General features: G+C 42.3%; 51 protein-coding genes and 17 tRNA genes (1 of these 68 running past the window's edge). 49 read left to right on the plus strand and 19 right to left on the minus strand.

The window, feature by feature from the left end:
* A protein-coding gene (gltX, locus tag CHJ_RS10770) for a glutamate--tRNA ligase (RefSeq protein ID WP_317917662.1) crosses the window boundary here: on the minus strand, nt 1–305 show its 5' end (the start). Its footprint begins 1,123 nt before the window's first position; the window shows 305 of its 1,428 coding nt (coding positions 1–305); the start codon lies at nt 303–305; its stop codon lies beyond the left edge, outside the window.
* A 188-nt stretch (nt 306–493) separates the two neighbouring features.
* Between gltX and CHJ_RS10775 the strand changes: the two genes are divergently transcribed.
* The gene (locus CHJ_RS10775) at nt 494–3,298 is read left to right on the plus strand and encodes a heavy metal translocating P-type ATPase (protein WP_317917663.1); all 2,805 of its coding nucleotides are present in this window, start codon (nt 494–496) and stop codon (nt 3,296–3,298) included.
* 46 nt (nt 3,299–3,344) lie between these two features.
* Nucleotides 3,345–4,211: a TraB/GumN family protein gene (locus CHJ_RS10780; RefSeq protein WP_317917664.1), complete on the plus strand. Its 867-nt coding sequence runs from the start codon at nt 3,345–3,347 to the stop codon at nt 4,209–4,211.
* Nucleotides 4,212–4,359: 148 nt separating this feature from the next.
* Here the strand turns inward: CHJ_RS10780 and CHJ_RS10785 are convergent, their stop codons facing one another.
* Both CHJ_RS10785 and CHJ_RS10790 read right to left on the minus strand, forming a co-directional pair.
* Complete coding sequence (locus tag CHJ_RS10785; RefSeq protein ID WP_317917665.1) at nt 4,360–5,292, minus strand: Gfo/Idh/MocA family protein; 933 nt, start codon at nt 5,290–5,292, stop codon at nt 4,360–4,362.
* A gap of 597 nt (nt 5,293–5,889) precedes the next feature.
* Nucleotides 5,890–5,966: transfer RNA gene (locus tag CHJ_RS10790), tRNA-Pro, on the minus strand.
* Nucleotides 5,967–6,293: 327 nt separating this feature from the next.
* On the opposite strand from CHJ_RS10790, the gene CHJ_RS10795 reads away from it, so the two are divergent.
* The 3 genes from CHJ_RS10795 to rluF all read left to right on the plus strand — a co-directional run bounded on the left by CHJ_RS10795 (nt 6,294) and on the right by rluF (nt 8,243).
* The gene (locus tag CHJ_RS10795) at nt 6,294–6,434 is read left to right on the plus strand and encodes a DUF3149 domain-containing protein (RefSeq protein ID WP_171754666.1); all 141 of its coding nucleotides are present in this window, start codon (nt 6,294–6,296) and stop codon (nt 6,432–6,434) included.
* A 164-nt stretch (nt 6,435–6,598) separates the two neighbouring features.
* A complete protein-coding gene (gene smrA, locus CHJ_RS10800; RefSeq protein ID WP_317917666.1) occupies nt 6,599–7,180 on the plus strand; it encodes a DNA endonuclease SmrA in 582 nt (193 codons plus the stop codon).
* Nucleotides 7,181–7,271: 91 nt separating this feature from the next.
* On the plus strand, nt 7,272–8,243 hold the full coding sequence (rluF, locus tag CHJ_RS10805; protein WP_171754664.1) for a 23S rRNA pseudouridine(2604) synthase RluF: 972 nt from the start codon (nt 7,272–7,274) through the stop codon (nt 8,241–8,243).
* Between the two features lie 199 nt (nt 8,244–8,442).
* Here rluF and ybaK read toward each other — a convergent pair whose 3' ends face one another.
* The 8 genes from ybaK to hemA form a co-directional block, all read right to left on the minus strand.
* On the minus strand, nt 8,443–8,913 hold the full coding sequence (ybaK, locus tag CHJ_RS10810) for a Cys-tRNA(Pro) deacylase (protein ID WP_171754663.1): 471 nt from the start codon (nt 8,911–8,913) through the stop codon (nt 8,443–8,445).
* A gap of 92 nt (nt 8,914–9,005) precedes the next feature.
* Nucleotides 9,006–10,661, minus strand: coding sequence for a bifunctional UDP-sugar hydrolase/5'-nucleotidase UshA (ushA, locus tag CHJ_RS10815; protein ID WP_171754662.1), 1,656 nt, complete (start codon nt 10,659–10,661; stop codon nt 9,006–9,008).
* Nucleotides 10,662–11,030: 369 nt separating this feature from the next.
* Nucleotides 11,031–11,882: a 3-deoxy-8-phosphooctulonate synthase gene (kdsA, locus tag CHJ_RS10820; protein ID WP_317917667.1), complete on the minus strand. Its 852-nt coding sequence runs from the start codon at nt 11,880–11,882 to the stop codon at nt 11,031–11,033.
* Between the two features lie 15 nt (nt 11,883–11,897).
* Nucleotides 11,898–12,707, minus strand: coding sequence for a SirB1 family protein (locus tag CHJ_RS10825; protein WP_171754660.1), 810 nt, complete (start codon nt 12,705–12,707; stop codon nt 11,898–11,900).
* A 3-nt stretch (nt 12,708–12,710) separates the two neighbouring features.
* Nucleotides 12,711–13,094: a SirB2 family protein gene (locus tag CHJ_RS10830; RefSeq protein ID WP_171754659.1), complete on the minus strand. Its 384-nt coding sequence runs from the start codon at nt 13,092–13,094 to the stop codon at nt 12,711–12,713.
* 28 nt (nt 13,095–13,122) lie between these two features.
* Nucleotides 13,123–13,986, minus strand: coding sequence for a peptide chain release factor N(5)-glutamine methyltransferase (prmC, locus tag CHJ_RS10835; protein ID WP_317917668.1), 864 nt, complete (start codon nt 13,984–13,986; stop codon nt 13,123–13,125).
* Between the two features lie 4 nt (nt 13,987–13,990).
* Nucleotides 13,991–15,079, minus strand: coding sequence for a peptide chain release factor 1 (gene prfA, locus CHJ_RS10840; protein ID WP_171754657.1), 1,089 nt, complete (start codon nt 15,077–15,079; stop codon nt 13,991–13,993).
* A gap of 8 nt (nt 15,080–15,087) precedes the next feature.
* Nucleotides 15,088–16,356, minus strand: coding sequence for a glutamyl-tRNA reductase (hemA, locus tag CHJ_RS10845; protein ID WP_171754656.1), 1,269 nt, complete (start codon nt 16,354–16,356; stop codon nt 15,088–15,090).
* A gap of 180 nt (nt 16,357–16,536) precedes the next feature.
* On the opposite strand from hemA, the gene lolB reads away from it, so the two are divergent.
* From lolB to CHJ_RS10950, 21 genes are all read left to right on the plus strand, one after another.
* Nucleotides 16,537–17,142, plus strand: a complete 606-nt coding sequence (gene lolB, locus CHJ_RS10850) for a lipoprotein insertase outer membrane protein LolB (protein ID WP_317917669.1) — start codon at nt 16,537–16,539, stop codon at nt 17,140–17,142.
* The gene (ispE, locus tag CHJ_RS10855) at nt 17,139–18,011 is read left to right on the plus strand and encodes a 4-(cytidine 5'-diphospho)-2-C-methyl-D-erythritol kinase (protein ID WP_411861546.1); all 873 of its coding nucleotides are present in this window, start codon (nt 17,139–17,141) and stop codon (nt 18,009–18,011) included. Before lolB ends, ispE begins: the two co-directional genes overlap by 4 nt.
* A gap of 28 nt (nt 18,012–18,039) precedes the next feature.
* The gene (locus CHJ_RS10860; RefSeq protein ID WP_171754653.1) at nt 18,040–18,984 is read left to right on the plus strand and encodes a ribose-phosphate pyrophosphokinase; all 945 of its coding nucleotides are present in this window, start codon (nt 18,040–18,042) and stop codon (nt 18,982–18,984) included.
* A gap of 205 nt (nt 18,985–19,189) precedes the next feature.
* Nucleotides 19,190–19,780, plus strand: a complete 591-nt coding sequence (gene pth, locus CHJ_RS10865; protein WP_171754652.1) for an aminoacyl-tRNA hydrolase — start codon at nt 19,190–19,192, stop codon at nt 19,778–19,780.
* Between the two features lie 10 nt (nt 19,781–19,790).
* Nucleotides 19,791–20,882: a redox-regulated ATPase YchF gene (gene ychF, locus CHJ_RS10870; protein ID WP_171754651.1), complete on the plus strand. Its 1,092-nt coding sequence runs from the start codon at nt 19,791–19,793 to the stop codon at nt 20,880–20,882.
* Between the two features lie 238 nt (nt 20,883–21,120).
* Nucleotides 21,121–21,197, plus strand: a tRNA-Met gene (locus CHJ_RS10875).
* A gap of 37 nt (nt 21,198–21,234) precedes the next feature.
* Nucleotides 21,235–21,319, plus strand: a tRNA-Leu gene (locus tag CHJ_RS10880).
* Nucleotides 21,320–21,326: 7 nt separating this feature from the next.
* Nucleotides 21,327–21,401, plus strand: a tRNA-Gln gene (locus tag CHJ_RS10885).
* Between the two features lie 78 nt (nt 21,402–21,479).
* Nucleotides 21,480–21,564, plus strand: a tRNA-Leu gene (locus tag CHJ_RS10890).
* Between the two features lie 8 nt (nt 21,565–21,572).
* Nucleotides 21,573–21,647 (plus strand) — tRNA-Gln (locus CHJ_RS10895).
* Between the two features lie 202 nt (nt 21,648–21,849).
* Nucleotides 21,850–21,926 (plus strand) — tRNA-Met (locus CHJ_RS10900).
* Between the two features lie 54 nt (nt 21,927–21,980).
* Nucleotides 21,981–22,065 (plus strand) — tRNA-Leu (locus CHJ_RS10905).
* A 31-nt stretch (nt 22,066–22,096) separates the two neighbouring features.
* A tRNA-Leu gene (locus tag CHJ_RS10910) sits at nt 22,097–22,181 on the plus strand.
* A gap of 14 nt (nt 22,182–22,195) precedes the next feature.
* Nucleotides 22,196–22,272, plus strand: a tRNA-Met gene (locus CHJ_RS10915).
* Between the two features lie 37 nt (nt 22,273–22,309).
* Nucleotides 22,310–22,394: transfer RNA gene (locus CHJ_RS10920), tRNA-Leu, on the plus strand.
* 7 nt (nt 22,395–22,401) lie between these two features.
* A tRNA-Gln gene (locus tag CHJ_RS10925) sits at nt 22,402–22,476 on the plus strand.
* Nucleotides 22,477–22,648: 172 nt separating this feature from the next.
* Nucleotides 22,649–22,733, plus strand: a tRNA-Leu gene (locus tag CHJ_RS10930).
* 8 nt (nt 22,734–22,741) lie between these two features.
* Nucleotides 22,742–22,816: transfer RNA gene (locus CHJ_RS10935), tRNA-Gln, on the plus strand.
* A gap of 148 nt (nt 22,817–22,964) precedes the next feature.
* Nucleotides 22,965–23,049, plus strand: a tRNA-Leu gene (locus tag CHJ_RS10940).
* A gap of 7 nt (nt 23,050–23,056) precedes the next feature.
* A tRNA-Gln gene (locus CHJ_RS10945) sits at nt 23,057–23,131 on the plus strand.
* A 78-nt stretch (nt 23,132–23,209) separates the two neighbouring features.
* Nucleotides 23,210–23,294 (plus strand) — tRNA-Leu (locus CHJ_RS10950).
* 64 nt (nt 23,295–23,358) lie between these two features.
* On the opposite strand, the gene CHJ_RS10955 is transcribed toward CHJ_RS10950, so the two are convergent.
* Nucleotides 23,359–24,522, minus strand: coding sequence for a 2-octaprenyl-3-methyl-6-methoxy-1,4-benzoquinol hydroxylase (locus CHJ_RS10955; RefSeq protein WP_317917670.1), 1,164 nt, complete (start codon nt 24,520–24,522; stop codon nt 23,359–23,361).
* Between the two features lie 209 nt (nt 24,523–24,731).
* Between CHJ_RS10955 and miaB the strand changes: the two genes are divergently transcribed.
* The 5 genes from miaB to lnt all read left to right on the plus strand — a co-directional run bounded on the left by miaB (nt 24,732) and on the right by lnt (nt 30,296).
* Complete coding sequence (gene miaB / locus CHJ_RS10960) at nt 24,732–26,156, plus strand: tRNA (N6-isopentenyl adenosine(37)-C2)-methylthiotransferase MiaB (protein ID WP_171751448.1); 1,425 nt, start codon at nt 24,732–24,734, stop codon at nt 26,154–26,156.
* Nucleotides 26,157–26,243: 87 nt separating this feature from the next.
* Nucleotides 26,244–27,314, plus strand: a complete 1,071-nt coding sequence (locus tag CHJ_RS10965; RefSeq protein WP_317917671.1) for a PhoH family protein — start codon at nt 26,244–26,246, stop codon at nt 27,312–27,314.
* Nucleotides 27,314–27,772 carry an rRNA maturation RNase YbeY gene (ybeY, locus tag CHJ_RS10970; RefSeq protein ID WP_171751446.1) on the plus strand — a complete coding sequence of 153 codons (459 nt, stop codon included), beginning with the start codon at nt 27,314–27,316 and terminating at the stop codon, nt 27,770–27,772. The genes CHJ_RS10965 and ybeY overlap by 1 nt, the downstream gene beginning before the upstream one ends.
* Nucleotides 27,773–27,838: 66 nt before the next feature.
* On the plus strand, nt 27,839–28,735 hold the full coding sequence (corC, locus tag CHJ_RS10975; protein ID WP_317917672.1) for a CNNM family magnesium/cobalt transport protein CorC: 897 nt from the start codon (nt 27,839–27,841) through the stop codon (nt 28,733–28,735).
* 19 nt (nt 28,736–28,754) lie between these two features.
* A complete protein-coding gene (lnt, locus tag CHJ_RS10980) occupies nt 28,755–30,296 on the plus strand; it encodes an apolipoprotein N-acyltransferase (RefSeq protein ID WP_317917673.1) in 1,542 nt (513 codons plus the stop codon).
* A gap of 58 nt (nt 30,297–30,354) precedes the next feature.
* Here lnt and CHJ_RS10985 read toward each other — a convergent pair whose 3' ends face one another.
* Nucleotides 30,355–30,825 (minus strand): zinc ribbon-containing protein, encoded by a 471-nt coding sequence (locus CHJ_RS10985; RefSeq protein ID WP_171751443.1) that lies wholly within the window; start codon nt 30,823–30,825, stop codon nt 30,355–30,357.
* A gap of 147 nt (nt 30,826–30,972) precedes the next feature.
* On the opposite strand from CHJ_RS10985, the gene leuS reads away from it, so the two are divergent.
* The 12 genes from leuS (at nt 30,973) to lipA (ending at nt 43,713) form a co-directional block, all read left to right on the plus strand.
* Entirely contained in the window at nt 30,973–33,546 is a 2,574-nt protein-coding gene (gene leuS / locus CHJ_RS10990) for a leucine--tRNA ligase (RefSeq protein ID WP_171751442.1), read from the plus strand.
* Between the two features lie 139 nt (nt 33,547–33,685).
* Nucleotides 33,686–34,261 carry an LPS assembly lipoprotein LptE gene (gene lptE / locus CHJ_RS10995; RefSeq protein ID WP_171751441.1) on the plus strand — a complete coding sequence of 192 codons (576 nt, stop codon included), beginning with the start codon at nt 33,686–33,688 and terminating at the stop codon, nt 34,259–34,261.
* Nucleotides 34,262–34,274: 13 nt separating this feature from the next.
* Nucleotides 34,275–35,288, plus strand: coding sequence for a DNA polymerase III subunit delta (holA, locus tag CHJ_RS11000; RefSeq protein WP_317917674.1), 1,014 nt, complete (start codon nt 34,275–34,277; stop codon nt 35,286–35,288).
* 80 nt (nt 35,289–35,368) lie between these two features.
* Nucleotides 35,369–35,686 carry a ribosome silencing factor gene (rsfS, locus tag CHJ_RS11005; RefSeq protein WP_317917675.1) on the plus strand — a complete coding sequence of 106 codons (318 nt, stop codon included), beginning with the start codon at nt 35,369–35,371 and terminating at the stop codon, nt 35,684–35,686.
* 3 nt (nt 35,687–35,689) lie between these two features.
* A complete protein-coding gene (gene rlmH / locus CHJ_RS11010) occupies nt 35,690–36,160 on the plus strand; it encodes a 23S rRNA (pseudouridine(1915)-N(3))-methyltransferase RlmH (protein WP_171751438.1) in 471 nt (156 codons plus the stop codon).
* Between the two features lie 6 nt (nt 36,161–36,166).
* Nucleotides 36,167–38,050 (plus strand): penicillin-binding protein 2, encoded by a 1,884-nt coding sequence (gene mrdA, locus CHJ_RS11015; RefSeq protein WP_317917676.1) that lies wholly within the window; start codon nt 36,167–36,169, stop codon nt 38,048–38,050.
* Nucleotides 38,051–38,052: 2 nt separating this feature from the next.
* Nucleotides 38,053–39,174, plus strand: a complete 1,122-nt coding sequence (rodA, locus tag CHJ_RS11020; protein WP_317918106.1) for a rod shape-determining protein RodA — start codon at nt 38,053–38,055, stop codon at nt 39,172–39,174.
* Nucleotides 39,175–39,197: 23 nt separating this feature from the next.
* On the plus strand, nt 39,198–39,974 hold the full coding sequence (locus CHJ_RS11025) for a septal ring lytic transglycosylase RlpA family protein (protein ID WP_171751436.1): 777 nt from the start codon (nt 39,198–39,200) through the stop codon (nt 39,972–39,974).
* A gap of 126 nt (nt 39,975–40,100) precedes the next feature.
* Nucleotides 40,101–41,273: a serine hydrolase gene (locus CHJ_RS11030; RefSeq protein WP_317918107.1), complete on the plus strand. Its 1,173-nt coding sequence runs from the start codon at nt 40,101–40,103 to the stop codon at nt 41,271–41,273.
* A 224-nt stretch (nt 41,274–41,497) separates the two neighbouring features.
* Nucleotides 41,498–41,767: a DUF493 family protein YbeD gene (gene ybeD, locus CHJ_RS11035; RefSeq protein WP_171751435.1), complete on the plus strand. Its 270-nt coding sequence runs from the start codon at nt 41,498–41,500 to the stop codon at nt 41,765–41,767.
* A gap of 333 nt (nt 41,768–42,100) precedes the next feature.
* The gene (gene lipB / locus CHJ_RS11040) at nt 42,101–42,745 is read left to right on the plus strand and encodes a lipoyl(octanoyl) transferase LipB (protein ID WP_171751465.1); all 645 of its coding nucleotides are present in this window, start codon (nt 42,101–42,103) and stop codon (nt 42,743–42,745) included.
* A 2-nt stretch (nt 42,746–42,747) separates the two neighbouring features.
* On the plus strand, nt 42,748–43,713 hold the full coding sequence (gene lipA, locus CHJ_RS11045; RefSeq protein WP_171751434.1) for a lipoyl synthase: 966 nt from the start codon (nt 42,748–42,750) through the stop codon (nt 43,711–43,713).
* Between the two features lie 68 nt (nt 43,714–43,781).
* On the opposite strand, the gene dcuC is transcribed toward lipA, so the two are convergent.
* Entirely contained in the window at nt 43,782–45,152 is a 1,371-nt protein-coding gene (dcuC, locus tag CHJ_RS11050) for an anaerobic C4-dicarboxylate transporter DcuC (protein WP_317917677.1), read from the minus strand.
* A 311-nt stretch (nt 45,153–45,463) separates the two neighbouring features.
* Between dcuC and CHJ_RS11055 the strand changes: the two genes are divergently transcribed.
* Nucleotides 45,464–45,790, plus strand: a complete 327-nt coding sequence (locus tag CHJ_RS11055) for a hypothetical protein (RefSeq protein WP_171751432.1) — start codon at nt 45,464–45,466, stop codon at nt 45,788–45,790.
* Between the two features lie 126 nt (nt 45,791–45,916).
* Here the strand turns inward: CHJ_RS11055 and glyA are convergent, their stop codons facing one another.
* Nucleotides 45,917–47,167, minus strand: a complete 1,251-nt coding sequence (glyA, locus tag CHJ_RS11060; protein WP_171751431.1) for a serine hydroxymethyltransferase — start codon at nt 47,165–47,167, stop codon at nt 45,917–45,919.
* Nucleotides 47,168–47,547: 380 nt separating this feature from the next.
* Between glyA and CHJ_RS11065 the strand changes: the two genes are divergently transcribed.
* Nucleotides 47,548–48,156: a YitT family protein gene (locus CHJ_RS11065; protein WP_317918108.1), complete on the plus strand. Its 609-nt coding sequence runs from the start codon at nt 47,548–47,550 to the stop codon at nt 48,154–48,156.
* Between the two features lie 69 nt (nt 48,157–48,225).
* Nucleotides 48,226–49,368, plus strand: a complete 1,143-nt coding sequence (locus CHJ_RS11070) for an amidohydrolase (protein WP_317917679.1) — start codon at nt 48,226–48,228, stop codon at nt 49,366–49,368.
* A 90-nt stretch (nt 49,369–49,458) separates the two neighbouring features.
* On the opposite strand, the gene treC is transcribed toward CHJ_RS11070, so the two are convergent.
* The 4 genes from treC to gmhB all read right to left on the minus strand — a co-directional run bounded on the left by treC (nt 49,459) and on the right by gmhB (nt 54,702).
* On the minus strand, nt 49,459–51,138 hold the full coding sequence (treC, locus tag CHJ_RS11075) for an alpha,alpha-phosphotrehalase (protein WP_317917680.1): 1,680 nt from the start codon (nt 51,136–51,138) through the stop codon (nt 49,459–49,461).
* Nucleotides 51,139–51,364: 226 nt separating this feature from the next.
* Nucleotides 51,365–52,789, minus strand: coding sequence for a PTS trehalose transporter subunit IIBC (gene treB, locus CHJ_RS11080; protein WP_171751427.1), 1,425 nt, complete (start codon nt 52,787–52,789; stop codon nt 51,365–51,367).
* 358 nt (nt 52,790–53,147) lie between these two features.
* Nucleotides 53,148–54,092 carry a trehalose operon repressor TreR gene (gene treR / locus CHJ_RS11085; protein WP_171751426.1) on the minus strand — a complete coding sequence of 315 codons (945 nt, stop codon included), beginning with the start codon at nt 54,090–54,092 and terminating at the stop codon, nt 53,148–53,150.
* Nucleotides 54,093–54,147: 55 nt separating this feature from the next.
* Complete coding sequence (gene gmhB / locus CHJ_RS11090; protein ID WP_317917681.1) at nt 54,148–54,702, minus strand: D-glycero-beta-D-manno-heptose 1,7-bisphosphate 7-phosphatase; 555 nt, start codon at nt 54,700–54,702, stop codon at nt 54,148–54,150.
* A 262-nt stretch (nt 54,703–54,964) separates the two neighbouring features.
* Here gmhB and metN point away from each other — a divergent pair, with 262 nt between their 5' ends.
* From metN to CHJ_RS11105, 3 genes are all read left to right on the plus strand, one after another.
* Nucleotides 54,965–55,999 (plus strand): methionine ABC transporter ATP-binding protein MetN, encoded by a 1,035-nt coding sequence (gene metN / locus CHJ_RS11095; RefSeq protein WP_317917682.1) that lies wholly within the window; start codon nt 54,965–54,967, stop codon nt 55,997–55,999.
* Nucleotides 55,989–56,666 carry a methionine ABC transporter permease gene (locus CHJ_RS11100; protein WP_171751423.1) on the plus strand — a complete coding sequence of 226 codons (678 nt, stop codon included), beginning with the start codon at nt 55,989–55,991 and terminating at the stop codon, nt 56,664–56,666. Before metN ends, CHJ_RS11100 begins: the two co-directional genes overlap by 11 nt.
* Before the next feature lie 80 nt (nt 56,667–56,746).
* The gene (locus CHJ_RS11105; RefSeq protein WP_171751422.1) at nt 56,747–57,556 is read left to right on the plus strand and encodes a MetQ/NlpA family lipoprotein; all 810 of its coding nucleotides are present in this window, start codon (nt 56,747–56,749) and stop codon (nt 57,554–57,556) included.
* Nucleotides 57,557–57,671: the final 115 nt, after the last annotated feature.

Raw genomic sequence — 57,671 nt, forward strand, 5'->3', positions numbered from 1 at the left:
TTAGGTGCATAGCACTTATATGCTTTATCATCCGCTAGCAGCTTGTCGACCATTTCGTTATAACGATCAAAACGTTTTGACTGGTAGAACGGCCCTTCGTCCCACTCTAGTCCCATCCACTGCATACCTTCTAAAATTGCATCAACGGCTTGTTGGGAATTACGTTCAAGGTCAGTATCTTCAATACGTAAAACAAATTCACCGCCTTGATTTTTTGCATAAAGCCATGAATAAAGAGCAGTACGAGCACCACCGACGTGAAGATAGCCTGTTGGGCTTGGGGCAAAACGAGTTTTTACCGTCATGTAATTACCTTAGGGTTATAAAATGCAGCCGTTTGCTGCAAGACAAAGACAAAAGTGGCGGTATTTTAGCACTGTGTACCTCTATATCTCAATTGGGATTTAACGGAATCATTTCTTGGTAACTCTTGACCTTACCCTATAGGCAAGGTTTATCTTGACGTCACTAGTGAATAAAAGGGCATTATTTGATGAATCAGTTTACCATTCCGTTGAGAGGACTAGGGTGCGGCAAATGCATCAAAAAAGTCACCGAGTTATTTTCCGATACAACGGAAAACACGATTATGTCCCTATCCAAGCACTCTTTGGTATTAGAAACCACTCTCAGTTTAAATGACGTGATACAGCAGATTGAATCTCTCAATTATCAAGCTGGAAACCAAGTTACATTAGCACTTAGCGGTTTAAAATGCGGTAAATGTGTTAATAAGCTAAGCCTGCGCTTAGCCGAGCATCAACAAATAGCCACATTTGACGTAACTAAAACTGAGCTCACTTTAGTCACAACGTTATCCCAAGCAGACATTATTGACATAGTTTTCGATACGGGTTTTAGCGCCGAGAGCAAACAAGATAATATTGCTGAAGCTGAATTCGTCACCCAATCCACTGAGCAAGCTGAGCAAGCTGAGCAAGCTGAGCAAGCTGAGCAAGCTGAGCAAGCTGAGCAAGCTGAGCAAGCTGAGCAAGCTGAGCAAGCTGAGCAAGCTGAGCAAGCTGAGCAAGTTACCTTACAACAACAAGCCGCACAACAACAAAGTAAAAGTAAAATATCACTAATATTGCAAGGAATGACCTGTGCAAGCTGTGTTTCATCGGTAGAAAAAGCCTGCTTACGCGTGGAAGAAGTTACCCACGCACAAATAAATTTAGCCGAACAAACTGCATCCATATCATTGCTGTCAGATACTGCTGAAGTTCGAGATAAGTTAATAAACTCCATAAGCAGTGCTGGATACCAAGCCTCCATTATTGAAGATGAGTCTCAACAGCAGAGCCAACTACAAACGGCAAATATCAGAGCGCAACAGCAGTTTAAGCGAAGTGCTATTAGTGCCCTCTCTATCGGTGCCCCTTTAATGCTCTGGGGTGTTATGGGGGGAAACATGATGATCAGAAGCAGTACAGATCAATTCACTTGGGGCATTATAGGTGCCATCTGTCTATTACTGCTATTAACTGCCGGACGCAGCTTTTTCATTAACGCGTGGCAATCTCTAGTTCATCGAAGAGCGACTATGGACACCTTAGTCGCATTAGGTACAGGCTCCGCATGGCTCTATTCAATGCTCGTTGTTGTACAGCCTAGCTGGTTCCCTAGCGCATCTCGTCATGTTTACTTCGAAGCCAGCGCCATGATCATTGGATTGATCTCTTTAGGTCACTATATTGAAGCAAAAGCAAAATATCGTACCACCCAATCACTGCAAGCACTTGTCGGCTTACAAGCCAAGTTTGCAACGGTAAAACTCGAAACTGGCGACCAAAAACTGCCCATTGCAGACATTCAACTTGGTATGCAAATCCGAATAAAACCAGGAGAAAAAGTACCGGTAGACGGCATTGTGATCCAAGGTGAAAGCTACATCGACGAAGCAATGCTAACTGGTGAGCCGATAGCAAAATACAAACAAATTGGTGATAAAGTATCTGCTGGTACGCTAAATAATGATGGCAGCCTGGTTATTGAAGCAACAGGTGTGGGTAGTAAAACCATGCTGGCGCGTATCATTAAAATGGTGAGAGAAGCTCAAAGTAGTAAACCACCAATCGCCAAGCTTGCTGACTCAATTTCTGCTGTATTTGTACCAATTGTGGTTGCCATTGCCGCAATATCTGCGGTGGTGTGGTGGCAATTTGGTCCCGAGCCACAGGCGAGCTATATGCTGGTAGTGTCTACAACCGTTCTCATTATAGCTTGCCCCTGTGCATTAGGTTTAGCTACGCCACTATCCATTACTGTTGGAGTCGGTAAAGCGGCGGAACTAGGAATACTGATTAAAGATGCTCAGGTGCTACAAAGTGCGAGTCAAATCGATACCGTTGTCTTCGATAAAACCGGCACCCTAACGGTAGGAAAACCCACCGTACAGGACGTTACTCTACTAAATAACGCCAGTTTAAATCAGTTCCTAACCATGGTTTATGCGTTAGAAACTCACTCTCAACACCCTTTAGCTGCCGCTATCTGTGACTATGCTAAACAACATAATACATCGTTAGTTGAGGCATCTGAGATCGTCTCACTTGGTGGAAAAGGGATTAATGGCACGGTAAATAACGAACAGGTCATTATAGGATCAGTAAACTACCTACAAGCGCAATCTATTGTGCTAGATAAACAGGCCATCAACAGCTATATCGACAAGGCATGGACACCGGTTGTCGTTAGCATTAATGGTATAGCCGCCGGTATTATCGCCATTTCAGATCCACTCAAAGAGGACGCCAAACAAGCGGTAAGTCAGCTAAAGAAAAATGGTCTCGATGTCGTATTGCTATCTGGAGATAACCAGACTGTTGCTGAGCATATAGCCACTGAATTGGGAATCACCACCACAATAGCTGAAGTTCTTCCCGATGAAAAAGCCCTACATATAACAAAACTACAAGAGAGTGGTAGGAAAGTCGCTATGGTTGGCGATGGAATCAATGATGCTCCCGCATTAGCACAGGCAGATATAGGTATTGCGATGGGAAGTGGCTCTGATGTTGCGATTGAAAGCGCACAAATGACACTACTAAACTCATCACCTCTGGCTATCAATAATGCCATTGAACTCTCTAAAGCAACCCTTAAAAATATGAAACAAAATCTATTTGGTGCATTTGTATACAATATAATAGGTATTCCTATTGCAGCTGGAGTGCTATACCCAACATTTGGTTTTTTGTTAAGCCCCGTATTTGCCGGAGCGGCAATGGCATTGTCTTCAATAACGGTAGTATCCAATGCGAATCGCTTACGGCTGTTTAAAGTAAAACAGCCATAATGTATACGTGATATGCTGATACCACCATTGACCAGCAACAGTCGCCATGAGTAATAAACTGCAAACCTTCATAATGTTGACATTGATAACGCTCAGCCAGTCAGTTCTGTCTGAGCCTCTTTTTTGGCATGCTCAAAAAGGGCATAAGCAGTATTTAATACTAGGATCCATTCACATGGGCACGCCTGATATGCATCCGCTACCAGAAGCCATCTTTCACTATTTAGAGGATAGCGACGGACTCGTCACCGAAATCGATATATCGGATGACAATTACAGTTGGGCAGCTACAACCCCTCCACTACTCACTCAAGATAGTTTGAACAAAGAGCAGCAACAGCAACTTGCAATAATCAATCAAGAACTGGGATATCCAGAAGGTGCTTTCCTAACTGCTCCGGCATGGCAGACAGCGTTGACGCTACAGGTGTCACTATTTAAGCGACTTGGTTTGCAACAAGATTTGGGCATAGACAGAGTCATTACCGATCTCGCCATACAAAAAAACATTCCCATCACTGGCTTAGAAAGCTTAGAGTTTCAGATGGATCTGTTCAGCAAAAACCCTCAGGTCAGCAAGTTACTGCTAACAGATACCATAGATAACTGGCAACAGCATCAACAGATAAGTCGATGTCTACCTAAAGCATGGTTAGCTGGTGATAAGAGTATGATGATACAAATAGGCAGTGAAAGCGAAATAGAAAATCTGATTACAGAACAATTCATCTATCAACGAAACCAAGACTGGGCTAATAAACTTAACTCTATTTCGTTTTTACCAGATGGACGCTATTTAGTTGTTGTCGGTGCACTGCATTTAGTCGGACAGCAGAACTTATTGTCGCTGCTGTCACAAAAAGGATTTAAAGTTAGCCAACAATCACAATCGCAACAAATCACCTGCCCGTAAAGCATTTACTCAGAAAGTCACATCAACATATAGCTTAACGGTAATGCGGAACGACAAAGAAGATAGATTGATGTTAAATAGTAAAAAGTAGCAAGAACTCAGCACAACATTACTAGATGGGTAACAGGGTTGTGCTGAGACGCCTAAATTATTTCGAGCAATGACTAACCAGCTTTTGATATAGGCTATCAGCAAGCTGATGGGACGCGATGTTTCGGCAAACAACATCGCTGTCTAATTTACCTGAACTAACCACCGCTAACCAATCAGCAATCATCGCATCAAATCCTTTACTAGCAAGCATTGGGGTCCAATCCTTAAGGCTCAATCTAACTTGTTCATTTTCACGCCAGCGAAAGCCTTGAGAAAAAGAATCAAATTGATATGACTCTCCTGCGATATTGGCGCTGACTATTTCATTGGTGATTCCATGCTGCCTATTCATCGATGCATGTAACAATTGGTTGTTTTGTTGCCACTGAATATCAACTCTTGCCAATTTATCACCCTGCATTTGATGGGTAATATAAGCATCAGAGATGTCACTCTTACCATAAATATTAACGCTATCTAAAGGGTGAATAAAATCGTCAAATATAAAGTCCTTAATCTCTCCAACTTGATTAAAACGATTCTTCTCCCAGCGGAGTGAGCTCAGTTCAGCACAGTTACCTCTCTGTACCCCAATCATATGCTGGTTATACAGTGGAATATGACGACGGTTAAAGCCAACATACAGAGGCTGCGACTTTATTTCCGCTAGTTCATAAAGCTCTTCACACAAGGCAGCACTATTCGCCAGTGGCTTATCTACAAAAGTAGCGATTCCCTGATGTAAAAAATAGCGAGCAATTTCAGGATGAGCCGACGTAGCGGCATGAATCATCACAGCATCAATATTAAACTGAGGCAGTAATTTATAATCCGTACAGCACTCTTTAACTCGGTACTTGTTCGACAAACGAGCTAACGTGTCACTATTCCGAGTACAAAAAACCAGCTCAACGCCTTCAAGCTGAGTTATAACCGGTAGATAAGCTTTTTGTGCAATATCACCAAGTCCAATAATTGCTATTTTCATTTATATACACTCTGTTGCGTTAACCGTATAAGGCTATCATGAAATACCAAACCATATACAAACGGAACAGAGATAGTTTGATTTTAAATGCACTAAAAAGCTAAACATCTTCCTGAGCGCTAAAACACAAAAAGCCCCAACATTTCTGTTGAGGCTTTTTAAATATGATCGATGAAGAGCTGAGTTCAAGGAATAGCCGAACCCCCGACCCTATAACTCTGCTCTGTCACTGAAGCTGATGCTTATGGATAATTCTTATTACGACAAGCAGCAAAAAGCCCCAACATTTCTGCTGAGGCTTTTTAAATATGCTCGGTGAAGAGCTGAATTCAAGGATTAGCCGAACCCCCGACCCTATAACTCTGCTCTGTCACTGAAGCTGATGCTTATGGATAATTCTTATTACGACAAACAGCAAAAAGCCCCAACATTTCTGTTGAGGCTTTTTAAATATGATCGGTGAAGAGCCGAACTCAAGCAATAGCCGAAGCCCCGACCCTATAACTCTGCTCTGTCAGTGAAGCTGATGCATATCGACAATTCTTATTACGACAAACAGCAAAAAGCCCCAACATTTCTGCTGAGGCTTTTTAAATATGGTCGGTGAAGAGGGATTCGAACCCCCGACCCTCTGGTCCCAAACCAGATGCGCTACCAAGCTGCGCTATTCACCGAATATGTTGTTCTATTTGAAATACTGCCAGAGGGTCACCCTCTAGTCCGCTACTCCAAAAATCAGGATGCGCTGCCAAGCTGCGCTATTCACCGAGAACGGAGCGTATAATACGGATTATTGAACAAGACGCAAGGCATTTTGTACGCTTTTTTTACAATCCAGTCTGTTTGCTTAAAACATCAGCAGCCCAGTATAAAGTGTGAGCAAAAACGCAACAACAGAAACATTCATGTAACTATTTTTCCACAATTGATCTAGATCAGGACATGAATGCTTTACACTAATTAAATTAGTTTTTGTCATCAGTACTTTATTAGGAGCAACTATGGATTTTTGGCTAGAACTTTTATTTGGCAACGCTGTAGGTTTGTCTTCGATGATCGTGATATTTATTACAGTAGGCTTAATGTTATTTTTCGGTAGCTACTTCATATATAAAGTAATGAGTGACAAATCTCCTCACTAGATCATTAGCAATTAGAACTATTGCACCGGAGCAAATTAATATTTGTTCCGGTTTTTCTTTGCCTGTTATTTCTCTTAGCTAAAATAATCTAATTCTTCATCTACTGGCATCTTAACCTTACATGAGTATACTCTCTGTATGGAATACCCAACTGAGATGCCCTTATGTCTCATGATGATGAACTTGACCTCTTCCAGCAGATGATGGGAGACGTTAAACAAATTAAGCAAGACACTGCTGAACTTAAAAAACAACACCAAGTCACCGACGCTCATCTTGCCAGACGAGAGTCTGCTATCTGGCTTAGCGAAAATAATCCAGACTATCTCTCCTTAGATTATGCAGTAATGCTAAAACCCGATGACATCATTGCTTTTAAACGTGATGGCGTACAAGAAGGCGTATTCAAGAAACTAAGGTTAGGCAAATACCCTATCCAAGCTCGATTGGACTTACACCGAAAAACCCTTAAAGATGCCAGAGATGAGGTGGTCAAGTTCTTAAAACAGTGCTTGCGAATGGATATCCGTACTGTAATCATCATTCATGGTAAAGGGGAGCGCTCAAATCCTCCTGCAATGATGAAAAGTTACCTCGCAAGCTGGTTAGAGCAGATCAATGATGTTATGTGTGTCCATAGCGCTCAACAGTTTCACGGAGGAAGTGGTGCGGTCTATGTCTTACTAAGAAAAAGCCCCGACAAAAAAGCCGAAAATAGAGAAAGGCATCAAAAACGTATGGGGTGACAAAAATTAATGTTAAACTCCCCACTTTAAATGACAGCAACTGCCCTCAGTTGCTTTTTTTATCGTTGTGAAACGCCAAAGAGAATATTGTATGTCACAAGAACCGCAAGGCAAACGCCTAAACAAGTACATTAGTGAAACTGGATTTTGTTCCCGCAGAGAAGCCGACCGCCTTATTGAGCAAGGCCGCGTCACTATCAATGATTCAATTCCTGAAATGGGTACTAAAGTAATGCCCGGTGACGACGTACAAATCGATGGCAAGCCGGTAAAAGCAAAAGAAAAACTCATCTATATTGCCCTTAATAAACCGACCGGAATTACCTGTACTACAGAAAGAGACATTGCAGGTAACATCGTTGATTTTATCGGACATCATAAGCGTATCTTCCCTATTGGCCGCTTAGATAAACCTTCTGATGGTTTGATATTTCTGACCAACGATGGGGACATTGTCAACAAGATACTACGTGCTGGTAACAACCATGAAAAAGAGTATGTCGTACGTGTAGATAAGCCTATTACTGCCCAATTCATTGAGAAAATGGCCTCTGGTGTAGAAATACTTGATACCGTCACTTTACCTTGTAAAGTGTCTAAAGAGACCAAGTTCTCATTTCGAATTGTGCTGACTCAAGGTTTAAACCGTCAAATTCGTCGCATGTGTGAAGCGTTAGGCTATGAAGTGTTCAAGCTACGTAGAGTACGAATTATGAATATCTCTATTGACGGTATTCCTAATGGTAAATGGCGCTATTTAACCGATGCAGAAGTCGCTGAAATCAACCGCATGATATCCGACTCAAGTAAAACTGAAGAAGCATCTCAACTGGATACCAAAGGCAAAAAAATTAGACGCGCAACAGACGCAAAGCTATTTGATAGTCGGGAAGAGAATCAAAGCTCCACCGCGCGTAGAAACCAAAAACATCGTACATTTAAAGGCAGAGATGCCGATGAGTTCCGACACTCACCAAGTAAAAGGCGTGCAAAAAGCAGTTCATATTCAACGGATAAAAAACCGACCAAAAGAGTCTCTGGCACACTCTCTTTAAAAAAATAGCTTCTTACTTTGAACCACTCAATATCGAACTCATTTTAAGCAAACAGTGAGTTCGATTTCTCTTTTATTTAAGAATCATTATCGACCAAGCTGCCATCGCCTAGCCGCAACAAATCAGCAAACCACTCCAATCATGCGCGGAATATCTCTTACTACTGGAAAATACTTGCGACTCTGACTTTGTTAGTCCGAACTAAACTTAAGTAAGCGGGAAAAACGTTGCTCTCGACAACAGAGCAAGGTCATCGGGAGACAACTCAATCTCTAGACCTCTGCGACCAGCAGAGACGCAAATGGTCTCTAGATTACGGGCAGAGTCATCAATGTATGTAGGCAGTGACTTTTTTTGTCCTAATGGGCTTATGCCTCCGACAACATAACCGGTAGTTTTTTGCGCAATATCTGCATCCGCCATGTCCGCCTTTTTTCCATTAACCGCTTTTGCTGCCTGCTTTAAATTCAACTTTTTCATTACCGGAATGATCGCTACAGCTAAATTCTTGGCTTCACCATTAATGCAAAAGAGTAACGTCTTAAATACTTTGTCCGGATCATGTCCTAAGGCGCTCACAGCCTCTAGACCAAAACTGTGCTCGTTCGGATCATGCTTATACTGATGTATGGTATGAGCCACTTTTCTTTTTTTTGCTAAGTTTATTGCTGGAGTCATATCGTAATCACTAGGCTAACTCAATTATAGATAAAAAAACGGCGCTAAATAGCGCCGTTGTATCTTCAATTATTTGTCCGTTAGCGTCAAGCTTACTTGTAAACCATCTCACCTTTAGGTTCGAACTTGCTTACATCAATTGGACTGTTTTTCTCAAGGTATGCTTTAAGCACTTCTGCATCTACAAAGCCAGTGTTTACATGACCAGGGTTAGCAGTAAGTTTTGGATATCCGTCACCACCAGCAGCGTTAAAGCTTGGTACTGTGAAACGATATGTTTTATCCATATCTAGAGGCTTACCACCAATCATAACATTGCTTACTTTACCGTTAGCAACAGTCATTGAAATACCAGCAAATTGTGCATATGCACCTGAATCTACAGGTTTTGTCGCCACAACATTCAGGTAATCAAGAACGTCGCTACCTTTCATGTCATTAGTTGTAATGATGTTAGCAAACGGCTGTACAGTTAGAACGTCTTTATACGTTACATCACCTGCATCGATTGATGCACGTACACCACCAGAGTTCATTACAGCAAAGTCAGCATTAGTACGGTCCATATGAGCCGTAGCAATTAAGCGACCTAGGTTAGTTTGCTTAAATCGAACGATGTTACGCTCACCAACAAGCTTACCATTGGTTTCTGCTACTTTAACTTCTAGTTGAGCTTTACCTTTTTCTTGGTAAGGCTGAAGGAATGCTAATAGTTCAGCATCTTGTGCAATTTCATCTTGGATAAGAACACGTTTCTTCTTACCATCAACCTTGATTTTCTTCTTAAGGTTTACAGGGATTAGGTCATAGCTCACCATTTCTAGCTCACCGTTACGGAATTCATAGTCCGCACGACCTACGTATTTACCCCACTCATGAGCCTGAACAATCCATGTACCATTTTGGATATCTGGCTTACACTCAGCACCTGGCTTGAAGTTCTTGTTCATGACATTAGGGCCTTCCATACATACAGGCTCTTGTGAGTGTCCACCCACAATCATGTCAAGAGAACCTTCGTCTAGGTAACGAGCTAATGCTACATCGCCAGGAGCGTTCACGCCGCGGTTACCATTTTCGTAGTGCCCCATGTGAGTAACAGCGAAGATCAGATCAGGTTTTTCATTTTTCTCAATTTCAGCAATCAGTTTTTTCGCTTCAACTTTAGGATCACGGAACTCTAGACCACTGATAAACTCAGGGTTACCAATTTTCATTGTGTCTTCAGTTGTTAAACCAATAATGGCAATCTTAATGCCTTGCTTATTGATCATTTCATAAGCTTGGTACTTACGCTTACCCGTCTCTTTGTCATAGATATTTGCAGATAGAACTGGGAAGTTAGCCCAATCGATCTGTTTTTCTAGTACTGATAACGGGTTGTCAAATTCGTGGTTACCTAGTGCCATAGCATCATAACCAAGTTTGCTCATACCTTTAAAGTCAGGTTCTGCGTCTTGCAGATCAGACTCAGGTACACCAGTGTTAATATCACCACCAGATAAAAGAAGTACACTACCACCTTCTGCTGCCACTTCTGAACGAATTTGATCGATCAGCGTTTTACGTGCAGCCATACCGTATTCGCCGTATTTATTAGACCAGAAACGACCATGGTTATCATTAGTATGTAGAACGGTTAGCTTGTAAGTTTGGTCTTGCTCCCATGCAGGACTTGTCGCACAACCAGCTAGTGTCGCTAGAATTGCAGTACTTACCGCTGTTTTTAGTAATAGGCGTTGCTTCATCTTGAATTACCTTTCTTAATTATTCGAGGGGATTCCCACTTCTTATGCTTTCTACTATTGTCGAATTCAGCAGAAAATATGACCTAGTTTAAAATAAATAAAGAAATCATCCATTGTGATTTCATCATTATTAAATATTGATCACCTTTATATTACATAAATATTGCAAGAGTAAATGAACATTGCACACAAAACCAAAGCGAATCACAGGCAAACGGTTTCCTATGATGTCGATATTTATGCAGAACATTCAACAACCATTGCAAAGACTGCAACACAATGACTTTTGATATCAACAAACATAAGCTTGAGTATAAACAGTCACAAAAAAGCCAGCTAATTAGCTGGCTTAAAAATTTGACAGAACTCTTATTTAATTTCTATCGGTTCCATACCTTTAATCAGATCATCCAGTGCTTTCATTTGTGCCAAGAAAGGCTCTAATTTATCTAAAGGTAAAGCCGACGGACCATCACACCTAGCTTTTTCAGGATCGGGGTGAGCTTCAATAAATAGCCCTGCAATGCCTGTCGCAAGTCCGGCTTTAGCCAACTCAACAGTTTGTTCTCTTCGACCACCGGAAGCCGCGCCCGAAGGATCACGCATCTGTAGCGAGTGCGTGACATCAAAAATAATTGGGCTACCGTTTGACTCTTTCTTCATGACGCCAAAACCAAGCATATCAACCACAAGGTTATCATAACCAAGACATGAACCACGTTCACACAGAATGATTTTCTCGTTACCGCACTCAGCAAACTTTTCAACAATATTGCCCACTTGGCCAGGGCTCATAAACTGAGGTTTCTTAACATTAATCACCGCGCCTGTTTTAGCCATTGCTTCAACTAAATCAGTTTGACGCGCTAAAAACGCCGGGAGCTGTATAACATCAACAACATCAGCAACAGGTTGTGCCTGAGCTTCTGTATGGACATCTGTGATAATTTTTACACCAAATGTATCTTTCAGCTCTTGAAAAATTTTCATGCCCTCTTCTAAGCCAGGGCCGCGATATGAGTGTACTGAACTACGATTGGCCTTATCAAATGACGCTTTGAATACATAAGGAATACCCAGTTTTTCAGTAACCTTCACATAGTGCTCGCAAATCTGCATTGCTAAATCGCGTGACTCTAGTACATTCATACCGGCAAAAAGAGTGAAAGGTTTGTCATTGGCAACAGGAATATCACCAACATGGACGATTTTTTGTTCCATTGTAGTTCTCTACTTTTAATGAATAGTTACGGAGTTTTCATCCAAGGCATTTAACTGGCTTTTTAGCAGTTCTGCCGCTGGGTCTTCCGGACATTGATCGATAAAAAATTGATAATCATTTTTTGCAATCTGATGGCATTCCAGTTGTTGATAGATAAAACCTCTATCGCGAATCTCATACGGATCATCAGGAACAAAAGATAATGCCAAATCAGTACATTTCAATGCTAGGGTATAACGCTCTTCCCTTAGCAGCGCACTTTTTAAAATCGCTAACCAGCGACCTATCACTGTTGGGTGATCCGCGGATTCTAAATGCTCAGATTTCAGTTCCGCAAGTGGCCCTTCATGCCCAATAAGCCACGCACGCAAAATGTGCTCAGCAACATATTCACCGTTATAAGGGTTGATATATTGTGGTCGTTCATCAAACCAAGTGACTTTAACGATAAATTGCGTTGGGAAGGTAATTCCTTCCAAGGGAAACCCTAGCTTCCGACCAAAATAGAGCAACAGCGCACCAAGGCTAACTGGGATGCCTTTTTTGCGTTGCAATACTTTATCTATAAAGGCATTTTCAGATGAGAAGTACGCTTCACTGTCACCTTGGAACTGCCAATGGTGGTAAAAGATTCTTAGAAACGATTCAAATTTCTGCTTTTCATCGGTTTCATTAACTAACAGCAGTTCCGCCTCACGAAACAGCTTATCTAACTCTTTTTCAACCCAAATCACTTCTGTTTCAGGATTAACTGCATGGTTTAAGGCAATGGCGCCTTCCACCAACTCTAGCTGATCCAAGTCTTCGTCAAACAGATCAAACATGTTTTATCCCATTAAAGAAGATGTTTTAGTCATCGCGATGTTTGCCGCCATAACCAACCAACCTAATGCACCAAAAAAAGCGAAAATTCTTAATAATTTATTCTTCGCCATTTTTAAGGCAAAAAAGCCTAATGCGAAATACGCCAAAATACAGGTTACTTTTTGGGTGAACCATTCCGTTCCAGCAGTAAAAGGTATAAAGCCAAGTGAAATAATCAAACCAATACCGGTTAACAATAGAACAGTATCAACCACATGTGGGGCAATTTTAATAAATTTCTTGTCTATTAACTGAGAATTCGCCATCACTAATGCAAAACGAACAGATAATAAGATCGCACTCAACGCGATGGATAATAGATGGATGTTTTTTAGTGCCAAATACACGGTATTCTCTCTTTAAACGATAAATTTTTTAATGGAAATATTGACCGAGGGTCACTCTATCATTTCCAGCATAATCTTTCTCAGTCAACACACTAGTATAGCCAAGATCTTGCATAATAAGACGAACAGCCTCTCCTTGTTCGAACCCATGCTCAAACAGCAACCAACCCGCACTATCAAGATACTGACGGGCGCAATTGGCGATATGCTTTATGTCCGCAAGCCCTTTCTCTTCCGCCACTAGCGCTGATAACGGTTCAAACCGAACATCACCTTGCGCAAGATGTGGATCATTTTTCTCAATATAGGGAGGATTAGAGACAATCAAAGCAAACTTTGTTCCATTTTTTTGCTTATCTAAAGGTTCAACCCAGCTCCCCTGCAAAAACTCAGCATTTTTTATCGCCAAATTGTTCGCATTTTCTATTGCTAGTTGAACCGCTTCGTCACGTAAGTCCACCCCAATAACACGGCTATCCGGCAGTTCAGACGCCAAGGCTAATGCTATCGCACCGGTACCAGTACCCAGATCCAAAATATCTTGTTGCCCAGAAACTGCTTTATCTAACGCCAGTTCCACCAAGCGTTCCGTATCTGGTCTAGGAATTAGAGTAGAAGGCGAGACTTTAAGCGGTAACGACCAGAACTCTCTCTCCCCGGTGATATACGCTACAGGTTCACCGAGTGAGCGTCGGTTGAGTAAATGACTAAACTCATGCTGCTGCTGAGGTTCCAGCTCTTTATCCGGCCAAGTGAGTAGATAACTTCGTGGTTTCTTTAAAACGTGGCAAAGCAACACCGCACTATCCAATGATGGCGATTCACTGCCGCTCTGTTGCAAAGAGATAATGGCAGCTTTTAGTGTTGCTTCTATGGTCGTGCTGTCAGACATCCAATTAATACTGTTCTGACAATGCTGCGAGCTGATCGGCCTGATGCTCCTGTAGCACAGGATCAACCAAGCTTTGTAGATCACCTTCCATTATTTCCGCTAAACGATATAGCGTTAAGGTAATACGGTGATCAGAAACACGGCCCTGAGGGTAATTATAGGTGCGGATACGATCACTTCGATCACCCGTTCCTAGTAGGTTACGACGTGTATCTGACACTTCAGCAGCTCGACGAGCCTCTTCAACCTGAATAATACGCGCAGCAAGAACAGACATCGCTTTCGCTTTGTTTTTGTGCTGTGAACGTTCATCCTGACACTCAACAACGGTTCCCGTTGGTAAGTGAGTAATTCGTATCGCAGAATCAGTGGTGTTAACGTGCTGACCACCGGCACCTGATGCCCGGAAGGTATCGATTTTTAAATCTGCGGTTTTAATTTGTGGTAACTCAGCTTCTGGAATTTCAGCCATAACCGCAACAGTACATGCTGAGGTATGAACTCGGCCTTGAGATTCAGTAGCAGGAACACGTTGAACACGGTGCCCACCTGACTCAAATTTAAGTACGCCATACGCACCATCTCCAGACACTTTAGCTATCATCTCTTTATAGCCACCCTGCTCAGAAATATTGGAGCTCATCACTTCCACTCTCCAACCCATCTTCTCGGCAAACTTGCTATACATGCGGAACAGATCGCCAGCAAAAATGCCAGCTTCATCGCCACCAGCACCAGCACGGATTTCAAGGAAACAGTTTCGCTCATCATTCGGGTCTTTAGGAATCAACAGTATCTGCAATTCATCAGCCAGTTTTTCGATTAAAGCCTTGGCATCCTTAATCTCCTCCTGAGCCATTTCACGCATCTCTTGATCGTCTTCTTTCGCCATCTCTTGCGCAGCGATAAGATCATCCTGAGCTTGCTGATAAGCTTGGAAGCATTTTGTCACTTCTTCTAATTGAGAATATTCTTTTGAGAGTGCACGAAATTTGTCTTGGTCACCGATAATACCGGGATCACCAAGAAGATGCTGAACTTCCTCATAACGCTCTACGAGGGTTTCAAGCTTGGTAAGAATGGATGATTTCATAGTCTTCTTTAATTCTGTTGGAGGTCGTCAAGACCTAGACTCTGCCTTATTACAGAGAGTTTTTCTGGTTCACCTTGCTCAGCGGCACTTTGTAGTGCGCGTGTCGGAGCATGGATCAATCGATTTGTCAGTTTGTTGCTTAACTCCAGCAATATTTTTTCAGGATCACCACCAGAAGCAAGTGACTGAATGCTTTTTGCCATTAACTCTTCACGTATGACATTTGCTGAATTGCGATATTCTCGAATGCTATCAACAGCTTGTAAAGAACGAAGCCAAGTCATAAAGACGGCACTTTCTTCAGATACAATCGCTTCGGCTTGGATCGCTTCCACTTTTCGCTGTTCGATATTTTGGTTCACAATAGACTGCAGATCGTCGACAGTATACAAATAGATGTCATTAAGGTCACCTACTTGCTGCTCTACATCTCTAGGTACTGCAATATCAACAATAAGAATCGGCTGTCTCTTTCGCTTGCGAATCGCAGTTTCAACCATACCTTTGCCAATTATAGGCAAAGGACTTGCGGTAGAACTAATTACGATATCGGCTCGATACAAGTGGTCTGGAATCTCTTGCAAGCTAATAACTTCAGCACCAAACTGCTCAGCTAACCCCATCGCTCTTTCGCGAGTACGGTTAGCCACAATGATTTTACTGCAACCATTGTCAGCTAAATGCTTCGCCACCAACTCTATCGTCTCACCTGCCCCAACGAGCAACACCGTTGAGTTCGCAATAGATTCAAAAATATGCTTCGCCAATGTACAAGCAGCATACGCAACAGAAACGGCATTTCCGCCAATATCTGTTTCAGTACGTACTCGTTTAGCGACAGAGAATGTTTTTTGAAAGAGTTTTTCAATCGTTGCATCAACCGACATATCTTCTCTAGCCGACGCATATGATTGCTTAACTTGACCGAGTATCTGTGGTTCGCCCAGCACCAATGAATCCAAGCCACAAGAGACTCGCATTAAATGTTTTATGGCCGCTTGCTCTTCATAGATATAGAGACTCGGTTTTAACTCTTCGGACTTAACCTGATGAAAGTCAGTCAACCATTCAATAACTTTGCTTTTATTGGCAGAGTTTTTTAAATCACAATAAATTTCCGTTCGATTGCAGGTAGATATAATCACCCCGCTGTTAACGTATGCACTAGATTTTAGTTGCTGATGAGCCTCTGTCACTTTGTCAGGGGAAAAAGCAACCTTTTCTCGCAACTCAACCGACGCTGTATTGTGATTGATACCAATAGCAAGCAAAGACATTAAATATGAATTCTCAGGTTAGAAAATAAATCAAAAACAGAATTTTACTTTATGGGCTCTTGTATTAAAAGGGTTGGAGCTATTTGTTTTACTGACTTCGTGATTTCGATGATATAGTTACCCCTAAAGTTGTAATAAAAACCTTGTTAATCACTAAAAAACGAACATAAAACCATCAAAATGAAAAATTTCAATAAGTTTATCTTTTTAGTTTTGTCTATTTTGCTTGTGACAGGTTGTGAAACATTGCCAGAGCAATCAAAAACCACCGTTGAATGGCAATCGCATCAAGCACGCCTAACCGCAATCGAACAATTTGAAGCGTCAGGGAAAATCGGCTTTCGCTCACCAAAAGATCGATTAAGCGTTAGCTTTAACTGGAAACACACCGCTGAGTTGAGCAAACTCCGGCTGATTAATGTGCTCGGTAAAACCATGTTAACGCTAACCATAGATGATCAGGGTGCTAAAATTGTCACCTCAGACAATCAAGTTTATCAAGACAGCAGCGCTAACCGTCTATTCTATCAACTCACTCACATTATGTTTCCAGTAGAGCAGATGCAAGATTGGATTAAAGGCTTACCGACTCAGGCAGACAGCTACGCACTGGACGAGAACCACACATTAAGTTCTCTGCGTAAGACGATTGATGGCAAAAAATGGCGCATGAGTTACTCTCGTTACCAAGACATTGGCAGCACACCACTCCCTAATAAAATGACTCTGAGAGACGCAGACAACGTACTGAATATCGTTGTCTCAAACTGGAAGCTTGGCCAATGAACAACAAGACAGTGTGGCCATCTCCAGCGAAACTGAACCTGTTTCTTTACATCACAGGACAACGAGAAAACGGCTACCATGACCTACAAACTCTATTTCAGTTTATTGATTATGGTGACACTCTCACTATTGAAACAAACAAGACCGGCCATATTCGCATTGAGCCAAAAATAGAGGGATTACCAGAACAGCAGAACCTGATCTGGCAAGCGGCGAAATCGCTGCAACAACATTCATCATCATCGAACTTGGGAGCAAACATCTACCTAGATAAGCGGCTTCCAATGGGGGGCGGCATTGGTGGAGGTTCATCGAATGCCGCAACCGCACTTGTTGCATTAAATGTCTTGTGGGGCATTAATTTACCTAAGGAAGAACTGGCGCAACTAGGACTAAAGCTCGGCGCAGATGTGCCTGTATTCGTTCAAGGTTTTGCCGCCTTCGCAGAAGGTGTCGGTGAAAAACTTCAACCCGTTCAAGTAGAAGAAAAAGTTTACCTAGTTGTTCGTCCAAATGTCAGTATATCCACAGCTGACATTTTTAATCATCCAGATCTAACGAGAGATACGCCCAAACGGCCAGTATCAACGTTATTAAGCACACAATACGTAAACGATTGCGAAAAAATAGTGCGAATGCTGTATCCAGAGGTTGATCAGCAACTTTCATGGCTGCTACAATACGCGCCGTCAAGATTGACTGGTACAGGTTCATGTGTTTTTGCAGAATTCGACAACCACTATGAAGCTGAACAAGTATTAAATAAACTTCCTGACAATGTCTCGGCCTTTATTGCCCAAGGACGAAATATATCGCCCTTACATGAGACACTGGCTAACTATAAGTTAGCTAATACCCAACCGACTTAAAACTGGACGCAACCCTGAGGTTTCCACCGTGCCTGATATGAAGCTATTTGCTGGTAACGCTACACCTGAACTAGCCCAACGTATTGCTGATCGTCTCTATATTTCCCTTGGTGATGCTACTGTCGACCGTTTCTCTGATGGAGAAGTCGCAGTACAGATCAATGAAAATGTTCGTGGTAGTGATGTATTCATTATCCAATCTACTTGTGCACCAACCAATGACAACTTAATGGAATTGGTGGTTATGATAGACGCAATGCGCCGCGCTTCTGCGGGCCGTATTACTGCTGTTATTCCATATTTTGGCTACGCTCGCCAAGATCGTCGTGTACGTTCTGCTCGTGTGCCTATTACTGCAAAGGTTGTTGCAGACTTCCTTTCTAACGTAGGCGTTGACCGCGTACTAACCATTGACCTGCACGCAGAGCAAATTCAAGGCTTCTTCGATGTGCCAGTAGATAACATCTTTGGTACACCAGTTCTTCTTGAAGATATGATTGCTCGTGGACTAGAAGATCCTGTTGTAGTTTCTCCAGACCTAGGTGGCGTTGTGCGTGCACGTGCAACAGCAAAAGCCCTTGGCAATGTAGATATCGCTATCGTAGATAAACGTCGTCCTCGCGCCAACGTTTCAGAAGTGATGAACTTGATCGGAGAAGTGGAAGGCAGAGATTGCGTTATCGTTGACGACATGATCGATACTGGCGGTACTTTGTGTAAAGCAGCGGAAGCACTGAAACAACGCGGTGCAAAACGCGTATACGCATACGCAACGCACGCCGTTTTCTCTGGAAATGCAGCTAAAAACATTGGCAGCTCAGTGTTAGATCAAGTAATCATCACTGACTCTATTAAACTAACTGAAGAGATGGCAGCAACAGGAAAAGTAACTCAACTGACTTTATCTAGTATGCTGGCAGAAGCGATTCGTCGTATCAGTAACGAAGAATCTATCTCAGCGATGTTTAACTAAGTTCGAGGTTAACTGGTAAATAAGGCCTAATCTGGCTCTTCACTAGTTAAGGAACTTAGCTGTTAGACAGTTTAAAAAAAACGCTTCACGCTAGTGGAGCGTTTTTTATTATTTAGCCTCAGCGCAAGATAAAGTGATATCGCATCTTTCTACTTCCCTGTGCTATCATATCGCGCTTTTTGTTATTGCATGAGAGATCTAAACCGTGAGTCAAGAGATAAAACTACTCGTAGGACTAGCTAACCCTGGCCCTGAATATGCTAAAACCCGACATAATGCCGGAGCATGGGTCGTTGAAGAATTGGCAAGAGTTCATAACGTTATTTTAAAAAACGAAAGTAAGTTTTTTGGATACACCGGAAGAATCACGGCCAATGGACAGGATCTTCGTTTGTTAATCCCCACTACTTTTATGAACCTATCAGGTAAATCAGTAGCTGCGCTTGCTAAATTTTATCAAATAAAACCAGAAGAGATCATGGTCGCACATGATGAACTCGATCTTCCTCCTGGCGTTGGTAAATTTAAAAAAGGTGGCGGCCATGGCGGACATAACGGTTTACGCGATACCATTAGTAAACTAGGCAATAATAAAGATTTCTACCGCTTACGGATTGGCATTGGTCATCCGGGGCATAAAGACAAAGTGTCAGGCTTTGTATTAGGTAAAGCACCTGCCAAAGAGCAGGAATGCATTGAGGCGGTAGTGGATGAGTCCGTACGCAGCCTCGACATCTTATTAAAAGATGGCCTAAACAAGGCTCAGAATCGCTTACATACGTTCAAAGCAGAATAAGGTTTATATCATGGGTTTTAAATGTGGCATCGTTGGCTTACCAAACGTAGGTAAATCAACACTGTTCAATGCACTGACAAAAGCTGGCATTGAAGCAGCAAACTTCCCTTTTTGTACCATCGAGCCAAATACAGGTATTGTTCCTGTACCAGATCTACGACTGGATGCATTAGCTAAAATAGTTAACCCACAGCGCATACTACCTACAACCATGGAGTTTGTAGATATTGCAGGCTTAGTTGCTGGTGCGTCAAAAGGGGAAGGTTTAGGTAACAAATTCTTGGCTAACATTCGCGAAACCGATGCCATCGGTCATGTTGTACGCTGCTTTGAGAATGAAAACATTATTCATGTTGCAGGTAAAATTTCTCCTTTAGAAGACATAGAAATCATCAATTTAGAGTTAGCTCTAGCGGATCTCGACTCTTGTGAAAGAGCCATTCAACGCCAGGCTAAAAAAGCCAAAGGCGGAGATAAAGACGCTAAATTTGAGATCACTGTTTTAGAAAAACTACTGCCAGTTCTCACCGAAGGTGGTATGGCAAGAACAGTGGCCTTAGCGAAAGAAGAACTAGCGGCAATTGGTTACCTTAACTTCTTAACGCTAAAACCTACCATGTACATTGCTAACGTCAATGAAGATGGATTTGAAAATAACCCATATTTAGACCAAGTACGCGAATATGCAGAAAAAGAGAACAACGTTGTTGTTCCTGTATGTGCAGCCATTGAGTCAGAACTGTCAGAACTCGACGATGAAGATCGAGCAGAGTTCCTTGAAGACATGGGCATTGAAGAGCCGGGGTTAAACCGAGTTATTCGTTCTGGTTATGAACTGCTTACTCTACAGACGTACTTTACTGCTGGGGTTAAAGAAGTACGCGCATGGACTATTCCAATCGGCGCAACTGCACCTCAATCCGCAGGAAAGATCCACACTGACTTTGAAAAAGGCTTCATTCGTGCAGAAGTTGTTGGCTACGATGACTTTATCCAATATAACGGAGAAAGCGGAGCAAAAGAAGCAGGCCGCTGGCGCCTAGAGGGGAAGGATTATATCGTTAAAGATGGCGACGTTGTTCACTTCCGCTTCAATGTCTAAATAGACCAATTGCTAAAAATTGAACCAGCATTTATTTGCTGGTTTTTTTGTTTATTGTTTGATAATTGTTATCACTTTTTGGGTAAAAACAGCCCGCTTTGTTTAAAAAAACCTCGAACAGTCAATTCAAGGCGATTTATTCAAAAAAACTATTGACGGTTTTCCTACAGATAAGCATAATGCGCTCCGTTCTTGTCTCTGGGAGACAACTTAGAAACAAGAGCAAAACAGATAAAATGGCTACTTAGCTCAGTTGGTTAGAGCACATCACTCATAATGATGGGGTCGCAGGTTCAAATCCCGCAGTAGCCACCATTTCCTAAGCACTTTTTCGAAAGTCTTTAGGAAATATGCGGAAGTGGCGGAATTGGTAGACGCACCAGATTTAGGTTCTGGCGCCGCAAGGTGTGAGAGTTCAAGTCTCTCCTTCCGCACCATATTTGTTGGGCTATCGCCAAGCGGTAAGGCACCGGCTTTTGATGCCGGCATTCCCTGGTTCGAATCCAGGTAGCCCAGCCATATAATTGAATTGGTTGTACTACAACCATGACAACGTTATCAAGAGTAACCAATCCTCTTTTTAACTACAGAACAGATGCGGAAGTGGCGGAATTGGTAGACGCACCAGATTTAGGTTCTGGCGCCGCAAGGTGTGAGAGTTCAAGTCTCTCCTTCCGCACCATATTTTGTTGGGCTATCGCCAAGCGGTAAGGCACCGGCTTTTGATGCCGGCATTCCCTGGTTCGAATCCAGGTAGCCCAGCCATAATAAAAAGTGGTTGTGATACAGCTAGAAAAAACATTTGATGCCGGCATTCCCTGGTTCTCTCTTGTTCTAGAATCTAGCAGGTAACCCAATCATATTTTCTATGTTCAAGTTACATTAACTCAAACATAGTTAGATAATAGTGTGATTAACACTATTATTGCAGATGAGATTGTATTATATTGTCTCGCTCAGTTTTAATGGCTACTTAGCTCAGTTGGTTAGAGCACATCACTCATAATGATGGGGTCGCAGGTTCAAATCCCGCAGTAGCCACCACAATTCATTCAATAGTTTTTACCGATTAACTGTTGATGATATAGATATTGAGACGCGGAAGTGGCGGAATTGGTAGACGCACCAGATTTAGGTTCTGGCGCCGCAAGGTGTGAGAGTTCAAGTCTCTCCTTCCGCACCATCTCAAATTATATCTAGGAATAACAAAGTATGCGGAAGTGGCGGAATTGGTAGACGCACCAGATTTAGGTTCTGGCGCCGCAAGGTGTGAGAGTTCAAGTCTCTCCTTCCGCACCATACTTTGACAGATTGGCTACTTAGCTCAGTTGGTTAGAGCACATCACTCATAATGATGGGGTCGCAGGTTCAAATCCCGCAGTAGCCACCATTTCCTAAGCACTTTCTCGAAAGTCTTTAGGAAATATGCGGAAGTGGCGGAATTGGTAGACGCACCAGATTTAGGTTCTGGCGCCGCAAGGTGTGAGAGTTCAAGTCTCTCCTTCCGCACCATATTTGTTGGGCTATCGCCAAGCGGTAAGGCACCGGCTTTTGATGCCGGCATTCCCTGGTTCGAATCCAGGTAGCCCAGCCATAATAAAAAGTGGTTGTGATACAGCTAGAAAAACATTTGATGCCGGCATTCCCTGGTTCTCTCTTGTTCTAAAATCTAGCAGGTAGCCCAGCCATATAATTGAATTGGTTGTACTACAACCATGACAACGTTATCAAGAGTAACCAATCCTCTTTTTAACTACAGAACAGATGCGGAAGTGGCGGAATTGGTAGACGCACCAGATTTAGGTTCTGGCGCCGCAAGGTGTGAGAGTTCAAGTCTCTCCTTCCGCACCATATTTTGTTGGGCTATCGCCAAGCGGTAAGGCACCGGCTTTTGATGCCGGCATTCCCTGGTTCGAATCCAGGTAGCCCAGCCATAATAAAAAGTGGTTGTGATACAGCTAGAAAAACATTTGATGCAGGCATTCCCTGATTCTCTCTTGTTCCAAAATCTAGCAGGTAGCCCAGCCATAATTACAACGTCTCATTGATTCTCCAATTATTGATGATGACTACAGAACAGATGCGGAAGTGGCGGAATTGGTAGACGCACCAGATTTAGGTTCTGGCGCCGCAAGGTGTGAGAGTTCAAGTCTCTCCTTCCGCACCATATTTGTTGGGCTATCGCCAAGCGGTAAGGCACCGGCTTTTGATGCCGGCATTCCCTGGTTCGAATCCAGGTAGCCCAGCCATATAATTGAATTGGTTGTACTACAACCATGACAACGTTATCAAGAGTAACCAATCCTCTTTTTAGCTACAGAACAGATGCGGAAGTGGCGGAATTGGTAGACGCACCAGATTTAGGTTCTGGCGCCGCAAGGTGTGAGAGTTCAAGTCTCTCCTTCCGCACCATTATTTCAAAGCCCACTTTTTAAGTGGGCTTTGTTGTTTTTGTCTGATTCAGTTTTAATGGCTATTAGCTAAGGCCAATAGCATATTTTAAGATCTGCGCTTTGATGGGACCTGCATGCTCAGCAAACTTAAGCACCGCATTTCTAGCAAATTTAACAGGGACAATATTATTGCTGAATGTTTTGTAAAAGAAATCCATGCCAGATTGCATCAACAGATTGTCTGTTCGACGCCTTCTTTCATATTTAGCTAAATTACTCTCTAAATACCACTCTCGCTCTTTTAATACATCTAGTAAGGCACTAACGTCTTTAAACCCTAAATTAACTCCCTGACCAGCTAATGGGTTTATCGTATGAGCTGAATCACCAACCAACACACAACGATTCTTTTGATACTGTTGCGCATGTCGTCTAGTCAATGGAAACGATCCTGACTGTAACACTTTAATATCGCCCAACTCCTCAGGGAAATGGGCAATTATTTCATCGCGTAGTGCCTCATTACTCATTGCGACAAGCTGTCGGATACGTTGCGGCTTGTCATACCATACCAGTGAGCCTTGCTGTCCCGTGAGAGGTAAAAACGAACGTGGCCCAGAAGGTGTAAACCATTGCCAAGTAATATCTTGCTGAGGCTTATCTGTCTCTATATTCACTAGCATGCAGTCTTGACGATAATCCCAAGCCGTAATTCCTATTCCTGCACTAGTGCGAACGTTAGAATTAGCGCCATCAGCACCGATAACTAAATGCGTCTGTAACTCTTGCCCAGATTCCAGCACTAATCGATGCGTATCTTCACCAAACTCAATAGATAACAGCGAGTCAGGACAATAACAGTGCAAATTATCATACTGAGCAAACTGCTGCCAAAGACCAAGTTGAATCAGTCGATTTTCTACAATAAAACCAAGTTGTTCCATATTGAGCGAATCCGCACTAAATCGAGTACGACACTGCGGTGACTCCCATGTTTCCAGTCGTCTATACGGGCAAGTACGCATTTGTTTGATATGACCCCAAGCCCCTAATGATTCTAGCAACTGCACTGAAGCCATTGAAATAGCAGACACTCTGATATCCATTGCTTGATCAGCGGAAAAGGGCTGCGGGGTGATACCTTCAACTAGAGCAACTCTCTTGCCCTGCTGAGCCAACCCAACGGCCGTTGCGGCACCAACCATTCCTCCACCAATAACAACAATATCAAACGTTTCTTTCTGCATAACTCTATCTCTTTTAAATCTACTGCTACCATTCTACTCAAAGAGGCAGGCAAATAGCTATCATCATACTTGCTATCTTAATAGTGGTTTTTTAAATCATTAATCCCAGCTCTGGTCAGGCGGTTTTTAAAGCAGTACAATACGCGGCTTGCCAGTTTATCGCTGGCCCGAAATATATACTAAAGAACTAATGATGAGCGAACTTTAAAATGAGTAAGAAACTGCTAATTAAAACTTGGGGTTGCCAGATGAACGAATACGATTCATCTAAAATGGCGGATCTGCTTAATGCCGCCAACGGCTACGAGCTGACAGAAGATCCTAACGAGGCTGATATTCTCTTACTTAATACCTGTTCGATCCGCGAAAAAGCACAGGAAAAGGTCTTTCATCAACTCGGTCGCTGGAAAACCCTTAAAGACAAAAAAGAAGGGGTTGTGATTGGTGTTGGCGGCTGTGTTGCCACACAAGAAGGTGATCATATCCGTCAACGCGCTCCTTTTGTTGATGTGATTTTTGGTCCTCAAACCTTGCACCGTTTACCAGAAATGATCAAAGCATCACTCAGTGACGATGCTCCGGTAATGGATATCTCATTTCCTGAAATAGAGAAATTTGACAACCTTCCAGAGCCAAGAGCAGAAGGCGCAACCGCATTTGTATCCATAATGGAAGGTTGCTCTAAATACTGTACTTACTGCGTAGTACCATATACTCGTGGTGAAGAAGTCAGCCGTCCTATGGACGATGTGCTTTATGAAGTAGCTCAGTTGGCAGAGCAAGGAGTACGCGAAGTTAACTTACTTGGTCAAAACGTAAATGCTTATCGTGGTCCGACTCATGATGGTGAGATCTGTTCCTTTGCAGATCTTCTTCGACTCGTTGCATCCATTGATGGTATCGATAGACTACGTTTTACTACCAGCCATCCGTTAGAGTTTACTGACGATATCGTCGCGGTGTACGAAGACACACCAGAACTTGTTAGCTTCTTGCACCTTCCGGTGCAAAGTGGATCCGACCGCATTCTGACCATGATGAAACGTCCTCATACTGCTATTGAGTATAAGTCGATTATTCGTAAGCTACGTAAAGCGCGTCCCGACATTCAAATTAGCTCGGACTTTATTGTTGCTTTCCCTGGTGAATCTGATCAAGATTTCCAAGATACCATGAAGCTTATCAAAGATGTCGATTTTGATATGAGCTTTAGTTTTATTTTCTCTCCACGTCCCGGCACTCCTGCGGCAGACTATCCTTGTGATTTAACTGAACAGCAGAAAAAAGAGCGTTTATATCAACTACAGCAACAGGTGAACAGCCAGGCTATGCGCTATTCTCGCCAAATGCTTGATACTGAGCAACGTGTACTTGTTGAAGGCCCTTCCAAGAAAAACCTGATGGAGCTAAGAGCTCGTACAGAGAACAACCGCGTGGTTAACTTTGAAGGAACAGCAGAACTGATCGGCCAGTTTGTTGATGTGAAAATTACGGATGTATTTACCAACTCATTACGTGGTGAGCTGGTTCGTACTGAGAGTGAAATGGACTTACGCGTCGCAGTATCGCCTGCTGCAATGATGGATAAAACACGAAAAGAAGATGAATTAGGCGTTGCAACGTTTACGCCTTAGTTTAAATAGGCTATAAAAGCTGTAATGACTAATGCCGATGAGCCCGGTCAGAATCGGGCTCATAAATGGCAAAATTGAGAGGCAAAATTGAGCAATAAAATTGTAACTCTAGAAATAGATCTAGAACCTTCTGACAACCACCGACTCTCTAGTCTATGTGGCCCATTTGATGACAACATCAAACATCTTGAACGCCGGCTCGGTGTAGAAATCAACCATCGTGGTAACGCTTTTTCAATCGTAGGCAAACCTCATACTGCCGCTGCAGCGCTTGATATCATCAAAACCCTCTACGTAGAAACAACACCCGTACGAGGCCAAATTCCAGATATTGAACCCGAGAGCATTCACCTTGCCATAAAAGAGTCCGGAGTATTAGAACAGACAACGGAATCAAATATTGAGCACGGCAAAGAAGTGTTTATTAAAACCAAAAAAGGGGTGATAAAGCCGCGCACTCCAAATCAAGCTCAATATCTTGTAAATATGGTTCACAATGATATCAGCTTTGGTATTGGCCCAGCGGGTACAGGTAAAACCTACTTAGCGGTAGCTGCCGCAGTTGATGCATTAGAAAGACAAGAAATTCGTCGTATACTTCTTACTCGACCAGCTGTTGAAGCGGGTGAAAAGCTCGGTTTCTTACCGGGAGATCTAAGCCAAAAAGTCGACCCTTACCTTCGCCCTCTTTATGATGCGCTGTTTGAAATGCTTGGCTTTGAACGAGTAGAGAAACTGATTGAACGCAACGTTATAGAAGTCGCGCCACTGGCTTACATGCGTGGTCGTACACTAAACGATGCTTTTATCATTCTTGATGAAAGTCAAAATACCACCGTTGAACAGATGAAAATGTTTTTAACTCGTATCGGCTTCAATTCTCGTGCGGTGATTACTGGTGATGTAACCCAAATCGACCTACCTCGTGGGGCAAAATCTGGGCTTCGCCATGCGATAGAAGTATTGGCTGAAGTGGATGAGATTAGTTTCAACTTCTTCCAAGCTGATGATGTTGTACGACACCCTGTGGTAGCGAGAGTGGTCAATGCTTACGAAAAGTGGGAAGCAAAAGACCAAAAAGAGAGAAAGGCAGCAGAAGCACGACGCAGAGCAGAACGTGAAAGTGCCCAGCTTGCCGCTCAAGAGGCAGAAAAATAATGGCCATAGATGTCGATCTCCAAATTGCAGTCAATAATGAAGAAAACTTACCAAACAGTGATGATTTTACCGTTTGGTTTTCTTCGGCAGTCACACTTTTTCAGCCAGATGCGGAAGTCACTATTCGCCTGGTAGATGAACAAGAAAGTCATCAACTTAATCTGCAATATCGAGGAAAAGATAAGTCAACAAATGTACTCTCTTTTCCATTCGAAGCCCCTCCAGGCATAGAACTGGATTTATTAGGGGATTTAATTATTTGTAAGCAAGTAGTTGAAAAAGAAGCCGCAGAACAAAATAAGGCCTTAAATGCACATTGGGCGCATATGGTTGTACATGGTGCACTTCATCTGCTAGGTTATGATCATATAGAAGATAATGAAGCAGAAGAGATGGAAGCCATTGAAACAGAAATCATGTTGAAAATGGGCTTTTTAGATCCATATTTAGAACAGTAGTTCAGATTGTATCGGACTATTGGACGTGTGCTATCACACATTGATAGCGTCAAACTATGAGTAAATATGAACGACGACAACTCTCCCAGTTCAGAAGGGAACAGTAGTAAATCAGAAGGTCCCAGTAGAAAGTCCTTCTTTGAACGCCTAGGCAAAATTTTTCAGGGTGAACCTCAAGATCGCCAAGAACTCGTTGATGTGATTAGAGACTCTGAAGAAAACGATCTTATCGACCATGACACACGCGATATGCTCGAAGGTGTGATGGAAATAGCTGAGATGCGAGTACGGGATATTATGATACCGCGCTCCCAAATGGTTACGGTTGAAAAAGAACATGATCTTGACCAATTAATAGCGATCATCACAAAAGCTCAGCACTCCCGTTATCCGGTTATTAGTGAAGATAAAGATCACGTCGAAGGCATTCTGTTAGCGAAGGACTTAATCAAATATCTCGGTTCTAAAAGCGAGCCTTTCCAGATTAGTGAAGTGATTCGACAAGCAGTTGTAGTGCCGGAAAGTAAACGAGTAGACCGACTTCTTAAAGAATTTCGAGAAGAACGTTACCATATGGCCATTGTCGTCGATGAATTTGGTGGTGTTTCTGGCCTAGTAACCATTGAAGATATTCTCGAAGAAATTGTGGGTGAGATAGAAGACGAGTTTGACGATGAAGAAGAGGCGGAAATTCGCAAGCTCAGCAAGCACACCTATGCGGTTAAGGCACTCACCACCATCGAAGAATTTAACGACACTTTTGCCACTAAGTTCAACGATGATGAAGTCGATACCATTGGCGGAATGGTCATGACAACTTTTGGTCATCTTCCATCAAGAGGTGAGGTTGTTGAAATTGATGGCTATAGCTTCAAAGTCACCTCCGCAGATAACCGACGCGTAGTTCAACTTCAGGTGACCATCCCTGAAGGAGAAACGGCCACCTTAGCCGAAGAAAACTAACCAAACACAATAAGATAAGATGATGTTTAAAAAGACTCATCGCCTAATACGGCCTTTATTGGCCGTTTTTGTTGGCGCTTCTACTACCCTAGCTTTTGCTCCTTATGCTTTCTGGCCAATGGCCATTATTAGCCCTGCTTTGCTGTTTTTATTACTAAATAACGTTTCTGCTCGAACCTCAGCATTGATCGGATTTTGCTGGGGCTTTGGCCAGTTCGCGACAGGAATCAGTTGGGTTCAGATCAGCATAGACAACTTTGGTGGCATGCCAAAAATAGCAACTCTATTTTTGATGTTTCTGCTGGTCTCTTATCTTGCCATTTATCCCATGCTGTTTGCTGGATTACTAAATCGCTATTTCCCAAACACACTCTCTCCTCCAACAGACCGCATCCGCTTCTTTATTGTTATTCCCGTATTTTGGCTACTGGCAGATTTAGCCCGCGGATGGGTTATGACAGGGTTTCCATGGCTGTTGCTAGGATACAGCCAAATAGACAGCCCTTTAGCCTCCTTTGCTCCAATAGGTGGGGTGCAATTAATCACTCTAGGCGTGGTTCTAGTCGCCTCTAGCATAGCCTATGCGATAAATGTGAAACGTCCTCATAGCTTGTTGTTAGCTCTAGCTATTTTTGCAGGCGGCTTTTCATTCAACTCGATTGATTGGGTTACTGTAAAATCAGATGACTCTCCTCGATTTGCACTGATTCAGGGAAACATCGATCAAGCGCTAAAATGGTTACCTAATCAGCGTTGGCCCACGCTAATGAAGTACCTCGATTTAAGCAGAAAAAACTGGGATGCTGACATTATTATCTGGCCTGAAGCTGCAATTCCAGCTTTGGAACAAGAGGTCACGAGCTTCTTAACAAATGTTGATTCTGCTGCTCGCAATAACGACAGTGCATTAATTACGGGCGTGATCACCAAAAACAACCAAGGTAACTTTTACAATAGCATTATAACCCTTGGCCGCTCGCAAAGTGATGAATACAACGCGGCGACTCACCCTCATTACAATAAACATCATTTATTACCGTTCGGAGAGTTTGTGCCCTTCGAATCACTATTGCGTCCTCTTGCGCCGTTTTTCAATTTACCTATGTCTTCATTTACTCGGGGTGAACTGATTCAAGATAATATCCTCGCAAAAGGATACGCTTTTGCTCCTGCCCTATGTTATGAAATCATATTTGGTGAGCAAGTTCGTAAAAATGTCACTGAAAACACCGACTTCATATTAACCCTTTCTAACGACGCTTGGTTTGGTGATTCCATTGGTCCATTACAACATATGGAAATAGCCAGAATGCGAGCGTTAGAGCTCGGTAAACCGTTGATCCGAGCCACAAACAATGGTGTAACCGCCATTACCGATTACAAAGGAAAAATTGTTGCTCAAATTCCTCAGTTCAAAACGGAAGTGCTTAAAGCGCAAGTCTCATCAACCACGGGCACGACACCTTTCTACGTCGCGGGCAACTGGCCTACTCACTTATTGATTATGTTGGGTCTGCTGTTCGCTATTTTTGAAGTGACTCGTAGAAAGTCAAAAGGTTAACCAAAATGCTAAAGGTAAATGGGCAAGATGCCCATTTACCTAAACAGACGAAACTGCACTATGGCTTTAACGCTATCCGGGTAAATTCATTACAGCCGCATTTTGCACAAGGCTGAATGACCGTTGGGTGAATATATTTACTCTTATCACCACACTTCTCACACACTAAATGCCCTAATCCAATCACATCATTGGTGTTATATACACCTTGATGCTCCAGATCTTCAAACAATTCAACCCACTCCACTTTGGTTCTATCAGTCAGATCTAGCAGTGCTTGCCAAATGGAATCCGTCACCATAATAGAAAATGGACTATCTTTACTCTCTTGATAGTTATCAGCAAACTCTTTTAAATCCGCTTTCATATAAGCAGAGACCAAAGAGAGTTCATCCTTGGTCATATCAGTTGCCGCCTGTGCCACTTCACCAGAGGTTTCAAGCACCTTATTTAGCTCATCAGGACTATGTTTAATGGTTTCTACGACTTCTTTGAACTTCTCTTCATACCCATGTTTACGCTTTGGCATAATTCTACCTCCATAGTATTCTCTGCTTAACTTAATCTTTATCTTTATTGTAGCTTGTTGAGCGTGCTTCCTTTAGGTATTCTATGCCGATCGATACGTATCTGATCAAACCGATCTCACAGTTTCCAAGATAACCGGATTTCATAAATGCAAGAGCAATATAACCCGCAAGACATTGAACAAAAAGTTCAACAGCACTGGGACGAGAATAAAACTTTTGTCGTCACCGAAGATTCCAGCAAAGAGAAATTTTACTGTCTTTCTATGTTCCCGTACCCAAGTGGTCGACTGCATATGGGACATGTACGTAACTACACCATAGGTGATGTTGTTTCTCGTTTCCAGCGACTGCAAGGCAAAAATGTTATGCAGCCTATTGGCTGGGATGCATTTGGTCTTCCTGCTGAAAATGCAGCGGTTAAAAATAAGACCGCTCCTGCGCCGTGGACTTATGAAAATATTGAGTACATGAAAAACCAGCTTAAGTTACTGGGCTTTGGTTATGACTGGGACAGAGAGTTCGCGACCTGTACGCCTGAATATTATCGCTGGGAGCAAGAGTTTTTCACCAAACTGTATGAGAAAGGCTTAGTCTACAAAAAAACATCATCGGTAAACTGGTGTCCAAATGACCAAACTGTTCTTGCTAACGAGCAAGTTGAAGATGGCTGTTGCTGGCGATGTGACACTCCTGTAGAGCAGAAAGAGATCCCTCAGTGGTCAGTTAAAATTACTGCTTACGCACAAGAGCTATTAGATGACCTAGACAATCTAGAAGGTTGGCCTGAAATGGTGAAAACCATGCAGCGAAACTGGATTGGCCGCTCTGAAGGTGTCGAACTAAAATTCACTGTTGCTGGTCAAGATGATTTAGAAGTATATACCACTCGTCCAGACACTCTAATGGGCGTGACTTACGTTGGTATCGCAGCAGGACACCCATTAGCCGCACTTGCAGCAAAAAATAACGCCGAACTAGCTGAATTTATTGATGAGTGCAAAAATAACAAAGTTGCAGAAGCTGAACTTGCCACCATGGAAAAGAAAGGCATGGACACCGGATTAACCGCTATCCATCCTTTAAATGGCCGAGAAGTGCCTATTTACGTCGCCAACTTTGTCTTGATGGATTACGGTACAGGCGCAGTTATGGCCGTTCCTGCTCACGATCAACGTGATTACGAGTTTGCCAATAAATATGGTCTAGATATTGTTGCAGTAATAAAACCTGAAGATGGTAGCGAACTGGATATCTCAGAAGTCGCGTATACTGAAAAAGGGGTTCTATTCGCTTCTGGTGAGTTTGATGGTCTGAGTTTTAAACCAGCCTTCGATGCTATTGCCAATAAGTTAGAAGAGTTGAACAAAGGTAAGAAAACCGTCAACTTCCGTTTACGCGACTGGGGTGTATCTCGTCAGCGTTATTGGGGTGCACCAATCCCAATGGTTACGACCGAAGATGGAGAAGTACATCCAGTTCCAGCAGATCAACTTCCTGTGATCCTGCCAGAAGATGTTGTCATGGATGGTGTAACCAGCCCAATTAAAGCAGATAAGAGCTGGGCAGAAACGACCTTCAATGGCCAACCAGCACTGCGTGAAACCGACACATTTGATACCTTTATGGAGTCATCTTGGTATTACGCTCGCTACTGCTCGCCTCAAGCAGATGAGATGGTAGACTCAGAAGCAGCAAATTACTGGCTTCCTGTTGATCAATACATCGGTGGTATAGAACACGCATGCATGCACCTTTTATATGCACGTTTCTTCCATAAGTTACTACGTGATACAGGTATGGTTACCAGCGATGAACCATTTAAAAAGCTACTCTGCCAAGGCATGGTACTTGCGGACGCGTATTACTACAATAATGAGAAAGGTGCAAAAGTTTGGGTCTCTCCAGCGGATGTTACCGTAGAGCGTGACGAAAAAGGTCGTATTGTTAGTGCAACCGACCTTGATGGCAATAACGTTGTTCATACTGGCATGACCAAGATGTCAAAATCGAAGAATAACGGCATCGACCCTCAAGAGATGGTAAACAAGTATGGCGCAGACACTGTTCGCCTGTTTATGATGTTTGCTTCTCCTGCCGATATGACACTAGAGTGGCAAGAATCTGGCGTAGAAGGTGCTAACCGTTTTCTTAAGCGTGTTTGGAAATTGGTTCAGGAACACAACGAGAAAGGTGATGTAGCCGCTCTCAACGCTTCTGAGTTTAACTCAGACCAGAAAGCGCTACGACGTGATGTGCATAAGACCATCACCAAAGTGACTGATGACATTGAACGTCGTCAAACCTTTAATACCGCAATTGCAGCAATTATGGAGCTAATGAATAAGTTAGCAAAAGCACCACAAGAGTCTGCTCAAGATAGAGCCATTCTTGATGAGGCACTTAAAGCGGTGGTCCGTATGCTGTACCCAATCACTCCTCATATTTCGTTCGAATTATGGCAAGTACTTGGCGGCCAATCTATCGACACAGAAACATGGCCTGCCGCGGATAGCGCAGCTATGGTTGAAGATGAAAAACTGATTGTGGTTCAAGTGAATGGTAAACTTCGAGCTAAGCTAACAGTATCAGCAGACGCGACAAAAGAGGCCGTTGAAGCACTAGGTTTATCCGATGAGAATGTTACTAAGTTCACAGATGGCAAAACCGTACGTAAAGTGATCTATGTTCCTGGCAAACTTTTAAATATTGTTGCGAACTAACCAAGATAGATAATGTCCTTACAATGGACACTATATAAACAGGGGGCTACCCGCGCCCTGTTTATATTTATCTAAGTGAAGTAAGAGATCTTATTTGACTTAGATAAATATAAACTCAAACCATCAGAGAGTTATTTTTGTGAAACGTATTTCTGTCAAATCTACACTTCAAACGGCTTTTTTGCTTTTAACCGTATCTGCTTTATCAGCCTGCGGATTTCATTTACGTGGCAACTACCTAGTACCACAAGAAATATCTAGCATCTCTTTAACTAGCTTTGACCAATTCAGTCAGCTAACACGAGATGTTGATGCTCAGTTAAGACTCAATGATATTGAGCTTGTTCCACCATCAGCGTCAATTCCAAATCTTCATCTTGTCAATGAAAGCGTTGGTGAAAGAACACTGTCACTCTATCAAAATAGCAAGGCAGCAGAGATAGAACTGACTTATACCACATCTTATAGAGTGACCATCCCTGATGTAGGCAGCAAAACCTTTACCACAAATGCTACCCGAAACTATCTTGATAACCCACGAGCGGCACTAGCGAAATCGGTAGAGCGTGATTTGATTGTGGATGAAATGAGAAAGCAAACTGCGACTCAAATCATGCGTCAATTAGCACGACTAAAAGCAGAAATCGATTCAGGGTTTACACAATTTGATCCCATTGAAGAGCAACCATCCGCCGCTAATTCCGCAAATCAATAAGCGTTAATATATAATGCGTATTTTTGCGGATAAGCTCGCTGACAATCTCCAGCGTCAATTGAATGGCATTTACTTACTCTTTGGCAACGAGCCTTTACTTCTTTTAGAAAGTAGAGATGCCATATTGTCGGTAGCCAAAAACGCAGGTTTTCTGGAAAAACACCGCTTTACCCTTGATGCCAGTCTGGACTGGGGAGACGTGTTTGATTGCTGTAACGCACTGAGTCTGTTCTCTTCTCAGCAAATAATTGAATTGGAAATTCCAGAAAATGGCGTTAATGCCGCAGCATCAAAACAGTTGATCGAGCTATCTGAACAACTTAACCCTGATATTTTGTTGCTTATCACAGGTCAAAAACTGACCCGCCAACAAGAAAACAGTAAGTGGTTTAAAACACTAAATCAAAAAGGCATTTGGGTCAGTTGCTTAACACCTGATATACAGAGATTACCCCATTTTGTTCAACGTCGCTGCCATCAACTGAACCTTAACCCAGATGCTGAAGCGTTGCAGATGCTTGCACAATGGCACGAAGGAAACTTGCTCGCACTTAAACAGAGTTTAGAGAAGTTAACCTTGTTATATCCTGACGGTCAGCTCTCTTTAATGCGTGTTGAACAAGCACTGAGTAGACACAATCATTACACCCCTTTCCAATGGATTGATGCTCTTCTAGCCGGCAAGCCAAACCGATCACAACGAATTTTAAGACAGTTAGAATCAGAAGGTGTTGAGCCTGTTATTTTATTAAGAACACTACAAAAAGAGCTCAATTTACTGCTCACTATTCAGCATGAGTGCTTAACGGCACCAATTGGACAGGTGTTTGATAAAAACAGAATATGGCAAGCTAAACGGCCGCTATACAATGCCACGCTACAAAGACTGGATAGCAGACAGATAAAACGATTAATTAAACAGCTAACACGTGCCGAAGTTATGGTTAAAACCCAGTATGACAATTCAAGCTGGCCCTTAATTAGGCAACTATCGTTGGAGTTTTGTTCGGCGAGTACGATACTCTAGCCCGTCATGGCTCATAGTGCCATTTCAAAGTTAAACAGTGATATAATCACGCTTACAAGCGCAATAAACTGAGGTTCCCCTTGCAAAAAGATAAGTTAAAAGCCTTTTTGGTCGATAAAGTAGACGACATGAAAGCCGAAAATATAAAGACCATTGACGTCATTGGAAAATCTAGCGTCACCGATTATATGGTTATCTGTACCGGCACATCTAAACGCCATGTGACCTCTATCGCCAACAATATCGCTAATGAGGCAAAAAACGTCGGCCTTACTCCCTACGGTGTAGATGGTGAAAATGAAGGCGAATGGGTTGTGGTTGATATGGGTGATGTCATGGTGCACGTAATGCAAGAAGAGCAACGTGAACTTTATCAGTTAGAAAAACTCTGGAGTTAATACTTGAAAATTCAACTTATTGCCGTAGGCACTAAAATGCCTAAATGGGTAGAAGAGGGTTTTCAGGAGTACCGTAGAAGGTTTCCACACGATATGCCCCTTGATCTCGTCGAAATTGCAGCTGGGAAAAGGGGTAAAAACGCCGATATTGTTAGAATACTGCAAAAAGAAGGCGAAGCCATGCTTGCAGCCGTGCCAAAAGGCAATCGAATTGTTACTCTAGATATTCCAGGTAAGCCATGGGATACCGAACAGTTGGCCGGACAGTTACAACAGTGGAAGTTAGATGCTAGAGATGTTTCTATTTTGATTGGTGGGCCTGAAGGGTTATCACCGGCATGCAAAGCCGCCGCAGATCAAAGTTGGTCTCTATCTCCATTAACACTCCCCCATCCTTTGGTTCGTGTTGTTATGGCAGAGAGCCTCTATCGCGCATGGAGTATTACTGCAAATCACCCATACCATAGAGAATAGAGTGGCATGAAACGACAGCGCACTCAGATTCGAGATCACCACAAAGAATCATTACTTTTTCAAAGCCGGGCAATTGTCTCTTTTCTAGGCATAATAGTAATGATCAGCCTGCTCATCACCAATCTATACAATATTCAGGTTAATCAGTACCAAGATTATAAAACACGCTCTAATGACAACCGGATTAAAATCGTTCCTATTGCCCCTAACCGAGGGTTGATCTACGACCGAAACGGCAAAATACTTGCGGAAAATCGACCGGTATTCAACCTAGAGTTGATTCCAGAAAAGATCAAAGATAGCGACGAAACAATCCGTCAGTTGCAGCAGATCCTAGAAATACCAGAAGAGAAAATAGCGAACTTTAATAAAGAGAAAAGACGCTCTCGTCGATTTAAATCAGTCCCTTTATTAACACAGCTTACCGAGCAACAAGTCGCGATCTTCTCGGTGAATCAATACCGCTTTCCCGGAGTTGAAGTCACCGGAAAACTAAAGCGTTACTACCCTTACGGCTCAGCACTGACCCATGTTCTCGGCTATGTTTCTAGAATCAACGATAGAGACATGCAAGCGCTTGTTCGCGAAGAAAAAGACAGCAACTACCAAGCAACGTACGATATTGGAAAGCTAGGAATAGAACGATACTATGAAGATATGTTGCACGGCACCGCTGGCTACCAAGAAGTTGAAGTAAACAGCCGTGGACGTATTATTCGTACATTAAAATACGTTCCACCTAAACCGGGTAAAGATCTGGTTTTAAACCTAGATATCGATCTTCAGCTCTATCTTTATAGACTGTTGGATAATCGCCGCGGTGCTGCAGTGGTTCTCGACCCGAAAGACAACGGTATTCTGGCCATGGTTTCAACACCAAGCTATGATCCGAACCCATTTGTACAAGGTATTTCAGGAAAAGCGTACCGTAAACTGCTTGAAAACAGTGACCGTCCGCTCGTCAACCGAACAACGTTAGGTATCTATCCTCCCGCATCGACAGTTAAACCTTTCATTGCGGTGGCAGCTTTACAAGAAGAAGTGGTTACCCCATATACCACGCGCAATGACCCCGGTTATTGGAAAATACCTAACTCAAAAACAAAACCTTTCCGAGACTGGTTACGTTGGGGACATGGAAGAGTCAACATCACTCAATCATTGGAAGAATCTGTAGATACTTTTTTCTATCAAGTTGCATATGACTTGGGCATAGATAGGCTTTCAAGTTGGATGATGAAGTTCGGCTTTGGTGATTTCACCGGCATCGATATATTTGAAGAGAGTAAGGCAAACATGCCGACTCGAGAATGGAAAATGAGCCGACACCGTACACCTTGGTATCAAGGTGACACCATTCCTGTGGGCATTGGGCAAGGGTACTGGACCGCGACACCAATGCAGATAGCTAAAGCAACATCAGTATTGGTGAATAGAGGAAAGGTAATGGCTCCCCACTTACTAAGATCAACCGTGGATAACAATCAGCCATTAGAGACTCAAAAACTCGAAGCCATTGAGACCTATCCTCCAATTACCAACGTTCCAGATAACTTTTGGGACATATCGGTAAAAGGAATGAACTTAGTCAACCATGGTAAAAAAGGAACGGCAAGAAGAGCTTTTCAGAACCTTGGCTATCAAAGCGCCGGAAAATCGGGAACAGCTCAGGTCTTTGGTTTAAAAGAAGACGAAGAGTATGATGCCGAACAGATAGCGGAGCATCTTCGTGACCATGCGTTGTTCACCGGTTTTGCCCCAGTAAAAGATCCTGAAGTTATCGCAACCATTGTATTAGAAAATGCAGGAGGTGGCTCCACTAACGGTGCACCTGTCGTGCGAAAGATCTTTGATAAAGTGATATTAAATAAAGAAGATAAGGCAGAGTAGTGATGAAACTCGATCCCTCCACAGGTAAAAGTCGAATCTTTTTTGAAAGGTTCCACATTGATCTCCCACTGCTGCTCGGGCTTATTACTATCATGCTGTTTGGTTTAGTTATCATGTATAGCGCCAGCGGACAGAGCATGGTAATGATGGACAAACAAGCTATGCGTATGGCTCTGGCGTTAGGTGTCATGGTGGTTTTGGCCCAAATTTCACCTCGAACGTACGAAGCTTTTGCCCCTTTTCTGTTTGTCGTCGGGGTTGGCCTGCTGTTTGGCGTGCTATTTTTTGGGGAAGCGTCCAAAGGCGCTCAACGATGGCTAAACCTTGGCTTCGTGCGCTTTCAGCCTTCCGAGCTACTAAAACTGGCCGTGCCATTAATGATCGCTCGTTATATTGGCAAAAAACCCCTCCCCCCTAGCTTTAAAACACTTGTTGTTTCACTGGTCATGCTTGGTGTGCCAACCATTCTTATCGCCAAACAACCGGATCTAGGCACCTCAATCTTGATTGCGGCCTCAGGAATATTCGTTATTTTCCTAGCAGGTATTAGTTGGAAAATTATTTTTGCGGCTATATGTGCCGTAGGGGCCTTTGCACCAGTACTGTGGTTTTTCCTAATGCGTGAATACCAGAAAGTACGGGTGCGAACCTTATTCAACCCAGAATCCGATCCTCTTGGGGCTGGCTATCATATTATTCAGAGTAAAATTGCCATCGGCTCAGGCGGTCTAACGGGTAAAGGTTGGCTTCATGGAACGCAATCGCAACTGGAGTTTTTGCCCGAAAGGCATACCGATTTCATCTTTGCGGTCATCGCAGAAGAGTGGGGAATGTTCGGGATACTGGTTTTACTCACCTTATACCTATTCATCATAGGTCGCGGCCTTTATCTTGCTAGCCAATCGCAAACTGCGTTTGGCAGAATGATGTCAGGAAGTATTGTTTTAAGCTTCTTTGTCTATATTTTTGTCAACATTGGTATGGTAAGTGGCATATTACCCGTTGTAGGAGTGCCACTGCCGCTGATAAGCTATGGAGGCACTTCAATGGTGACCTTAATGGCTGGATTTGGAATATTAATGTCAATACACACACATCGCAGTATGTTATCAAAAGCGACTTAGCAGGCTATAAGGTTTATACATCAATGATACGAATTCTTTCCATCATGCTACTCATTCTGTTAGCTGGCTGTTCAACACCTAGTGGACGCTACTCTATATCGGATGATGTTGGACCTGACACTCCTATCACTTTGGATCACATTGAGGATGCACAACCAAAATATGAACCCTATAGTTTAGGCGGAAACCGAGATTACACCCTTAGAGGTAACCGTTACCAAATCAACAAGAACCCTGATGGGTTCAAGCAGAGTGGAAAGGCCTCTTGGTATGGAAAAAAATTTCACGGTCACCTGACGTCTAATGGTGAAATCTATGATATGTATTCAATGACTGCCGCTCATAAGACTTTACCCATACCAAGTTATGTAAAAGTAACCAATAAGGATAACGGCAAAACCACCATTGTCCGTATTAACGATCGTGGACCTTTCTATCAAGGAAGGATCATTGACTTAAGTTATGCTGCTGCATATAAATTGGATGTTATTCAGTCTGGTACGGCAAATGTGGATATTGAGTACATCAATACTCACAAACAGAAGTCTGAAGAAAACTCGGCTCAGTTAAACATAAACTATGTTATTCAAGCGGCATCTTCAAATCATGAACAAAGAACGCGAACTTTAGCAAAAGATTTGGGTCAAAAACTGTCTGTAGAGAGTTTTGTCGAAGCAATTAACAAGAACTATCGCGTATTGCTTGGCCCTTTTGATGATTACTCAACAGCAGAACAGGTATTAAAAACGATACAAACAGAGGGTTACCCTCAAGCATTTATCAGAAAAACAAAACGTTAAATCCCAATACCAACAAGGTATCGGAACTTACTCGTCTTCACTCATTCAGTATCAATAGTATGGCCTAGCCTCACTATTCTGTTAAGATACGGGCAATTTAAAACAATGAACATTGATTACACTAAAATGATTAAGTCAAAACGGACCATAACAAGACTTCTTGCTACCACGGCAATGGTAGTAGCACCAACCGCTTTCTCGGCACCAATCGTGGTTCCAGATCCACCGCAAATAGCGGCTAAAGGCTATGTTTTAATTGACTATAATTCAGGTACAGTTTTAGCTGAAAAAGCGAAAGACACCAAGCTATCCCCTGCTAGCTTAACTAAAATGATGACAAGTTATGTCATTGGTCAAGAGCTAGCGCGTGGTAACATTTCTCTTACTGACGAAGTGGTTATCAGCAAAAATGCTTGGGCTAAAAACTTCCCAGACTCCTCTAAAATGTTCATAGAAGTAGGCACTACCGTTAGTGTCGATGATCTAAACCGTGGAATTATCATTCAATCAGGTAACGATGCATGTGTGGCAATGGCTGAACATGTGGCGGGTTCTGAAGATGCGTTTGTTGATCTTATGAATGCATGGGCTAGCTCAATTGGCATGAAGAACACAAACTTTGCCAACGTTCATGGCTTGGATAATCCAAACCTATACTCTACGCCATACGATATGGCGCTATTAGGTAGAGCACTTATCCGTGACGTTCCTGAAGAGTACGCGATTTACTCAGAAAAACAGTTTACTTACAACAGTATCACCCAATATAACCGTAACGGACTGCTTTGGGATAAAAGCATGAACGTTGATGGCATAAAGACTGGCCACACCTCTAAAGCAGGTTATAGCCTGGTAAGTTCAGCAACAGAAGGTAAAATGCGCCTTGTTGCTGTAGTGATGGGAACCAAGAGCGCAAATGCTCGTAAAGCAGAAAGCAAAAAGCTTCTCAATTACGGCTTTCGTTTCTTCGAAACAGTTGCTCCTCATAAAGCGGGTGAAACATTTGTTAGTGAACGTATCTGGATGGGCTCTAAAGAGAACGTTGCTTTAGGCGTTGCAGAAGATACCTATGTAACACTACCAAGAGGCCAAGCTAAGAGCTTAAAAGCCAGTTTCGTGCTGGAAAAAGAGTTAAAAGCACCGATTAACGAAGGGGATGTTGTTGGTAAACTTTACTACCAAGTAGATGGTGAAGACATCGCAGAATACCCGCTTCTAGCATTAGAAAACGTAGAGAAAGGCAGTATTTTCAGCCGTTTAATTGACTATGTTATCTTACTATTTAAGAGCTGGTTTTAACTTCCCCTCTTAATCTAAACAAGCCGCATTAGCGGCTTTTTTATTGCGCAAAGATAACCTCATGTTATCTCTATCCATTTCCACTTAGAGCCGATATTAAGATTCAGTAATACGACAGTTATTGAGAAATAGGAACCCTTTTAAGGGAGCAAGGATACCTTGAGATCTTGTTCTAGAGAGCGTAATATCTCGCTTCTGTTATTCCATCCGATCTGGACGAAACAATGCAAGAACAACCAAAGTTAAAAGACCTATTAGAGTTCCCTTGTCAGTTTACCTACAAGGTAATGGGTTATGCTAAACCGGAACTGCCAGAATTGGTGCTAGCGGTTATCCAAAAACATGCCCCTGGGGATTACAGCCCAAGCGTTAAGCCGAGTGGTAAAGGGACTTATAATTCAGTGTCTATTACTATTACTGCTACTTCAGTTGAGCAGGTTGAGACTCTTTATAAAGAGTTGGGCGACATTGATATTGTTCGTATGGTTCTATAGCAACCACACGGTAACAGCGGCTATAGGCCGCTGTTTTTATAATTAGCCTCTGCTCAACATCAATCTCAACTCAATTTTCAAATTCTCCAACGAATCACTACAGCGAATAAAAACATTTTCACATTATTTACCTAGGGGTTTATAATGTTTTTTCTTTATATAATCATGCCAATGCAGTGCTATACCAATCACCGCAGTTATACCGCCTACTTATTCGGTTATGCCCATTAAATTAATGAGTTAATCAGAAAGATGTCATCGAACAGGCGAGGATAACGTCATAGTTATATTTTCTTGTAATGCCTTATAGGTAAGGAAATTAGTTTGCAGAATATTGAAAACAGGCTGGTCATTAAACACCTTGGCTTACGAGACTACGAGCCTGTATGGAAAGCGATGCATCAATTCACTGACCAACGAACAGAGGATACTGTAGATGAAGTATGGCTGGTAGAGCACAACCCAGTGTTCACACAAGGACAAGCAGGAAAAGAAGAACATCTTTTAAACACAGGTGATATTCCAGTCATACAAAGTGATCGTGGCGGGCAAGTTACTTATCATGGACCCGGTCAACTAGTGGCCTATTTTCTTATCAATCTTAGAAGAAAAAATCTTGGTGTAAGAGAGTTAGTTACCCAGATAGAAAATATTGTCATTGAGTCATTAGCCAGTTTTGGCATCACCTCTTCAGCTCGTCCTGACGCCCCCGGTGTTTATGTAGATAACAAAAAAATCTGTTCTCTTGGACTTAGGATTCGTAAAGGGTGCTCTTTCCATGGACTAGCCTTGAACATAGATATGGATCTATCCCCCTTCTTAAGAATTAATCCTTGTGGATATCAGGGGATGGAAATGATACAAGTAAAAGAACTTGGTGGGCCGGATAACATCTCCACCGTAAGCGAAGCAATAATATCAGCGCTCACTACCCTACTGAGCTATGAGCATGTCGACATAATAAAAGAAAGCAATTAATCATGAGCAAACCAATTCAAATGGAAAAAGGCGTCAAATACAGAGACGCTGATAAAATGGCATTAATTCCTGTTAAGAACATGCCTGAAGAGCAGAAAGAAGTGCTGCGCAAACCTGAATGGATGAAAATCAAACTTCCTTCAGACAGCAAACGCATTCAAGATATTAAAGCTGCTATGCGTAAGAATTCGCTGCATTCAGTTTGCGAAGAGGCATCATGCCCTAATCTGGCAGAATGCTTTAACCACGGCACCGCAACCTTTATGATTTTGGGAGCAATCTGTACACGTCGCTGTCCTTTCTGCGATGTTGCCCATGGCAGACCAATAACACCTGATAGCAATGAACCCGCTCACTTAGCTCAAACCATTAGTGATATGAAGTTAAAGTACGTGGTGGTGACCTCTGTTGATAGAGATGACTTAAGAGATGGTGGTGCACAACATTTTGCTGACTGTACCAAAGCCATCAGAGCCAAAAATCCACAGATCAAGATCGAAACTCTGGTTCCAGATTTTCGTGGTCGTATGGACACGGCACTAGAGTTGTTAAACGATAACCCACCAGATGTGTTCAATCACAATTTGGAGACAGCACCACGCTTATACCGCAAGGCAAGACCTGGAGCTAACTACAAATGGTCTCTAAAATTACTGCAAGAGTTTAAAGCCCTACATCCAGAAGTACCAACTAAGTCTGGTTTAATGATGGGGCTAGGTGAAACCAAAGAAGAGATCATTGAAGTACTTAAAGATCTGCGTGCTCATGGTGTCACTATGCTAACGTTAGGACAGTACTTGGCACCAAGCCGACATCACTTGCCAGTTGAACGTTATGTACCACCAGCTGAATTTGATGAACTAAAAGAAATAGCATTAGATCTTGGATTTACTCACGCCGCTTGTGGGCCATTTGTTCGCTCTTCATATCATGCAGACATGCAAGCTAAAGGTGAAGAAGTAAAATAAAGCACGCTGTATTTATTTCCCTTGATCAATCATGGCCAGTCATTATGACTGGCCATTTAGCAGAAAAGTTAGTTTGCCATCATAGGAACCAGAACTATGGTTCCTATGATAACGGTAATCAATCCTGCAAACACAGGCACAAATGTACGCTTCACCACTTCAAAAGGACTAATTTTACCCATACCTGACGTAGCAACCACGACGCCAGATACAGGAGAAATTGTACGACCTAAATTGGAAGCCTGCAGCATAGGAATAATCAGGAAAGCTGGATTCAACCCCAATTTTGCAGCAAGCGAAGGAGCAAGTTCAACAAACGCATAGAAAGGCGCGTTCCCCGATCCTGTAGCAACGGCGGCTGCAACAGTAAGAGTCGTTAATAGAAGCATTAATGCAACACCACCCGCTCCAGCTTGATCAGCAAGGTGTAACAAGTTATCAATGGCACCAATGGACATCAGACCCTGAGCAAATACCCCAGCAGCAACTAACAGCATTACAACACCTTTAAAAGCTTCTGCCATCCCCTCATAACAAGAGTCTAGGTCTTCCAATGTTTCTTTACCTTTAAAACCTTTGTTAACAAAGTCGGTCAATGCTGCTAAGAAGATAGCCAAGACGACAATAGTGTAAATATCCAAACTTAAACCGGGTATGGTTTTACCGTTAAATAGAAAAACACCAACAATGGGTAGAAAAGGGAGCATGGCGTAATAAGCAGGAGCTTTCACTTCAATAGAAGAGATATCCACCTTCTCCATTGGTGTGTTTTCTTTTTTATCCAAATACCTATTCCAAAAATAGGCCGCTATCGCCATAACAACAATCGCACATAGAGAAACAGGCAGCACCGTTTGGACAGCAAACACATCTAAATCCATCCCCGCTTTTTCTGCCGCAACAACAACATCTCCAGATGTAGGCGAAAGAATGATGGCCGCGGGTGAAGCACAAACGGCAACTGCGGCAGGCCTAGAAATTCCCATAGCCGTCATCATAGGAAACAGTGTCGCCATTAATAACACACCAAGACCGGTAGCAGAACTGACGGCTAATGACATTAAACAAGCCACAATATAGGCTGCAACCAATAAAATGTATGGGGATTTAATAAATGCTAAAGGTTTAGAAAACTGCTTTACTACCACATTATTCGCGCCAATAAATGTCATATAAGACGCAAAACCGCACAACAGCATAATTTGCATCCCCAAGCCACCACCGCGATATTTAAGCATATATTTAATGTATTCCAGAGAATCTGTCAGAAAATTCCCTGTCGCTGCGACCTTAGCAGGCAAAACCGTATGACCGAGCAAGCCCGTTAGAATCAACAGTAATAACCCCGCGCTAAGTAGCACCCCTGCAGCTCTATACCCTTTAACGATATAGTAACCAACACCAATCGTAACAATTAGACCAATAAGCAACTCTAGCATTTGTACCTCTATAATTTAGCCAGACAAAATCAAAACGAAACTATAGAAAACCAAGTGCATAAACAGTGATCCAAGCTAACTTATCGGTCATTAATGAAAATAAAAACTACATTTTGCGCAAAAGAACACATAACAAACCATGTATGAGTGCAGACTTAAGATATTATTTCAATTCAATTAACTCGTAGTAACTCATCTATTTAAGCTTAATAATAAAAACCACCAAGATAAGCATCGAGAAATAGCGGTGTTTATCTATTGCTAAATACCCATTACAATAAGAAGAGATAACGTCGACAAAGGATTCTGCCGTGAAAGATATTGGATTAATCGCAATTCTGTCTATTGCAATAATGGGGTGTTCTTCCAATACCCAACAAGATAATTACTTAGATGCTTCCTTCGAGCTTTGTAATACAGAAGTAGATGTGTACTCCGTGAGTGACGATGGTCGAGTACGTATTATTTGTGCTGACGGTTCAAAGTTCACCATGAACAGTGAAAGCACTTTAGAAATAATGAGAGATATTAATATTGACTACTGCACCGGTGAAGGTCTCTCTAAATTTAATGAAAGCCGCCGTTATTACTCATTTCAATGTAAATCTGGTACCACACTTAGTATCAATAAAAAATAATACAATAAAATAGCAAATTGCTAGTTCACCATTAAAAATGGCCAGCCCGTTAAGGCTGACCATTTTATATTTCATTCTGTTCGTCTTAACTATCGCTCTTTGGCAATAACTTAACGAATCAACATACTAAGCATAAACTGGCAAACGAGCACAGATCGCCAAAACTTTTTGCTTGGTTGCATCGATTACAGATTGATCATCCGTATTATCCAATACATCACACATCCAGCCAGCTAAGGTCTTAGCATCTTCTTCGGTGAAACCTCTACGGGTGATAGCAGGTGTTCCCACTCGGATACCAGACGTTACAAATGGGCTTCGAGGGTCATTCGGAACCGAGTTCTTGTTCACCGTAATATTGGCCGAACCCAAAGCGGCATCAGCTTCTTTACCGGTAATACCTTTATCAATTAAGTCTACCAAGAACAGATGATTCTCTGTAGAACCCGATACAATGCTATAACCACGAGCAATAAACTCAGCCACCATTGCTTTAGCATTAGCAACAACACGATGCTGATACTCTTTAAATTCAGGCTCCATAGCCTCTTTAAAGGCGACTGCTTTACCGGCTATAACATGCATTAGAGGGCCACCTTGCCCGCCTGGGAATACAGCAGAGTTTAGTTTTTTGTACAACTCTTCACCAGCATTTGACAGTATAAGTCCACCACGAGGGCCAGCTAATGTTTTGTGAGTTGTTGTAGTCACAATATGTGCGTGAGGTAATGGCGTTGGATAAGCCCCCGCCGCAATCAGTCCAGCAACGTGTGCCATATCAACAAACAAGTAAGCATCGACTTTATCCGCAATCTCACGCATGCGAGCCCAATCTACCACTTGAGAATATGCAGAAAATCCACCGATAATCATTTTAGGCTTGTGTTGTTGTGCTAAAGCTTCCATTTCGTCATAGTCAATTTGACCAGCTTGATCAATGCCGTAAGGAATAATGTTGTAATGTTTACCTGAGAAGTTCACAGGAGAACCATGAGTAAGGTGACCACCATGGGCCAAGCTCATTCCAAGTACCGTATCACCCGGGTTTAGCAGCGCCATATAAACAGCACTATTTGCTTGAGAACCAGAGTGAGGTTGAACATTGGCATACTCACAGCCAAACAGCTGACATGCACGTTCAATCGCTAATGCTTCTGCTTTATCAACATACTCACAACCACCATAGTAACGCTTGCCCGGATAGCCTTCCGCGTATTTATTCGTTAGCTGAGAACCTTGAGCTTCCATTACTCGAGGGCTGGTATAGTTTTCTGAAGCAATAAGCTCTATGTGTTCTTCCTGACGAAGAGTTTCTTCCTGAATTGCAGCGTATAACTCTGCATCATAATCAGCGATATTCATATCACGCTTTAGCATCTGTATCTCCTGACTCAGATAATCTGAAAATTGCAATAAAAGCACAAATTTCGCCACGCAAACGTTTTCGTGTCGACAATAAGCGGCTATATTCTACATAATTTGTACAATATCAGAAAGCCGCTCAATGCATTTATTTGTGCTATTTTCCTAATCCATTTAAAAATAATTCAATTTGACCGCTAAACAGTCAGCGTCGATAAAGCAATGCCAAACCATCTAACTTCATTTAGCCTTGCTTACCCTAGTGTCAACTTAGGCATTTACACCCTGTAAATTGTAGAATACAGACCTTACCTTTAATTTACCGCGCCAAGCTATCGAAATAAACAGTTTTTCTCTAATATTCGCGCTATTCTCTGCCACATAATTGAAACATGATGGAAAAACACTCACGTAAAGAAGATTGGATCGCCATATTGACCGGAACATTTGTCACGGCACAAGGGGTGTTCTTTCTCCAGTCTGCCGATCTTTTGACCGGTGGTACAACAGGGCTTGCTTTGCTTATCAGCCAATTTGTCCCTTTAACTTTTGGCGTACTCTATTTTTTACTAAACACACCATTTTATCTGCTAGGCTGGAGACGGTTTGGTAAGAAGTTTGCTATAAACAGTGCGATTTCCGGTGGATTGGTGTCTATTTTCGTCGATCATCTTAATTTAGTCATCAGTTTAGAGTTTGCCAATCCAGTGTACTGCGCTGTTGCTGGAGGCTTGTTAATGGGCTTGGGTATGCTCATTCTATTTAGGCATAAATCGAGCTTGGGTGGTTTTAATGTTTTCTGTCTTGTCGTTCAAGATAAAACCGGCATTTCAGTAGGAAAAACGCAACTGGCTATTGATTGTACTATCCTCATCGCCTCATTTTTCTTTGTTTCTCCACTGATTATCGTCATATCTATATTAGGTGCAATAATGTTAAATCTGGTCTTGGCAATGAACCATAAGCCAACCAGATATCAAGTTAACTACAACAAAGCCACTTAAAAATAGTCATTGAAAAGTCGCTAAAATGAGTATACAAATATTCTATTCACTCTCTTGTATACTCATCTTATGACTCGTTTATCACACCCGCACACCTTTAATGCCACGCGGTTTCGTCGCCAGCTACATATGTTTCCAGAGCTATCAAACCAAGAAGTAAACACCGCGGCCAAGATAGTAAAACAGCTCTCCATGTTTGGTCTAACCGCTAAAGAAAACATTGGTGGTAACGGTATAGTATGCGTAATTGACAGCGGTAATACGGGAGAAACCACTCTGTTTAGAGCCGATTTTGATGCACTACCTATTGTCGAGAAATCCACTCATCAACATGTATCTCAGCACTGTGGTGTCATGCATGCATGTGGTCACGATGGGCATACCGCATCATTACTTATGGTGGCTGAACACCTCGCGAATCACCCACCAAGTCGCGGAAAGATCATTTTACTGTTTCAACCTGCTGAAGAGACAGGTACAGGTGCGGAGGAGATGTTAAAACATCCTTGGTTATATGAACAAAGTGTCGATAACACTTTTGCTTACCACAACTTGCCCGGACATCCAGTAGGCTCGATATTAGTAAAGCCGGACACCTTCGCTTGCGCATCGACCGGGGTCAGTATTGAGTTTCAAGGCAAAACCTCTCATGCAGCGCGACCAGAAAATGGAATCAGTCCAGTTGAAGTCATGATGACGGTAATACGCCAACTGCAAACTCTATCTGAGCATTACCCTGATACTTTTACTTTAGTCACCATTGTTCATGCTCAACTAGGAGAAGAAGCATTTGGTGTTTCACCCGGTTACGCCAAAGTAATGGCAACACTTCGTAGCGAATGCAATACGACTTTTGAACAGATGAAGAAAAAGTTGCTTAACACGCTAAGTGAGTTAGAAAATAACAGTGATATTAAAATAACCCTACAGTGGGATGAACCTTTTAACGCAGCGGTTAACAGTGCTGAACACTGCGATATCGTCGCAGAACAAGCGGAAGAACTCGGGCTTTCCGTTGTTCAATTGTCAGAACCGATGCGCTGGTCAGAAGATTTTTCACAGTTTTTATTAAAATGGCCGGGCGCACTTTTCTGTATCGGCAGTGGAGAGTCTCATCCACAACTACATAATCCTGACTATGATTTCCCAGATGAGATATTAGCTACAGCGAGTTCACTATTCATTTCAATTGCACAGAGGCTACATAAGTGAATGGCTAACTGGCCTTATTAAACAACAAAAAAGGCTCAATAGGTTGTCTGCCTACTGAGCCTCAAAAGTCCGAATGCAATATCAACAATATTATGAAGTATGGCTAATCAATAGCACCAATGTTTGATAGGGTTCTAAGGTTATTAAATGTTCAAATTTATCGTTCGTTGCATAGTTAGAAATCAGACAGCTTGCTGAATGAACATCTATATCACTCGGCAATACACAACTCGTACGCTCACCATAAAAATTATTGATACAAATTAGCGTGCTGGACTCATCACTTCTGCTATAACAGAACACCTGTTTATGATCTGGCAGTAGATCTTGATAATCACCGAAAGTAATCACCGCAACCTCTTTACGCAACGATATCAACTTTTTATAAAAGTAGAATACGGAGTCAGTTTGGTCTACTGCACTTGCTGCATTCACTTCTAAGTAGTTCTCTGCAATATCAAGCCAAGGTTTCCCTTGAGAAAATCCCGCATTTTTTTCACGATTCCACTGCATTGGTGTCCGTGAATTATCACGAGATTTTTGCGCCAAAATTGCCATCATATCGTCAGCGTTTACACCTTGCTGATTAACCATAATGTTATACATATTGGTACTTTCAACATCTTGGTATTGCGACAAATGGCGGTAATGAGGATTGGTCATCCCGATCTCTTCACCTTGGTAGATATAAGGTGTGCCTTGCATCATATGGATAGAGGCCGCCAGCATTTTTGCCGACTCGACTCGAAATATTTTATCGTCACCTAATCGGCTAACTACCCGAGGTTGATCATGGTTACACCAAAATAGAGCGCCCCAACCATTATTATTTAAGCCTCTCTGCCAATGATTGAAGATCTGCTTAAGCTGTAAGAAGTCAAAAGGGGCTTTGGTCCATTTATCTCCATCGGTATAATCCACTTTTAAATGATGAAAATTGAACACCATAGATAGCTCACGTTGATCCAAACTAGAATACTGTTGGCAGTGCTCAAGGGATGTTGAAGACATCTCCCCAACCGTGACCGAACCATATTTTTGGAATACCGCTTCGCTGATCTCCTGAAGATATTCATGAACTCTAGGACCGTCAGTATAAAAACGTCGACCGTCTCCAATGTTGTCATCGACAAAATCTTGCTGCTTAGAAATAAGGTTGATTACATCAAGGCGGAACCCATCTACCCCTTTGTCTGCCCAAAAGCTAATGACCTGTTTAACTTCTTCTCTAACTGTTGGATTTTCCCAGTTAAGATCTGCCTGCTCTTTAGCAAACAGATGTAAATAGTACTGGCCGGTCTCACTATCCAGCTCCCAAGCATTACCACCAAATTTTGACTGCCAATTATTAGGTGGCTGGCCATTTATTGGATCCTTCCAAATGTAGTAATCACGATAAGGACTATCGAGATTGCCCAGAGCATCTTGAAACCATTTATGATGCGTAGATGTGTGGTTAACCACAATATCCATAACAACACGAATACCTTTTTGATGCGCTTTTTCTAACAGTTCATCAAAATCATCCATACAACCAAACTGTGGATTGATGGCATAGTAGTCCGAGATATCGTAGCCATTGTCCACCATTGGTGACTCATAAACAGGAGTTAGCCATATCGCATCAACACCGAGAAGTTGCAAATAATCTAACTTAGAAATAATACCCTGCAGATCACCCGTGCCTTTGTCACCGCTATCGCAAAAACTTTTTGGGTAAATCTGATAAATCGTAGCAGTCTTCCACCACTGCGGATCGATTGTACTCATTTGAAAAACTCTCTCACCAACTAAATCAATGTCACTAATTTTCTGAACGACTCTGATCAAATTAAGTTAGCCTCACTAAAGCAAACTAAATAGGTTAGCGGTACAACCTTAAAAAAGGTTGCCACTCACGGCTCAGCTTATCGAACTCATTTTGAACACTAAATTAATACCATTGAAACAACAGAAAAGAGTGGTCAAATTGACCACTCAACAATTGATACAACAATTACGCACTAGCGACTTGTAGTTCGCCTTTCGCTTCTGCACGCTTATAGAAGAAAAGAGTTAATGCAGCAGGAAGTAAAATCGCAACCAGCATTGCAATAGAATAGATTGTCCAGTATTGCGGCTGAATCGATAGAATGCCCGGCAGACCACCAACACCGATACCATTTGCCATCACGCCAGCACTGCCACAGATTGCAGCAGCAACTGCAGAACCAACCATCGCACTCAACATAGGGAACTTGTATTTAAGGTTAATACCGTACATTGCAGGCTCTGTTACCCCTAAATACGCAGAAATAGCCGCTGGAACAGAGATGTCGCGTTCACCATGCTTACGGCTGATTATGATAATGCCGACAACAGCCGATGCTTGCGCAATATTTGACAGTGCAATCAATGGCCAGATAGGTGTGCCACCCAACTCTTGCATAAGTTGTAGATCCACCGCATTGGTTGTGTGATGCACACCAGTAATAACTAATGGTGCATAGAAGAAACCAAATACCATTGCACCTAGTATTGCAAAATCACCTGTCATTGCAGCCTTAGCAGCAAAAGCAACACCGTCACCAATGGTACGACCAATAGGGCCAATCAGAGAGTGCGCAAGAATCACAGACAAAATGATGGAAACAAATGGCACAACCACAAGATACAAATAGGAAGGAACAATTCGCTTAAGGTTGGTCTCAATAAACGCCAGAGCGACACCCGCTAACATTGCAGGAATAACCTGTGCTTGATAACCCACTTTCTCGATAACAAACAGACCAAAGTCCCACACTTGTGGCACCTCTTTACCTATCGCATAAGCATTCATTAATTGCGGCGAAACGAGAGTGACACCCAAAGTAATACCTAAAATAGGTGTTCCACCCAACTTCTTCACTGTCGACCAACAAACCCCTACAGGTAAGAAGAAGAATATCGCTTCACCAATCAGCCATAAGAATGAGTGTACCGTTGCCCAAAACTGACTAATTTGCGTCAGCGTCTGGCCATCAAACATTTTGATGTCACCAATGACATTACGGAACCCAAGAATCAAACCACCAGTGATGATAGCAGGTAGCAGAGGTACAAAAATTTCAGCTAAATGGGAGATACCTCGTTCCAGAATATTCATATTCTGACGTGCCGCTACTTTCGCATCATCTTTAGAAGACGCACTCTTGCCTGACATCTCAATCAGTAATTTATAGACTTCGTCAACTTCGGTTCCGATCACAACCTGAAACTGACCAGCATTAGTAAAACATCCTTTTACTATGCGTAACTCTTCTAATTTCTTAACATCAGCAGCTTCTGTGTCACTAAGAACAAAACGCAATCGTGTCAGGCAGTGGCTCACACTCGCAATATTGTCACTTCCACCTACTAACTCGATAAGACGTGCAATGTCTTGTTTTGCAATCTTACTCATCATTCTCACCCGTTTTATTGGCTAATTAAAGTTTACACCATCAAAGTGACGGCATTAAAATGGGAACATTCCCAAAAGTGAATTATATAGTGCACCATAATAAAGAAAGATAAAATGGGAACATTCCCATTAATTGAGCAAGATCACATCAATTTTGTCAAATCACCTTAGCTCAAGAGAGACATTCAAGTAGAAAATATGAACTAACAAGAAGCGCGATAGCATGCCATACAGGGCAGAATCACTAGATTGAAAATCATAAAATATTATTTGATTCGCTTATGTCTAAGGTCTGTTGACCTTAGACATAAGAAAGGGATAAGGATGGAACGAATCCTGCTCGGTTTATGAAATCAGATTAACTGAGTGGTTTCTGTGTTAAATGCTGTTCACCAACGGCACCAGAAAGTTGCTCGATTAATAAACTAGCGGCGGCCTCACCAGCTTGCTGATAGCCTGGATCAACACTATAAGTATTAGGGAATAGGAAAGAGAGCATGGTATTTCCCCCCACACCTGTCACTAAAACCTCTTCTCTATTTAACTCTTGAAGCCTCTTAATCACCCCCAAGGCAAGCGTATCACTAGCACACGCTACAGCTTGAGTATCCTCTGTTAACACTTTATCTAATAGACAATAGCCACTTTCATGATCAAGCAAACCAGTTTGATAACTTGGCTTAATCTCTCTCTCTTTACACCAACTCAAATAGGAGTTAAGCCGAGCTTCCCCGGTCGTTTTATCCGCAGGATCGACACCAATGTAAGCAATATTGGTCAATTTTTTCTTAAAAAGATAATCCAGCGACTGATGTATCACCCCATGGTTATCATAATTAATGGAAGAGACACCATCGACATCCATGGCAATAACCACCATTTTGTCTTTCCAGCTCACCAGTTGGTCAATATCGCACTCGGTAAAACCAAAAACAATCACACCATCGACATTGCGTTTCTTTAACACCGCCAAGTGCTCATTGGTCTTATCTCGATCAAACTGGCTTTCCATTATCACAACATCGTAACCCGCAGCATATAGACGTTGAAGGATGCTACTAATAGCACGATTTTCGGATGGGGAATCCAAACGAGAGATAATCACGCCAACGACTTTTTGGCTTCCTCCTCGCATAGACTGGGCCGACTTAGAGGGAACAAAGCCTGATTCTGCAATCACTTTTTCAACTAATTCTCGTGTCGCAGGTTTTACCTTTGGATCATTAGTCAAAACACGAGATACCGTAGATTTACCAACGCCGGCCAATTTAGCAATATCAAGAATGGTCAGTTTTTTGCTCATAAATCTTACTTGTCCCGTAGAATATAAATTCAATTAATTAGATTATTCTAGTAAATCATTCTGCTGATAAATAGTCAGGAACATCTTTGATACTGGCTAATACCACTGATGCTAATTTTTCTCCAGCGTCAGTAACCGGTTTACCAGTGCGAACAAGAATTTTCGTTCCCACTCCAGCCGCATCTGCCGCCATCATATCTTCCGCTTTATCTCCTACCATGACTGACTTTTCCATATCTATTTTGAGAAAGTCTCTAGCAGAAATAAACATCCCCGGTTTAGGCTTTCTACAATCACAATCTTGCTTGTACTCACCAATTCCATGTTCTGGGTGATGAAGGCAATAGTAGATACCATCCAGTTCTACACCGTTATCAACAAAGTTCCAATCCATCCACTCTGTTAACGAAAGAAAGCGCTCTTCACTAAACATACCGCGCGCGACACCTGATTGATTGGTCACTAAAACTAACAGATAACCCATCTGCTGCAGTTTCTTGGTAGCAGCAAAAACACCGTCAATAAATTCAAAATCATGCTCATCATGTACATAACCATGATCAACATTGATTACGCCATCTCTATCTAAAAACACCGCTGGTTTAGCCAAAGTCTTACCCTCAAACACCTTTTAATTTCAGATTATTACACGCTTTCCAACACTTAACATCATTTATGCAAGAAAGCATAACATTCCTCTTAGCCGGCTCATTATATAACTAAATTTTATATCTCATAACAAATCAAATCTTACTAATTGGCAATTTAGACGTCTAGACGTAAAAATATCTATTGACAATAAATTGGGGAAGCAATAGCATCATCTACTAAGTGAGACGCAAGTCAAAATTTTATTCTAAATAGGTTGATGCATGATTGAGATCAGTAATGTAAATAAGGTTTTTTATCAGGGTGAAAAACAGATCAATGCCCTGAGAGAGATCAACCTAACTATCCCTCAAGGCCAGATATTTGGAGTAATAGGCTCGTCTGGTGCAGGAAAAAGTACCCTAATTCGATGCGTGAACATGCTTGAAGCACCAACGTCGGGAAATGTTGTTGTAGATGGTATAGATCTCACCACTCTGACCCAAGCCGACTTATGCCAGGCTCGGCAGAATATTGGCATGATTTTTCAGCATTTTAACCTGTTATCGTCTCGTACAGTCTTTAACAATATCGCTCTACCTTTAGAGTTAGCAGGAAAAAATAAGCAGCAGATTGAAGATAAGATCAACCAACTTCTCTCTCTGGTAGGTTTATTAGATAAACGAGATACCTACCCTGCGAATTTAAGCGGTGGTCAAAAGCAGCGAGTCGCGATTGCTAGAGCATTGGCGTCTGATCCTAAAGTACTGCTGTGTGACGAGGCCACCAGCGCACTTGACCCAGCAACAACCCAATCTATTTTAGAGTTGTTAAGAGAGATCAATCGTAAGCTGAATATTACTATTTTGCTGATTACACATGAAATGGATGTGGTTAAAAGCATCTGCCACCAAGTGGCGATTATCGGTGATGGCGAATTAGTTGAAAAAGGCAGTGTGGGTGAAATTTTTGCTCACCCTAAAACAGACTTAGCGCACCAATTTATTCGTTCCACTTTGGATCTTTCTATCCCTGAAGATTACCAAGCCAGATTACAAGCCGAACGTGTAAGCAATAGTCATCCTCTGGTACGACTAGAATTTACGGGTGAAACGGTTGATGCCCCACTGGTAAGCCAGATATCAAGAAAATTCAATATTGATATCAGTATCTTAAGTTCAGACCTTGATTATGCCGGAGGGGTTAAGTTCGGCATGATGGTGGCTGAGCTGTTCGGCAACGAAGAAGATGATCAACAAGCTATTGAGTTTCTCAAGCAACATAAAGTAAAAGTAGAGGTGCTAGGTTATGTCCTTTAGTTCAATCACAGAATGGTTAAGCCTAAATAGTAGCTTACTAATTGGTGCCACTGGAGAAACGTTATACATGGTTGCGGTGTCTGGCATTGTGGGCTTCGCCGTTGGCATTCCATTAGGGGTTATTTTGCATATCAGTAAAAAAGGCGGACTGGCAGAAAACAGTAAACTAAATTCAATTTTAGGTGCCATTGTTAATGTTGGTCGTTCTGTACCTTTTCTTGTTCTAATGGTTGCCATCATCCCGGTCACTAAACTACTGGTCGGCACTTTTATTGGTACTACCGCTGCAATCGTACCTTTGACTATTGGCGCCATCCCATTTGTTGCTCGTCTTATTGAAGGCGCACTGTTAGAAGTTCCTTCTGGCCTAGTGGAAGCGGCTCAGTCAATGGGGGCGACCCCAACTCAAATCATAACTAAGGTTCTGCTACCGGAAGCGCTGCCTACCATTGTTAACTCTGTCACCATCACTTTGGTTACCCTTGTTAGCTACTCCGCAATGGCTGGAACCGTTGGTGGTGGTGGCCTAGGTGATGTCGCCATTAGATACGGGTTTCACCGTTATGACGTCGTCATTATGGCCGTTACCGTAGTTATGTTAATCATACTTGTTCAAATAATTCAGTCTCTTGGCGACGCCGTTGTACGCCGTGTAGATCATAGATAAATTAAAGCTGTTACCTCAACTTACGGTAAAAACAGCACATTATTGCAAAACAGCATAAAAATTATACAGGAGAAAACCATATGAAATTTAGTCTTAAAAGCGCATTAACCATTGCCACCGCAGCTTCTGCACTTATCTTAGCAGGGTGTGGAGAGAAAGAAGTGGATGTGAGTAAAATCAAAGTAGGTGTAATGGCAGGTGCAGAGGCTCAAGTCGCTGAAGTAGCCGCAAAAGTCGCTAAAGAGAAATATGGTCTTGAGGTTGAGCTCGTCACGTTTACTGACTATGTCACCCCTAACGCCGCATTGGATGATGGTTCCGTTGATATTAACGCATTCCAGCATAAACCATACCTTGATCAACAAATTGTTGACCGTGGTTACAAACTTTCTATTGCTGGTAACTCATTTGTTTACCCAATTGCAGGCTACTCTAAGCAAGTTAAATCTGTGGATGCTATTGCTGAAGGTTCACGTATTGCAGTACCAAATGATCCAACAAACCTTGGACGTTCACTGCTTCTTCTTGAGCAGCAGGGTTTAATTAAACTGCGTGAAAATGTCGGCCTGCAAGGAACCGTTCGCGACATCGTAGAGAACCCTAAAAACATCACCATTGTTGAACTGGATGCAGCACAACTTCCTCGTTCTCTTGACGACGTCGCGCTATCCATCATCAATACAACTTACGCAAGCAGCATTGATTTAACTCCGCAAAAAGATGGGCTATTTGTTGAAGATAAAGAGTCACCTTATGTAAACCTAATCGTTGCTCGTGAAGACAATGTTCAAGCAGAAAACGTACAGAACTTTGTAAAAGCGTACCAAACTGAAGATGTATACAGCGCCGCATCAGACATCTTTAAAGGCGGTGTGGTTAAAGGTTGGTAATGGATAGAAGTTAATACGAACCATTCGATTAACCTCCTCTTCAAATCGAAAGGCTGAATGATTCATTCAGCCTTTTTTGTCCTTCTTCTCGTTCCATATCCGTTCCACCAACAAG

It is taken from the genome of Vibrio sp. MACH09, assembly GCF_033238805.1.
Lineage (GTDB): Bacteria > Pseudomonadota > Gammaproteobacteria > Enterobacterales > Vibrionaceae > Vibrio.

Bases quoted from the DNA above. Each gene is read 5' to 3' on its own strand.
- CHJ_RS10825 (WP_171754660.1), bottom strand. From the start codon at position 12,707: ATGTTTGATCTGTTTGACGAAGACTTGGATCAGCTAGAGTTGGTGGAA.
- metN (WP_317917682.1), top strand. From the start codon at position 54,965: ATGATTGAGATCAGTAATGTAAATAAGGTTTTTTATCAGGGTGAAAAA.
- smrA (WP_317917666.1), top strand. From the start codon at position 6,599: ATGTCTCATGATGATGAACTTGACCTCTTCCAGCAGATGATGGGAGAC.
- prmC (WP_317917668.1), bottom strand. From the start codon at position 13,986: ATGTCTGACAGCACGACCATAGAAGCAACACTAAAAGCTGCCATTATC.
- CHJ_RS11030 (WP_317918107.1), top strand. From the start codon at position 40,101: ATGATTAAGTCAAAACGGACCATAACAAGACTTCTTGCTACCACGGCA.
- hemA (WP_171754656.1), bottom strand. From the start codon at position 16,356: ATGTCTTTGCTTGCTATTGGTATCAATCACAATACAGCGTCGGTTGAG.
- CHJ_RS11070 (WP_317917679.1), top strand. From the start codon at position 48,226: ATGACTCGTTTATCACACCCGCACACCTTTAATGCCACGCGGTTTCGT.
- ychF (WP_171754651.1), top strand. From the start codon at position 19,791: ATGGGTTTTAAATGTGGCATCGTTGGCTTACCAAACGTAGGTAAATCA.
- lipA (WP_171751434.1), top strand. From the start codon at position 42,748: ATGAGCAAACCAATTCAAATGGAAAAAGGCGTCAAATACAGAGACGCT.
- holA (WP_317917674.1), top strand. From the start codon at position 34,275: ATGCGTATTTTTGCGGATAAGCTCGCTGACAATCTCCAGCGTCAATTG.
- CHJ_RS11025 (WP_171751436.1), top strand. From the start codon at position 39,198: ATGATACGAATTCTTTCCATCATGCTACTCATTCTGTTAGCTGGCTGT.
- treC (WP_317917680.1), bottom strand. From the start codon at position 51,138: ATGAGTACAATCGATCCGCAGTGGTGGAAGACTGCTACGATTTATCAG.
- ybaK (WP_171754663.1), bottom strand. From the start codon at position 8,913: ATGACTCCAGCAATAAACTTAGCAAAAAAAAGAAAAGTGGCTCATACC.
- ispE (WP_411861546.1), top strand. From the start codon at position 17,139: ATGAACAACAAGACAGTGTGGCCATCTCCAGCGAAACTGAACCTGTTT.
- ushA (WP_171754662.1), bottom strand. From the start codon at position 10,661: ATGAAGCAACGCCTATTACTAAAAACAGCGGTAAGTACTGCAATTCTA.
- CHJ_RS10775 (WP_317917663.1), top strand. From the start codon at position 494: ATGAATCAGTTTACCATTCCGTTGAGAGGACTAGGGTGCGGCAAATGC.
- corC (WP_317917672.1), top strand. From the start codon at position 27,839: ATGAACGACGACAACTCTCCCAGTTCAGAAGGGAACAGTAGTAAATCA.
- ybeD (WP_171751435.1), top strand. From the start codon at position 41,498: ATGCAAGAACAACCAAAGTTAAAAGACCTATTAGAGTTCCCTTGTCAG.
- CHJ_RS10985 (WP_171751443.1), bottom strand. From the start codon at position 30,825: ATGCCAAAGCGTAAACATGGGTATGAAGAGAAGTTCAAAGAAGTCGTA.
- CHJ_RS10785 (WP_317917665.1), bottom strand. From the start codon at position 5,292: ATGAAAATAGCAATTATTGGACTTGGTGATATTGCACAAAAAGCTTAT.
- glyA (WP_171751431.1), bottom strand. From the start codon at position 47,167: ATGCTAAAGCGTGATATGAATATCGCTGATTATGATGCAGAGTTATAC.
- prfA (WP_171754657.1), bottom strand. From the start codon at position 15,079: ATGAAATCATCCATTCTTACCAAGCTTGAAACCCTCGTAGAGCGTTAT.
- kdsA (WP_317917667.1), bottom strand. From the start codon at position 11,882: ATGGAACAAAAAATCGTCCATGTTGGTGATATTCCTGTTGCCAATGAC.
- treB (WP_171751427.1), bottom strand. From the start codon at position 52,789: ATGAGTAAGATTGCAAAACAAGACATTGCACGTCTTATCGAGTTAGTA.
- miaB (WP_171751448.1), top strand. From the start codon at position 24,732: ATGAGTAAGAAACTGCTAATTAAAACTTGGGGTTGCCAGATGAACGAA.
- treR (WP_171751426.1), bottom strand. From the start codon at position 54,092: ATGAGCAAAAAACTGACCATTCTTGATATTGCTAAATTGGCCGGCGTT.
- CHJ_RS10955 (WP_317917670.1), bottom strand. From the start codon at position 24,522: ATGCAGAAAGAAACGTTTGATATTGTTGTTATTGGTGGAGGAATGGTT.
- CHJ_RS11105 (WP_171751422.1), top strand. From the start codon at position 56,747: ATGAAATTTAGTCTTAAAAGCGCATTAACCATTGCCACCGCAGCTTCT.
- lolB (WP_317917669.1), top strand. From the start codon at position 16,537: ATGAAAAATTTCAATAAGTTTATCTTTTTAGTTTTGTCTATTTTGCTT.
- leuS (WP_171751442.1), top strand. From the start codon at position 30,973: ATGCAAGAGCAATATAACCCGCAAGACATTGAACAAAAAGTTCAACAG.
- dcuC (WP_317917677.1), bottom strand. From the start codon at position 45,152: ATGCTAGAGTTGCTTATTGGTCTAATTGTTACGATTGGTGTTGGTTAC.
- rluF (WP_171754664.1), top strand. From the start codon at position 7,272: ATGTCACAAGAACCGCAAGGCAAACGCCTAAACAAGTACATTAGTGAA.
- rodA (WP_317918106.1), top strand. From the start codon at position 38,053: ATGAAACTCGATCCCTCCACAGGTAAAAGTCGAATCTTTTTTGAAAGG.
- lnt (WP_317917673.1), top strand. From the start codon at position 28,755: ATGATGTTTAAAAAGACTCATCGCCTAATACGGCCTTTATTGGCCGTT.
- CHJ_RS10795 (WP_171754666.1), top strand. From the start codon at position 6,294: ATGGATTTTTGGCTAGAACTTTTATTTGGCAACGCTGTAGGTTTGTCT.
- CHJ_RS10780 (WP_317917664.1), top strand. From the start codon at position 3,345: ATGAGTAATAAACTGCAAACCTTCATAATGTTGACATTGATAACGCTC.
- ybeY (WP_171751446.1), top strand. From the start codon at position 27,314: ATGGCCATAGATGTCGATCTCCAAATTGCAGTCAATAATGAAGAAAAC.
- CHJ_RS11065 (WP_317918108.1), top strand. From the start codon at position 47,548: ATGGAAAAACACTCACGTAAAGAAGATTGGATCGCCATATTGACCGGA.
- CHJ_RS11100 (WP_171751423.1), top strand. From the start codon at position 55,989: ATGTCCTTTAGTTCAATCACAGAATGGTTAAGCCTAAATAGTAGCTTA.
- mrdA (WP_317917676.1), top strand. From the start codon at position 36,167: ATGAAACGACAGCGCACTCAGATTCGAGATCACCACAAAGAATCATTA.